This window comes from Pandoraea capi, assembly GCF_902459735.1.
GTDB classification, from domain to species: domain Bacteria; phylum Pseudomonadota; class Gammaproteobacteria; order Burkholderiales; family Burkholderiaceae; genus Pandoraea; species Pandoraea capi.
Map to the genome: position 1 here is coordinate 403426 of NZ_CABPRV010000002.1, position 57671 is coordinate 461096.

The window sequence follows — 57671 nt, forward strand, 5'->3', positions numbered from 1 at the left end:
CACCGATGTGCTGGTCAGCATCGACACCAAGACGATCGTGGACCGTTACGGCAAGAACACCAGCATGACGAATCCGCCGATCATCGACTTCAAGCACGTCTTCATGATCGTGACGCAAGGCAATGTGGTGAGCGGTCAGGCCGGTGGCGAACTCGATGTCGCCGCCACCGTCGGGGACGTCATTCGCTGGCGCGAATGCTCGCTGTCGCTGGGCTTCGAGCAGTCCTGCATCTTCTACAAGTTCGTGGGCAATCAGGGCAACGAGCTGATTTCTCCGCCGTCCCCGCGTGAAGCCGAGGTCACGATCCCCGTTCCGAATCCGCCGGATCCGACCAAGCCGAAGAAGCAAAGCTGCTCCAACTACTTCTGGTCCTGCGAGACGCTCAAGACCGGGCGCGTGACCTACCACTTCCAGTTCATGGTGCTCGATCGCGCAGGCAACCTCTGCGGTTGCTATCAGTGGGATCCGTTCATCACGATTCGCAATCATTGACTCACGCCACGCGCTGCCCGCCCGCGACCCGTCATGTCGTTTCGCGCATGTCGGGTGGCGGCGCCCCCGACGCTCCCAAATGGTTATGCCCAAGGAATTCTCATGTCCGACGCACAGAATTGCGGCAACGGCGGTGGGGAAGACGGCGCCCGCGATAGCGCCGCCATCACCGACGTGCTGCTCGTGATCGATACGGCGACGCTGCTGGACAAGGCCGCCGGGCAGTCGCCCTCACCCGTCTCGGTCGACGGCACGGACTGCTACCGCCTGTCACCCGGTCACGACACACTCGACGGCAGCAGCGGGACACACGCGGCCACCTGGCGCATCGACGCACGCCCGGGCGAGCGGATCCGGATGCGCTGGACCGCGCTCGCGATGCGCGGCGAGCAAGCCGTATTGTTGCAACTCGCGCTGGCCGACGATGCGATGCTGGGCAATCTGCAACTCCACGTCGAAGACAACGCCGTGCGCTATGCGCCGCGATACGACAAGCCGGAGGAAGCCGTCGCGCGGCAAGCCCCCGATGCTTACTGGCAAGCGGATGTCGTTGCCAGCGGCGAAGCCGAAACGAGTGTCGAGGCCACCGTCACCGACCGCGACGCGAACGTGCTGGGGCGCTTCACCTGGTCGATGCGGATCGCTGTGGCATGAATCCGCCAGTCCGATAAGCACACGCAGACCGGCGCGATGCCCTCCTCCGGTGTCCTCATCACATCAGCTACGCCCCGTCGTCGGCATCAACTATTTAGAAATCGAATGCCATGCATTTTGATATTTAATTTGTCGATGTGCGACCGGTTCGCTATCTTGTAAGTCTTACCCCGCAGTTTCACTCCCCTAAGAGACCCCGCGGCGCGGCTGCGCCCACCATACGGAACGCAGCACCAGCGAGGGCCCGGGCAGCACAGAGGTCGTTCCATGAGTTCCTCCGGTCATCACCGTGTCTTCGTTGGCGCCATCGACGCCGACGGCAATCCCATCACGCTCGCTACGCGCGACGGACGTTTCACCTACGTCGGCGCACCTGCATCCTACACGGCCGACGCCAACGCACAAATCGTCGATCTGCAAGGCAAGCTCGTGCTGCCCGGTTTCGTCGACGGCCACATCCATCTCGACAAGAGTTTCGTCGGCGATCGCTGGCGCCCGCACCGCCCCGCAGCCACCCTTCGCGAGCGTCTGGCCGCAGAGAAGCAGGAAATCGCCGCCGCCGCGCCCATGGCCCAGCGTGCGGACGCCCTGATACGCCAGACCGTGTCATTCGGGACCGTGGCGATGCGCTGCCATGTCGACGTCGACGCGAGCACCGGTCTCTCGCATCTGAACGAAGTGATGGCGATGCGCGAGACATGGCGCGAATGGCTCGACATCGAACTCGTCGCCTTCCCGCAGGCGGGTGTCATGACCTGCCCTGGCACGGCCGAAGTGCTGGAGGATGCGGTTCGCGCGGGCGTTCACGTCGTGGGCGGCATCGACCCGACCACGCTCGACGGCGATCCGCACGGCCAACTCAACGTGATCTTCGGCATCGCAGAGAAGCACGGCACGAAGCTTGACATTCATCTGCACGAACCCGGCGACATCGGTCTGGCGCAACTGCATCGCATCGCCTCGCGTACACAGGCCGCCGGTTTGCAGGGTCGCGTCAGCGTGAGCCATGCCTACGGACTCGGCGACATCGGCCCTGCCGAACTCGACACCATCGCACGCGCATTGGCCGACGCCGACGTCTCGATCATGACCAACGCCCCCGGCGACCGCGCCTTCCCGCCAATTCTCCGGTTGCGCGAAGCCGGTGTGCGTGTGTTCACGGGCAACGACAACATTCAGGACAGCTGGTGGCCGTACGGCAACGGCGACATGCTGCAACGCGCGATGCTCATCGGCTATCGCTCGGGTTTCTATACGGACGACGATCTGCGCGTCGCACTGGAAATGGCCACGACCGCAGCAGCCGCCGTGATTGGCAAGAACGACTACGGCCTGTATGCGGGCAACGAGGCGAGTTTCGTCGTCTTCGACGCACCGAACGCCGCAGCAGCCGTGGCCGCCGCACCGGCGGCCCGCGCCGTCATTCGTCACGCACGCTATTGGGGCGGCCCCGCGCAACTCGCGCTGGACCCCGCCCTGCTCAAGGACACAGCAGGGTCCACCCCGACCTGACTGTCATGCGCGACGTCACGCCCGGCACGAGACTTGCCGGGTCGTGGCGCCGCAGGCGTTCGTCGCGCCGAGGTCAAGCGGTCTGTGCGCGCCCCCAAGCGCGGATCGCAACCAAGGGGCCCGGCGGCGAACGATGGGGAGAACAATCAGAATGCATCAGGAGCCAACTGCAATGTCGAAGACTACGTATTACGCGCCGCATGGCGGGCATCCCGGCCAAACGGAACTGCTCACCGATCGCGCCATGTTCACTGAGGCCTACGCCGTCATCCCGAAGGGCGTGATGCGCGATATCGTGACGAGCCATCTCCCGTTCTGGGACAACACGCGCCTGTGGGTGCTGGCACGTCCGCTCTCCGGATTTGCCGAGACGTTTGCGCAATACATCATGGAAGTCGGCGCCGGTGGCGGCAGCGACAAGCCCGAGCAGGACGACAAAGCGGAAGGCGTGCTGTTCGTCGTCGAGGGCGAAATCACCGTGACGATTCAAGGCAAGGCCAACACGCTCACCCCGGGCGGCTACGCGTTCATTCCTCCCGCGACCGACTGGCAACTGCGCAACAACAGTCAGGGCACCGCGCGCTTCCACTGGATTCGCAAGCACTACCAGGCGGTGGAAGGCCTGCCGTATCCGGAACCGTTCGTGAAGAACGAACAGGATGTCGAGCCGATTCCGATGCCGGGCACCGACGGCCGCTGGGTGACGACGCGCTTCGTCGACATGCAGGACATGCGCCACGACATGCACGTCAACATCGTGACGTTCCAGCCGGGTGGCGTGATTCCGTTCGCAGAAACGCACGTCATGGAGCACGGCCTGTATGTGCTCGAAGGCAAGGCAGTCTACCGTCTGAATCAGGACTGGGTGGAAGTCGAAGCCGGCGACTTCATGTGGCTGCGTGCATTCTGCCCGCAGGCCTGCTACGCCGGTGGCCCCGGTCCGTTCCGTTACCTGCTGTACAAGGACGTCAACCGTCACATGACGCTGACGTTGGGCGCACAGCCGAAGTAACTCAAGTCAACCGACGCGGACGTTCTCGAAACGCCCGCAGCCGCGCGTGTCGATGATCTCACTCATCTCGACGCGCGCGGTTTCGTTTCGAGCATCCCCACGAGCACCTTGGCGAGCGCGCCGACCATCGGATCGGCCGTCGGACGGTGGAAGATCGCCAGCTCGAACGTATCGATCACCGGCAGGCCCTGCGCCCGGCCGAGTACCACATGCCCCGGCAAGACCGCGCGCGGCGGCACCAGACTGATTCCCATGCCGTCGGCGACAGCGCCCTGAATGCCGCTCAGACTGGAGCTGGTGAAGCTGATGCGCCAGTTGCGTCCCATGGCCTCCAGCGCGTTGATCATGTCGTCCCGGTACAGGCCGCGTGTCGGAAAGGTCACCAGCGGCACGGGGTCGAGTCCGAACGACGGATGCTTCGCGCTGTCGATCCACGCCAGCTTCTCCGGACGGCTCGCCACCGATTCGCGGCTGTTGCGTCGCTGCTTGACCAGCACGAGATCGAGCTCGCCGTGATCGTAGCTGCCGAGCAGATCGCGACTCAGCCCGCTCGTCACTTCGAGCTTCACCTGCGGATACTGACGATTGAATCGCGCGAGCACCTGCGTGGTCGCCCCTGTGGCGAAGTCCTCCGGCACCCCAAGACGCACCGTGACGGCCACGACCGCGCCCGAGAGCGCTTCGAACATCTGGTCGTTGAGGGCGAGCATCTGACGCGCATAGCCGAGCAGCAACTCGCCCGCATCCGTTGCGTGGACCTCGCGATTGCCACGGTCGAGCAGCTTGTGCCCGACCATGTCTTCGAGACGCCGGACCTTCTGACTGACCGTGGACTGCGTCGAATGCAGACGCGCCGCCGCCGTGGTGAAGCTGCCGCAATCGGCCACCATGATGATCGAGCGCAGCAGATCCAGATCAAACAGCGGTCGATTCGATTTTGCACTGCCAGCCATGTCTCGCATTTGCTTTGTCGATGGATGGCTGAACTTGTATCACGCGCAACGAATGCCCGACAACTGGGGTTTTCGGCGTAGTCGGGCATTGACCGCGATCGCGTTACACGCCGAGCGCCCTGCCATCGCTGCGCGGATCGTGCGCACCGCTCATCTGCCCCTGCGCACCGATGCGAATCGCGCCCGGATGCCCCGCTAGCTGACTTTGCGGCGGCAGCGGGCTCATCTCATGTCCACGAGCCGCAAGCGCCGTAAAGACACCTGCCCCGGCGTCCTGTTCGAGCTTGAGACTGTCGCGTGTGTCGGAGAACGTCTTGCCGAGCAGGAAGCGCGGACGCCTGAGCGCCGTGAGCGGATCCATCTCGTAGTCGATCAGACGCGTGAGTACGGCCGCGAGCGTCTGCGGCTGCCCGTCGGCGCCCTGAGTACCGTAAAGCAACTGCGGCCGCCCCTGCTTCAGATACATGCCCGGATTGAGCGTATGGAACGGGCGCTTGCCGCCCGCGAGCACGTTCGGACTCGTGGGGTCCAGGCTGAACGAGGCGCCCCGGTTATGCCACAGCACACCGGTATCGCCGAGCACCACGCCGCTGCCCCAGTCGAAATAGACCGTTTGCAGCATGCTCACGCAGTTCCCCTGACTGTCAGCCGCGCCGATATAGACGGTGTCGCCCGTCTTGAAGACGTGCGGCCAAGGCATCGCGCGATCCATGCGGATGCTACGGGCGTGCGCGTCCAGATTCGCACTGGAGAGCAGACGATCCACGGGCACATCGACGAAGTCCGGGTCGGCCACGTAACGGTTGCGGTCGAGGAACGCGAGCTTCACCGCTTCGACGAGCACGTGATAGTAGTCGGCACTGCCCTCCGGCATCGACTTGAGATCGAAGCGATTGAGAATGCCCATGATCTCGAGCGTCGTCACGCCTTGCGTGGGCGGCCGCAGCCCGAGCAGTTCGCCGTCCCGATACGCCACGCGCAGGGGGACTTCTTCGCGCGCCTGCGCTCGCGACAGATCGCTGGCGCGCAAGGGGGAACCGGCCTGCTTCAGCCCGGCGGCGATGCGCCCCGCGAGATCGCCCTCGTAGAACTCGCGCCCCCCGTGCGTCGCAATGCTATCGAGGCTTCTCGCCAGTGCGGGCTGATGGAACCGCTCACCGACCTGCGGAATGCGTCCGCCGGGCATGAAGACGGACGAGAAGCCTTCCCAGTTCGGCAGATCTCCCGCGCGGAACGTCTGCCAGAAGTGCTGCGACGGCGTGACCGGGAAGCCGTTTGCCGCATATTCGGTCGCGCGCGAAAACAGTGACGACCAGGCTTGCTGGCCATTCCACTGCGTGCGGCTGAATTCGAACGCCTTGTCCCAGATGGCGACCGTCGCCGCTGTGGTCAGCGTCGCTCCGGGGCCGCGCACGGGAATCGCGCTGCCGTATGACGGCGTGTGCGCGGCGGCCTGTCCGATGCCGGAGAGCGTGCGCACGTTGCCGTCGCGATCGCTGATGACCATGAAGGCGTCGCCGCCCAGACCGGTGAAGTGCGGATACGTCACGCTCAATACCGCGCCGATGGCGATCGCGGCCTCGATGGCGTTGCCGCCCGCGCGCAGCACTTCCAGCCCTGCTTCGCTTGCGAGCTCGTGCGGGCTCGTGACCATGCCGCGCGTCGACTGTGCGAGGCGAGGACCGGCGTCTGTCTCGGTCTTGGAGAGTGCCGCAGGTGCCGTTGCGACAGCCGCTGCTGCCGATGCTGCGGACGCCGTCGACATGGGCAACACGGCACTGCCCGCCAGGGCGGCCGTACTCATCAGAAAGTCCCGACGCGTGGTACTGCTGGCCGCGTCGGCCTGCGTTAAGGCATTTTGCGGATGTGCCGGAGGTGTCGTGGTCAGCCCATCGGCGGTTTTTTGTGCGAACGTCATGCCGTCTCCCCTCGGGATTGTCGTTAGAGGACGAAGCGCGCCCGACACTGGCGTCGCTTCGTCCGAACACCATCGAATCGTCAGATCAGACTTCTGCCTTCCAGCCCTTCCAGTTGCGTTGATGCGTGACTTCCGGGGCGGAATAGCGCTCCTTCACCCACGCGTACACCGGGCCGAGCGCATTCATCGCCACGGCGGCCGCGAGTGCGGCGAGCGGGTCTTGCGCGACCGGGCCAAAGCCGCCGAACAGCGTGGCGAAGTACGTCGCAAAACCGAAGAACATGCCGGGAATGAAGTTCAGTCCCGGGAAGAAACGTGCGAGCGCCATCATCGAACCGTTGCCCGCAAAGAGAATCACCATCTCGGCGAGCACCAGCGTGTTGCCGCTGAATTGCGTTGCCGCCTGCTTGAATCCCAGCACGATGAGGAAAGCAAAGAATGACCCGACGGGCAGCGTGGCCCAGATGCGTTTGAGATTGACGAACGTTGGCCCGCCCATGGCGAAGGTGGCGGCCCAACCGATGAAGATGGCCCATGGTGGGAGATGTAACGGCAACATCGCAATCGGAATGGTGGTGACGGCTAGTAACGAGGCAACGACTTCCGCAGGCAGCTTCTTCATGATTGTCTCCTTGAGTTTTATGAGAACTTCATTGCGCACAACAACATGAATGCCGGTGAATTTCGCAGTGATGCTGCGTCACGACCGTGATGCGGCCGCGTTTGATGACCCACAGGCGTGGCGGGATATCGAGCAGCGCATCGGCCACCCGGAACGTATCGAGAATGATCAGATCGGCCTGCTTGCCCACCGCAATGCCGTAGTCGTGCGACAGCCCGATGGCGCGCGCGGCGTTGTGCGTGCCCATATCGAGAATTGCCTGCTGATGCTCGGGCACCCCGAACTGCGCCACGTGCGCGAGCAGATTGCCGATCTGCAACATGTCGGCCTTGCCGAACGGCGTGAAGGCGTTACGCACGTTGTTCGACGAGTACGCCACGTTCACGCCCGCGCTGTGCAGCGCCTTGACCGGCGTAAGGCCACGCCTCGGGTTCTGCGTGTCCTTGCGGCCGCCCAGATAGAGGTCCGTGGCCGGTAGCGTGACGATGCTGATGCCCGCCAGCCGGATCTGTTCGATGACCGGGGTAAGCTCGTCGGAATCGAGCGCCCCCAGACTGGTGACGTGCCCCAGCGAGACACGTCCCTGATAGCCCGTCTCGATGGTCTTTTGCGCAATGTAGGAGATCGCGGCGAAGCGCTGATCGCTGGTGTCGTCCGCGAAATCGGCATGCATGTCGATGGGCGCACCGAAACGTTGCGCCAGCTCGAACACGATGTCGATGTGCCGCTTCGTATCGTCCCAGTTCAACTCGTTGTACGGGCATCCACCGACGACGTCCGCGCCCATGCGCAGCGCATCGATCATCAGCTCGTACGTGCCTTTGGACTTGAGAATGCCCTCCTGCGGGAACGCCACGATTTGCAGGTCGAGCAGGCTGTCGTACTCGTCCTTGAGCGTGAGCAGCGTTTCCACGCCGATCAGCCCCTGAATCAGATCGACGTCGGGGTGCGCACGCACGGCGACGGTACCGTTCTTGACCGCCATGTCGAGTACCTGACGCGAGCGATCCAGCACGTCTTCGCGTTCTTGCTTGCTCTTGAGAATGCCGGTGACGCGAATCGCCTCATCGAGCGTGCCGAAGCGCGCCGGCAGCCGGCGATGCAGCAGCGCCTTGTCCAGATGCAGATGCGCCTCGACGAGGCCGGGAATCGCGGCGCGCCCCTGAGCGTCGATCTGCTCGTCGGCGCTGGCGTCGATCCCCGGCTCGATCGCGGCGATACGCCCGCCCTTGATGGCGATGTCCACGAGCGGCGCGTCATCGCGCACGCACACGTTGCTGATCAGCAGGTCCACATGCATGGTGCGGTCTCCTTACGTCACGAATTGTTTGAGTGGTTGAAGTGCTGGCAGAACATCTGGGAACGCTGCCGGCCGGGTGGCAAAGGTCTAAACTCATCGTAGGGGCGCGCCCGAGTGCGGGGCATCGGAATTTGCTGGTTTTCGTCTAGGAATTTCCCTAGACGCGGTGCAGCAATCCAAACGAGCAGCAAATCGACGGGCCGGCGAGACCCAACTGGGAAGAAAAATCGCGCGGGAAATCGCAACGCCGGACGGGAGTCCGGCGCGAGCGGGCATGCTGGAGCAGAACGTCGACGTCAGTTCGATGTCAGGCGTCGGTGCCCGCGACGATCAGGCCATGTTCGATGGCGTAGTGGACAAGGCCTGCCGTGGATGGAATGTCCATCTTGGTCAGAATGTTGGCCTTGTGGGTGCTGACGGTCTTGGCCGACAGCGACAGACAACGCGCGATGTCGTTGATGCCGTTGCCTTCGACGAGCATCTGGAAAATCTGAAACTCGCGCGCGGTGAGACGCGTATGCGGTAGCGCCTGCGCAGGTTGTTGAAGCTGACGCACGAGTTTTTCCGCCACCAGCGGCGAGACGACTGTGCCCCCGCGCGCCACACGACGGATCGCGCTCATCAGTTGTTCCGATTCGGCGTTCTTCGTCAGGTATCCGGCAGCGCCCGCGCGAATCGCCTGCACGGCGTATTGCGATTCCCGATACATGCTCAGCACCAGCACCGGCAGCGCGGGATAGGTCGCCTTGATTTGCGCGATCAGGGCGATGCCGCTCTTGCCCGGCATCGACATGTCGAGCAGCAGCACGTCGACGGTGGTGAGGCGCAGGCGCTTGAGGACGTCGTCACCGTCCACCGCCTCGGACACGACGGCCATGTCGGGCGCCGTCGCAATGATCTTTTTCAGGCCATCGCGAATGATGGCGTGGTCGTCGGCAATCATCACGCGCATGACGACGACCCCGCTTTGGCTGCGCCCGCAGGCGCTGCGTCGTGTAATGAATCGCGCTCATGCGTGATGTCAACACCCGTCAGCCCGCCTGCGCCCGCTCGCGCCGGAATTCGGACCAGAATGCGCGTGCCCTGCCCCGGTGCGCTATCGATTTCGAACGCGCCGCCCAGCATCAATGCGCGCTCGCGCATGCCCATCAGCCCCAGACGCTGACCATGTCCGGCACGAGCGGTGTCCATGCCCCGGCCATCGTCGGCAATGCTCACGTGGCAATGACCCTCACGCAGATCGAGCGCCACGCGCACGTGCGTCGGCTGGCCGTGACGGCTCGCATTCGTGAGTGATTCCTGCACGATGCGGAAGATCGCCGTGATGCATTCGCTGTCGAGGCATGCCGTAACGGCTTCGGGCATGACCAGTTCGCACGGTAGCCCATGACGCTGTGTGAACGACTCGGTGAGCCACTCCAGCGCAGCGTGCAGTCCGAGTTCGTCGAGCACTGCGGGACGCAGATCGGCGGCGATCCGATGCACGGCATCGATGGTTTCGTCGACCAGTTCCTTGAGCATCTGGATGTGGGCCGACTGATCCGCAGCGGGCATGTCGGGCTGCGTCTCCAGATAGTTCAGGCCGAGGCGAAGGCCGCCCAGCCATTGACCGAGTTCATCGTGAAGCTCGCGGGATAGTCGCGTGCGCTCCGCTTCGCGCACGGTTTGCAGATAAGCGGAGAGTTGGCGCAATTGCGCGCGAGAGTCGAGCAATGCCATCTCGGAGCGTTTGCGGTCGGTGATATCCCGGGAGATGCCGACCGTGCCGACGATGCGACCGACTTCGTCCCGCACGGGCATCTTGACGGTGTCGAACCAACGTGGCGCGCCGTCCGCACCGGGACGGCTTTCCTCGTAGCGACGCCGCATGCCGCTCGCGACAACCGCTTTGTCCGTGGCGAGGTACACGCGTCCCCAGTCGGACGACCAGACCTTATCGGGGGTACTGCCGATGATGTCGGCTTCGCTGCGGCCGCACGCGGCCATGAAGGCCTCGTTGACGAGGATGTAACGCGACTCGGTGTCCTTGAGCCACGCCTGATCCGGGATGTTGTTCAGAATCGCCCGGTGCAGTTCGCCATGCGTCTCCACTGCGTCTCCTTGCCGTACCGATGAAATGGCGCGGCGCAACACAGTCAGAGGCTCGCGAACAAGGCGTTGGCCCTGCCGGAGGTACGCGGTGACATCGGCGCCGGTCCGGAACCAATATAGCCAGACCGGCGTTCGCGCGCGCCTCTAGTTTTCCCGCATATCGGAATGCTGCGTCGTTTCATGAATTTATCTGATGAGCGCACGACACACCCGACAGCCCCGGCAGACGCGGCAGCGCCCGGGCCGCGTGAGCGACGCTATCGTTCAGCCCGCTTCACCGAGCAAGGCGTGCGGCCAGCCGACGATCTGCTTGCGGCGCGGCGTTGCATAGGTGCGCACCTTCGACGTGCTCAGGCCCAGACGCACCAGCGACTCGGCCAGCGCGACGGCAGCGGATACACCATCGACGACGGGCACGCCCGTGCGCTCGCGAATCTTCGCATCGAGCCCGACCATGCCGCCGCAGCCCAGGCAAATGACTTCGGCGTGATCGTCACGCACGGCACGTTCGGCTTGCGCCACCACGGCGTCGATGGCGCGCACCGGGTCGCGCTCCAGTTCGAGCACCGGCATGCCGCTTGCGCGCACGGAGGCACAGCGTGCATCGAGACCGGCAAGCTTCAGACGGTCCTCGATCAACGGCACCGTGCGATCGAGCGTGGTGACGACCGAATACCGGTGACCGAGCAGCATCGCGACGCTTGCGGCGGCTTCGGTGATGTCGACGACCGGCACATTCAGCAGCTCCTGCAACCCTTCACGCCCATGCTCGCCGTAACCCGCCTGGATGACGGCGTCGTAAGGCTCGTCGTAGCTCATCACCCGCTGCATGACCGCAATCGCGGCGAGATAGCTCTCGAAGTTGCCTTCGACGGATTCAGCGCCAAAGTGCGGCGTGAGGCCGACGATTTCGGTACCCGGCGACGCGCTCGCACGTGCATGGTGCGCAATGGCGTCGGTTATCGCGGCCGTCGTATTGACGTTCACGACGAGGATCTTCATAAACACTCCTGATGGGGGTGGAGACAGTGGTCATGCAAGCCGGTTACCCTACCCCCGCCCCGAACGAGGTTCGATGCTCGACGGCAAGGCAGCCAGCGGGGGATCAGTGCGCGGCGCTATCGACGGCGAAGTGCTCGCCCGAGCAATCCTCGAACGGCTGCCGACGGTCCGAAATCGCGTAATAGACGCCACCGGCAATGCCCGCGCCCAGCAGCCACGAGAACGGTGTGAGCGCGCTGAACGCGGGGACCAGCGCTGCCGTCACGGCCACGAGTGCCGAGGGCACCAGCGCGATCAGGGCCTTCGGATTCACGCCACGGGTGTAGTGATAGGTGCTGCCGCGCATCTCGCTGTACAGATGCGGCACGTGCACGCATGTCTTGCGCAGCAACCAGTAGTCGACGGTGATGATGCCGTACAGCGGCCCGAGCAACGCCCCCAGCCCCGAGAGGAAATACACGATCACGATCGGGCTGTTGTACAGGTTCCACGGCAGGATCACGACGGCAATCGTGGCACTGATGAGCCCCGCGCGGCGGAACGTCAGACGATGCGGCGCGAGGCTCGTGAGCACGAATGCCGGGGCGACGAAGTTCGCCATGATGTTGACGGCGACCGTCACGACGAGGAACGCGAGGCACCCGAGCACGAGGAACGTCTTGTCGGGAATCGTCGCGATGATTTCGGTCGGGCTGTGGATGATCTGGCCGTTCAGGCTGAACTGCGCACCGGCAAGCACGAAGCTGATGACGGCGAAGATCAGAATGTTGACGGGCAATCCCCAGAAATTCCCCGTGCGAATCACCTTGCGGCTCGGTGACGCCCGCGTGAAGTCGCAGAAATTGAGCACCAGCGTGCCGTAGATCGCGAGCCACAGCGCGCCACCGGCGAAGACTTTCGTCCACATGGCAAGGCCGGTCAGCGGCTCACCGACCGACATGGCGATGTGACCGCCCGCGCGGTGGTACATCCACACGGCAAGGCTCGTCACGGTGATCAGGATGATCGGTCCGGCGAACGCTTCGTACTTGCGCACCATCTCCATGCCGTACGCCAGAATCGCGAGCTGCACGAGCCAGATGGCAATGAAACTGACCCAGCCGAGCGTCGAGAGCCCCAGCACGGCGTTGTGATCGTAGGCCGCCAGCCCGGGCCAGACAGCCACGAGCAGCACCCGCAGCACGACCGAGGCGAGATACGTCTGAATGCCGAACCATGCGATGGCGATCACCGCGCGAATGATGGCGGGAATCTGCGCGCCGTACACGCCGAAGCTCATGCGGCTGATCACGGGAAACGGCACGCCGGTCTTGTGGCCCATGTACCCCGTGAGGTTCATGAAGACGTAGACGAGCGCCGCACCGATGGCGAGCGACGCCAGCATCTGCCAGCCCGTGAGGCCCAGCGCGAAGAGGCCGATGGCGAAGGAATAGTTGGCGATGTTGTGCACATCGTTGGTCCACAGCGCGAAGATGCTGTAGCGGCCCCAGCGTCGTCCCTCCGACTTCGTGGGGGCCAGGTCGGCGTTATGTAGCCGTGGACTGAGGCCATGTGCCGACGGCGCATGTGCGTGTGCCTGCCCGGTCGAGGGCATCGCGCCCAGGACCTCGTTCGAAACGTCCCATTGCATCCGCATTGTCTCCTTGATGAAGCAAGGACAGCCTGACCGCTTATCGGTTGCCTGCCGTGCGGTCTTCGTACCGTCCCCGCTGAATGCGTGTTGGTGCTCTGGAGTATGGGTGGGACGTTTCGAATTGGGAAATTAAATGTTTGGTTGCCTGCTATTCGGAAAATGGATGCACGCCGGACGAGGAAAGCTCACGTGTTCCGCTCATGCGTCGTAGCCGCGAAACAGACCGCACAGGCGGAAGACGTCTTCCGTATAAGGCATGTTCTTGACCTTGCAGTAACGGCTGGCGAGCTTCATCAGTTCCTTGATGTCGCGTCCGCTCGCCTTCGGATAGCGGGCCGCGAGCGTTTCGATCAGGCCGTCGTCGAGATACGCCCCGACCTGCTCCGCCTGCATGCGCCACAGTCTGCGCGCGTCAGTCGCGCACGGCGTCTCGTAGTGAATGGTTGCGATGCAACGCGAGAGAATCGCGTCGTCCACGTCGCCGATGCGGTTCGTTGTCATGAACAGCAGGCCGTGGAAGTATTCCAGCGAGCGCAGGAATTCCGCCACGATGGCGTTGTGCTCCAGATCGTTGTCGCGCCGCCGGATGTACACGTCTGCCTCGTCGAGCAACAGGATCGCGTTCCAGCGCATGGCGCGGCGCAGAATGCTCATGAGTGTGGCGCCGACCGACGCCGCCGTCGTACCCAGTTGTCCGGAGTGCACGCGATACAACGGCTTGCCGACGACTTCCGAGTAGATCTCCGCCGTGAGCGTCTTGCCCAGGCCCGGTGCGCCCTGACACAGGATCGTGGCGCCGCCCGATTTGCCGGGGACGAAGTCCGGCATCATCGCGTCCATGTTCGACGTCAGAATGTCGATCAGATCGTGATGATGTGCCGGCAACACCAGTTTGTCGCGCAGGCTCGGCTGGTACTGGTACTCGGTCATGTTCTGCACGTGCACCCAGAGATTGCGATGCCAGTCCAGATGGAACACGTGCACGTAGCAATGCAGCGGAATCGTCTCGAACGCCTGCGCGATCTCGGCATTGCGCCAGAAGTCGGCGTCGCACGCCATCTCGAAGTTGCGCTCCAGACGCTCTTCGTCGTTCACGCACTTCGCTGTCACGCCGTCGCCCACGCGAATCAGTTCCGTGCCGCCCTTCGGATCGACGGAGAACGCGGCGCGGCTCAGCACGAACTGCGCGCCGAACGCACGCTGCACGCGCAGGAAGCGCTGGGCGTGCTGTTCGTATTCGGCCTTGAACTCGGCGCATTCCTTGTAGAAGCCGAACTCCGCGAGCAGTTCGGGAATCGTGCGATTCGCAATGTCGTCGCGCGTGAAGACCAGCGACGTGGTCATGCCGGAGCGGCGCGGACGATGTTCCGTCGGGCTCAGGTTGGCCGATTGCATCGTGTTGGCCAGCATGTCCACGACGACATACGGGGACCCCTGATCTGGCTCCACATAGCGCAGTCGACGCACGAGCCACGGCAGCAGCGCGCCGTCGCGATGACGCTGATAGAGCCAGCCGTCGATGACGTCGCGCGCAAGGTAGGCGACCAGCCCCGGCACCAGCTTGTCCAGACTCGGAATGACGCGGGCCTGCGGCGCGTTGTAGACGTTGTCCAGCGCGAGCATCTGGAACATCAGCGCCCGCTCGTTCTGCGACTTGCTCAGCACGTAGAGCGTATTGAGCGATTTGGCGTCGAACCATTCGCTGGAGACGAGCATATTGCCGCGACACACGCCGTAGGCCGTCAATTGCTTGCCCAGCGGCGAGTCGGTGCCGATCAGTTGCATCAGCGGGTGAATCAGTGATTCGGGAATTTCGAAATCCATGGACGGCACTCCCCGTATGGCGTGTCAGGCGGATGAGGTCTTGAAGACGTTCGTGACATTCGCAACATTCGGCCCGGGCGCTGCGTCGTGTCGACGCGGGCAGCGCGTGCAGACCGATGCGCGCGTTCAGGCGAGGAAGAAGTCGATGGCCTTTGCCACCACCCCCGGTTCGATGATGTGCAGCCCGTCGAATTCGACGTATTGCACATCGTAGCCCGCCGCTTTGAGCTTGTTTGCGTTTTGTCGTCCGCTGGTGGCGATCGGCAGTTGCTCGTCGATCAGGCCATGCGCGATGAACACCTTCGGCAGCCCTTCCTGAACGAAGATCGACATGAAGCCGCCGGAAAACGCGATGACGTGGCTCGCGATATCGCCATTCGTCACCCCGATGGACAACGCATAGCTCGCGCCGTCGGAAAAGCCGGCGAACGCCACATGCTGTGTGTCGATGGCATAGCGCGCCGCGACCCGGCGCAATGCCGCCTGCAACCGCTCCAGATCGGGCCCGTTACCGCCAATGACGATGTCCCACGTCGGGAAGGTCGAGTGCGGGGCGAGCACGAGAAACTTGTGGCGATCGGCATGTGCTTCGATGAACGGCAACACCTTCTCGGGGAAGCCGCCCGCGCCGTGAAACATCACGAACAGCGGCACCGGCTTGTCGGTCGGCAACTCGTCAGGCACATACAGCACGGCGTCGCGTGTCTCGCTTAGACCGAGCGGATGGCGCCCGGGCGCGAACGGTTCAGAAGCAGAAATGGAGACGGAAGCGGAAGCGGGATCAAAAACGGAAGCGGCGGCCGACGCAGACTCAGGCGTCGCCAGAGGCATTGATGCGGACGTGATGACGTCCGGTGACATGCGTCCGAACAATGAAGGGTCGAACATGGCGCGGTGATTGTCTCGTGATCGTTGATATTATTGATATATTGTATATCACACATTTCTTCACTGACATTCGGTATTTGCCGCGCAGCCGCCTTATCCGGCCATGTAGGTGGTTAATCCGGCCACGAGTGCATCGAAGGTGACCTTGCATCGGGGGCTTGAACGCAGGTCTTCGTGCATCGTCACCCAGGTGTGCAGGCGGAAGCGGAACGCGCTGGGCAAGATCCGTACGAGACGCGCATCGCGTCTGGCGAGCGGCACCTGACATCCCCCGATGCCATAGCCCGCGCGAATCATCGCCAGTTGCGACAGATCGCTGTCGGTGCGGAACGCGAAGTTGTCGCGCGACCACACGGGCACACCGCGCGTGGCTTCGCGCAGGAAAGGTGTCATCTGGTCGAAGCCGATCACCGTATGGTGTGCGAGATCGGCCAGCGACGCCGGCACGCCATGGCGTGCGAGGTAATCGTCGCGGGCATGCAGTCCGACGTCGATGATCCCCACCCGCCGCGCGATCAAGGCGTCTTGCTGCGGAGGCGCCATGCGCACCGCGATATCCACTTCGCGATGCAGCAGATCCTGAATGCGGTTCGTCGGCACGAGTTCGATGATGAGGTCCGGATGCGCGCGGCGCAGCGCCGTCAGGATCGGCGGCAGCACCTCCACCCCGACCACTTCGCTTGCCGAAATCCGTACGACACCGCGTGCACCGTCTCCATGACTGGCGGCCGCGCGCTCGAACGCCAGCGCCGTGTGCTGCATGGCCTGTGCGTGCGCGCGCAGCGACTGTGCGGCATCCGTGGGCAACAGACCTGTCTGCGAGCGGGTGAACAGCGTTTGCCCGAGCGCCGCCTCAAGCGCCGCAATATGACGGCCCGCGGTCGGCTGCGTAATACCCAGCGCACGCGCGCCACCCGACAGCGAGCCTTCCGTCAACACGGCGAGAAACGTCCGGTAAAGGTCCCAACTCAGTTCTGAGGTCATGTTCTTTACCATACAAAAATGTATAGCCGATAGATGATTTTCAGCAATTTTATTCCAACTCGCTCGCGCGGAGAATGGCATCATCCGACAACCAACGAGGTGCCTCCTCATGATCCAATCGACTCAACGAAAAGTGTCCCGTGCGCTGGTCCTCGGCGCGACGGGTGGCATTGGCGGCGAAGTCACGCTGCAACTGCTCACGGCCGGGTGGCAGGTGCGTGCGCTGCGTCGCGGCGGTGCGCCGCACTCGGCCGCTGCCGCGTCAGCGACCCAGGCGCCCGACATCGGCATCGAATGGATCGACGGCGACGCCATGCAAGCGGACGATGTGCTCGCCGCCGCGCGCGATTGCGACGTGATCGTGCACGCCGTCAATCCGCCGGGATATCGCAACTGGAACACGCAGGTGTTGCCTATGCTCGACAACACCATCGCCGCCGCCACGCGGTATGGTGCGACCATCGTCCTGCCGGGCACCGTCTACAACTATGGTCCGGAGACATTTCCGAGGCTGCGCGAAGATGCGCCGCAACGCCCCCTCACCCGCAAGGGCAGGATTCGCGCGACGATGGAAGCCCGTCTGCGCGACGCCAGCCACAACGGCGTGCAGACGATCATCGTGCGTGCCGGCGACTACTTCGGCCCACGCACGCGCAATAGCTGGTTCGCGCAAGGACTCGTGAAGCCGGGGCAACCGGCGCGTATCGTGCAAGTCCCCAATGCCCCCGGCATCGGTCATGAATGGTCTTATCTGCCGGACGTCGCGCGCGCCATGGTCATGCTGATCGAACGACGTGCCACCCTCGCCGATTTCGCCAACTTCCATATGGCGGGTCATTGGGACGCGGACGGCACCGAGATGACCGCCGCCATCACCCGAGTCATGGCGCGCCACGGTATCGAGGTCACGACCCGGCACTTTCCGTGGTGGCTGATGACGTTGCTGTCGCCCTTCGTCACGACGCTGCGCGAAATGCGCGAGATGCGTTACCTGTGGAAGCAACCGGTGCGCATGGACAATACCCGGCTCGTCGATGTGCTCGGGGAAGAACCGCACACGCCGCTCGACGTCGCCGTCCACGCCACGCTCGAAGGGCTGGGATGCCTGCCGGGCAAGCCGTCGGCCAAGGGCTTCGCATGCCCCTGATTTATACAAGTGTTAACTTGCATAAATCATCATGCGCTCCTATCCTTTGGCGTACTTCCCAATGCTCGTCCTCGCGAAGACGGGCATCCCGAAACCACAGGAGCCCCTGCCGATGTCCGGTGTTGTCGAGACGTTCGATGCTTTCGTAATTTTCAAACTGGTGCTGGTGGCCGGACTGACGTTATGGTCCGCCATCGCTGCGCTGAACAATGTGGTGGCGTTCGGCGCGTCGGCGGGGGCTATCGGCGCCACGTTGAGCATGGCGCCGTTACGTGCAGCACCGGCCATCGACCTCCCGCTGTTGCGTCGCGCGTTGCATGCGAAGGGATGGTCCGTGCTGGCGTTATCGACCGTAATTGCGCTTCAGATCGCGGCCACCGTCTGCCTCGGATGGGGTGGCATGCAGTTGGCGGGAGCCATCGGCCACGGCGCAACAGCGGCGGCCATCGCATGGGCGACGCTTGGTCTCAGTGCGCTGAGCGCCGCGTGGCTGATGATGATGATCGGCGGCCTGTGGTTCGGCTACTGGATCCGTCAGGAAGGTCTTCAACTCACGCACATGATGTTGCTGACACTGACGATTGCCGCGGCCGCCGTGCTGCGAATGTAATCCGGGATGTAATCAGTCGCCGCGCGCCCCGCCGAGCAGACGCGAGATGCGCCGCGCCGCATCGGTGAGCGCTGCGACCGTCTGCGGATTCGGGTGCGCGGGCAGATAGTGGATCGAGCCGACGATGGCGAGCGTGCCGAACAGCGAACCGTCGTCCTGCACGATCGGTGCGGCCAACGCGTTCACGCCCAGAAACACCTCTTCGGGCGCATCGGCCCAGCCCCGTTCGCGCACGAGCGCCAACTCGTGCGACAACCGCATCGCGTCGGTAATGGTATGCGGCGTGCAGGCATCGAGCGGCGCGGCGAGCACTGCGTCGCGCCGTTCCTGCGCGCCAAACGCCAGCGCAATCTTGCCCTGCGCTACGCTATGCAACTTGAACTGCGTGCCCGGGTGCAGCAATATCTCCAGCGGACTGCGGCCGCGCATCACATCGAGCACGACCACATCGGTTTCCGTGAACGAACTGATGACGATGGTCTGCCCCACGGCATCGCGCAATTCTTCCATGACGGGACGCGCCAGTCCCACGACATCGAACTGCTTGACCAGCTTCTGGCCCAGCAGGAACAGACGCCAGCCGATGCGGTAGCGGCTCGTGCGCGGGTTCTGCACGACATACCCTTCCTGACGCAGCGCCGTGAGATGGCGATGCACCCGCGCCTTGGGTACGCCGAGCGCTTCTGCCAGATGCGTGACGCCGCACTCGGCATTGCGCTCGGCCAGCAACTCCAGAATGCGCAACGAAATGACCGAAGTCGACGACGTGTTGAGTTCGTCTGCGCCCCGCTCTCCCGCGTCGCCCGCCGCGTCGCCCATGCCGCGCTCCCCCGCGCCCGGCGCGGTGGCGGCACGTACGGTGCGAGGGCTGCGAGCGCTCCGGATCACGTCGTTCAGGCTGTCCTTCGATCGTTTCACTGATTGTCCTTTGTCACTGTCGCCGCACGTCGACTAAGCGGCTATTGCGCGTCGAGCGAGATGAAACGCTCGCCGAACACGTGATAGCGCTGCGGCTTGTTCTTGTTCGCGTCCTCGGGGCGCACGTAACGAATCGAGCTGCGATTGCGACACGCCCGCGGCAGAACGAAGCAGCGGATGAACGTGGTATCGCGCGCCTCGGTCGTCGGTGCGAGCACCGGCGCGTGGCCGAGTTCGAGCCAGGCCTGTCCCGGCCCGTGGGTGTGCGATGCGCCGAGCGTCTCGATCGTGATCTCGCCCTCCAGCGTGCAACGCACGCCGGGGCCTTGATGCACGTGCGTATGCGCCACGCCGCCGGGGGGGAATTGTACCTTGTCGCAACGCATGAGCCACTGTTGGCGAGGGTCCAGCTCGATCGGCGCGGCAAGCTTGAGCGTCGACGATGCCCCCGGTGCAGAAGCAATCTCACCCGGCGACGGCTCGTTGCCCGTCATCAACTCCCAACGCCACAACGTCGCCCCTTCGCTGCCCGCGATCAGCGCCACACTGTCTTCGCCCAGCCAGGCACTTTGCGCCGGATGGTGCTGGGCGCCTGTATCGAATTCGATAGCCACGTCGCCCTGCACGACGTAAATCGCCCGGCGCGCGGCCGGCAGATACACGGGCGGATGGTTCGGCGCGATGACATCTTCAAACAAACGCAATTGAAACGGCTTCACTTCTCGATCTCCTGTGACCAACCTGTTGCCCCGACCATCGAGACAACCTTGGCATTGAGTATCGACTATCGATACGCAAAGCACCATTTATGGTTTACCACGAGAACAGATTTCCGAATGACCTGTTACCATTCAAACGAAATCATTCCCATACGTATCGATAGTCGATACGTGAGGTATGACACTAGGATGGGTTCCATGAAGGAGACAAGAATGGACACTGGCTCGACCGCCCTGAATTCGGCGGGCGCGGCACGCCGGCCGTGGTATCGCGGTGCGAGCGCCGCACAATGGCGCGCGTTTGGTTCGGCCTACATCGGCTGGATGCTCGACATCATGGATCTGATGCTGTTCGCGATGGTGATTCGCTACATCAGCGTCGATCTGCATTTCGACAAGGGCGTGGCGGGCATCATCGCATCGCTCACGTTGCTGGCGACGGCCTTCGGCGGCCTGTTCTTCGGCTTTCTCGCCGACCGCATCGGCCGCACCAAGTCGATGATTCTCTCAATCCTTTGCTACTCCATCGGCACTGCGCTGTGCGGCTTCTCCGATTCAGTGACGTCGCTTCTCATCTTCCGCTTCCTGCTCGGTCTCGGCATCGGCGGCGAGTGGTCGGCGGGTGCCGCCCTGATTACCGAGACGTGGCCTGCCGAGCATCGCGCCAAGGTCATGGCATGGGTGCAGAGCGCGTTTGCCGTGGGCTATGCGGTGGCTGCCATCGTGGCCGCCGTGATCCTGCCGCACTTCGGCTGGCGCTGGGTGTTCGCGTTCGGTCTGGTGCCGACGGTGCTGGCCTTCTGGGTGCGCCGTCACGTGGAGGAACCGGCGATCTGGCGTGAGCAGCGCGTGCGACTGACGCTCGGTCAGACGCTTGGCATGCTGTTCGGCCCGTATGCCCGTCGTACGATCGTCGGCCTCGCCTTCACGGCGGCGGCGATGTGCGGTTACTGGGGATTGTTCACGTGGATTCCGGCCTACCTGTCGACGCCGATCGACCAAGGTGGCCCGGGCTTCGATCTGATTCGTTCGACGACGTGGATCGTCATCATGCAGGTCGGCGCAGCAGCGGGCTTCGTGTGCTTCGGTTACATCGCCGATCGCATCGGATGCCGCAAGTCGTTCCTGCTGTTCTTCATCGTTTCGGCGATCACGGTGCCGCTCTATGTCGTGATCCGCGAGCCGATGCTGTTGCTGGCGTTCGGTCCGGTCGTGGCTTTCTTCGGCACGGGCTTCTATAGCGGCTTTGCCCCGACGTTCGCCGAGATGTTCCCGACGCAGGTGCGCGCCACTGCTCAGGGCTTCATCTACAACACGGGACGCGCCGCCAGCGCCCTCGCACCGGCCGCCGTCGGTCTGCTCTCGCGCGGCGAGAACGTGAGCGTCGCACTGGGTGCGACCGCCGGGTTCTTCCTGCTCGCGGCCATCATCGTCTACTTCTTCCTGCCGGAAAGCCACGGCGAAGCGCTCGCCTGAATTGGCGTCTGAGTCTGCGTCTCATGCCGAAAGTTGCATGACGACGACATGACGACCTCACGCGCCGGTGACATGCCCCGTCACCGGCGCGTGGTCGTTCTCACTTCCCCCGATCTCTCTGACTTCCCTGCGGTGTCACGCTGCGATTACCGCGTAGTCAATGCCGCCTCTGCCAGCCGGATGACCGACGCGCAATCCGAATAGAGTCGCGCGACGTCGTCGGCCCGCAGTGTCAGCACGGCCCGCTGGTTGACGTACCCCTTGTCCGTGATCTCTCCTTGTTCCAGCGACGGTGGCGATGCCAGGATGGCAGCCCGCGCGGCCCGCTGCGAACTGCCCGCGTCCTGTGCGAGTTGCGCAAGCGCCTGCGCGATGTGCGTGCGGACGTCGTCGTGCATTGCCATCGCCTTGCCCGCATGGGTCTCTTGCCGCGTGTCGGGATGTGACACCACATCCGCCACCCTCGCTCGCATGGCGGGACTCGGAAAGATCAACAGCCCGATCTCGTCCCGGTCATGGCCCGCGATCACGACATCCGATGCATACGGCGCCAGCGCCGTCACCGCGCGCAAACGTAGTGCGCCGACGGAGACCCACGTGCCGCTCGTCAGCTTGAAGTCTTCGGACACGCGGCCGTCGAAGATCACGCCCGCACCCGGATCGTCGACGTCGGACAAACGGCCCGCGTCGCCGGTACGGTAGAAGCCCTCCTCGTCGAATGCAGCCGCCGTGGCGTCCGGGTCTCCGGCGTAGCTGCGAAAGACCGACGGCCCACGCACGCGCATCTCCAGCTTGTCGCCGTTGGGCACGAACTTGAGTTCGTTGCCCGGCGTGGGCAGGCCGATGTTGCCCGCGCCCGGGATCGGGAAATGCACGCTCGTGATGAGCGGCGACGTCTCCGTCGCGCCCCACGCCGAGGTGAAGAACGGCATCGTGTCGCAATGGCGTGACGCCAACCGCTCGAAGCGCTGCCATACCGCCGGCGGCAAACTCGCCGCCGCGTAGAACAGCACTTGCAAACGACCGAAGAAGCGCGCGGCGAAGTCCTCGTCGTCCTCCAGATACGGCGCCAGCGCTTCGAAGCCCTTCGGTACGTTGAAGTGCAGCGTGGGCGACACGTCGCGCAGCGCTTCGACGGAACGGCCGATCAGCTCCGGCACGGGGCGTCCATCGTCCACATAGAAGGCGCCGCCATTGCGCAACGCCATGTGAAAGTTGTGATTCGCGCCGAAGGTGTGGCTCCAGGGCAGCCAGTCGACGACGATCGGTGCGGCCTCATCGAGAAAATGCCAGCATTGCGCAATCATCTGCTGGTTGGCAGTCAGCATCCGATGCGTGTTCACCACGATCTTCGGCTTGCCGGTCGATCCCGAAGTCAGCAGCAGCTTGGCCGTGTCTTCGGGGCGTACCTGTGCGAAGACCGTGTCGAGCGCCGCCGACGCCGACGCACTCGCCAGCGAGTCGAACGTCAGCCAGCCGGGGCGCGCATTGCGCGTCGCCACGATGGGGCATGCGATCGGCGCGCCATCCAGCGCGCGCGAATAGGCATCGCCATCTTCCACATACACCAGCGCCGGATCGAGCCGCGCGAGAATGCCATGCAGCTTGCTCATGTCCTTCGCAACACGCGAGTAAGCCGACGACACGATGGCCGTCTGACGCCCCGCCATCATCGCGCCGAGCACGAGCAGCGCATGATTTACGCTGTTGTCCGACAGAATGACCACCGGCCGGTCGCGCGGCACGTCGAGGTCAAGCAAGGCCTGCCCGATGCCACGCGCCATCGTCAACGCTTCGCGGTACGTCACCCGTCGCCAGAGATCCGTGGACGTCGCGCCCTCGCCCGCCTGACGACGCTCGGCCACGAACACGGCGTCGGGCGTGCGCGCCGCCCATTGCACGAGCCAGTCGGCCGGGCTGCGCGCGAACTCTCCCAGCGGGGTGCGCGAGCGGATGACGAAACTGCCGTCCGCGCGCTGCTCACGCTCGATATCCGGTCGGGCAAGACGGCGCGCGCCGGCCGTCGCCACGCTCAGTCGATCGTCCACTTTCCGCCCTTGACCGTGACGAGCACGCGACCGTCTTCGCCGTAAGCCGAATGGTCCTGTGCGTTGACGTTGATCATGCCGTGCGTGGCAGCCAGACCACGCGTCTGTTCGATGGCGGCGACCAGGGCGTCGCGAAACGCCTGCGTGCCCGGTTGCGCCTGTTTCGCCGCGACCGCGACAGCACGGTCGAGCACCAGATAGGCGTCGTACGCATACCCTGCGAACAGGTTGCGCGAGCCTGCGCCGTACTGCGCCTCGTAGCGCTTGGCGAAGTCCGTGGCCACGGCCTTGCCCGGATGGCTCGCCGGCAATTGCTCGGCCACGAGAATGTTGCCCACCGGCAGAATCACGCCTTCGGCACTCTTGCCCGCCACGCGCAGGAAGTCGTTGTTGGCCACGCCGTGCGTCTGGTAGATGCGTCCCTTGTAGCCGCGCTCGCGCAACGTGCTCATCGGCAGCGCACCCGGTGTGCCGCTCGCCGCGATGATCACGGCATCGACATTGGCCGACATCACCTTGAGCGCCTGCGCCGTGACCGACTGGTCGTTACGGGCATAGCGCTCGACGGGCGCCACCTGAATCTGACGTGCCCCTGCCCGCGCCTGAATGTCCTTGAGCCACGCTTCGCCGTATGAGTCGCTAAAGCCGATGAAGCCCAGCGTCTTCACCTTGTGCGCCTTCATGTCGTCGAGCACCGCGTCGGCCATGACCGCGACCGACTGCGGCAACGAGAAGACGTAGCGCATCTGCGCCGCGCTCGGCACGAACGGACACAACCCCAGTTGCGGCGTGCGCGTGTCGGCCGCTACCGCCGCCACAGCCAGACACGCCGGTGTGGTGGATGACCCGATGATCGCGTCGACCTTGTCTTCCGTGGCGAGACGCCGGGCGTTCTTCGTCGCGGTGGTCGGATCGGTGGCGTCGTCGAGCACGACGTAGCGTGCCGGCAGCCCGCCGAGCGTCTGCGGCAGCATGCTGATCGCCTGCTTCTCCGGAATGCCGAGCGAAGCGCCCGGACCGGTGGTCGACAGCGTGACGCCGACGGTGACGCGCGCCGGTTGCGCGCTCGCCTGCGTCGAGGCGCAAAACGCCGCAACGCACAACGACAACGCTGAGAGCGAGAAAGCAAAACTGCGTGTGAACCCGTTTGCCGCCATGTGACATGTCTCCTGGAATGTTTTCGTTCTTGGGGCCGGACAGCTTGCGACGCACACCTGCAGATCAACGCACGGCGAACTCCGGCAGCACGTCGTGGTTGCGCGGCAAGCCCATGATTTCGCGCGCTTCCTTCGGCGTGGCGGGCTCATAGCCCATTTCGCGCACGAGACGCACTACGCGCTCGGTGAGTTGCTGGTTCGTCGCCGGCACGCCGTGCTCGTAGTACAGGTTGTCTTCGAGTCCCACGCGCACGTGCCCGCCGAGCAGCAGCGAGTTCATGGCGGATGGCAATTGCGCCGGGCCGATGCCGCTCACGCAGAAGATGCTGCCCTTGGGCAACAGATCGACCATCGACTGCAACACACGCGGCGTATACGGCATGGCGTTCTGGAAGCCACGATGCACGCCGAGCACGAGATTGACGAAGAACGGCTCGTCGTCGAAACCGGCGGCCGTCAGTGTGGCGAGGTCCTGCACGATGTGCGTCGGGCTGAACACTTCCCACTCGGGCTTGATACCGCGCTTCTTCATCTCCACGGCGAGATGCTTCGAGCGCTCCGGCGAGGTGTGCATCAGCAGTTCGCGGCCGCCGAAGCTCGCGATGATCGTGGTGGCATCGAGCGTGCACATCTCTGCGCCCGCATCCATCCCCTTGAGGCGTTCTTCCCAGAGGATTTCCCAGTAGCCGTTCTCGGCCTGCCCGATCATGTCGCCGTGCACGCCGCCGCCCGTCGAGTTGTTGATGACGATGTCGCACTTGTCGCGAATCCGGCGGTTGATGTCGCGATAGATCGCCGGATCGCAGGTAGCGCCGTCGTCACCCGGACGACGGGCGTGAATTGCCACGACGCTCGCGCCCGCGTTGTAGCAGTCGTAGACGTCGCGGGCGATCTCGTCCGGTTGCGTGGGCAGATGAGGGTTCTGCGACTTGTAGGCCATGCCGCCGGTGGGCGCGATCGTGACGATGACTTTGGGTTTGCTCATGCCTGTCTCCTGATGCGATGTCTTGTTCGATGTCTTGTGCGATATGGGGTTGGGTCGGGGGCGTGCCCCACCGTCACGACTTGCTCGCGAGAATGCCGAGAATGACGGCGTCGCGCTGGGCTTCGAGGCGCGCATTGCCACGCCCGGCCAGTTCGGCTTCGACGCCGGCGGTAATGCGTGCCTTGAGGTCATCTGTCAGCACCGGTGCGCCGAGGTCGGCCCACCACGACTCGATGGGCGGGCCGAGATGGTCAAGCAGATGCGCGATGCCGCCCGCACCGCCCGAGAGGTGCAGATTCAGGAAGGGCCCGAGCGCCGCCCAGCGCAAACCGGGGCCGTAGGCGATGGCGTCGTCGATGTCCTCGACGGACGCTACACCGGCGTCGACGAGATGCATCGCTTCGCGCCACAGCGCCGCCTGCAAGCGGTTCGCGATATGGCCCTTGACCTCTTTCTTCACATGAATCGCCCGCTTGCCGATCGCACGGTAGAACTGCATCGCGGTCTCGATCGCTCTGGCGGACGACTGCTCACCGCCGATGACCTCGACCAGCGGAATCAGATGCGGCGGATTGAACGGATGCCCGAGCACGACGCGCGCCGGATGCGTGCACACCGATTGCACACGACTCATCAGCAGGCCCGACGAACTCGATGCGATCACGACGGATGGAGGCAACGCGGCGTCCATCTTGCGAAACAGATCCTGCTTCAGATCTTCGCGCTCGGGACCGCTCTCCTGGACGAAGTCGGCGCCTTCGAGCGCCGCGTCGAGCGTGTCGTGGAACGTCAGCGCGTCGCGCGTCGCCCCGGCCGTCAGACCCATGCGGATGAGCGTCGGCCAGTGCGCGTCGACGGCTTCACGCAAGCGCTCGCGCGCTCCCGGCGCAGGGTCCCACGCGCTCACACGCAAGCCGCGCGCGAGAAAGTACGCGGCCCAACTGGCGCCGATGACGCCCGTGCCGATGACCGCAACCTGTTCGATGTTGTCGTATTTCACATTCGTCTCCGTGGGGGATGGCCGCTCATGTCTCGCGCTCAGCGCGCAGACCGGCCCAGAAAACTTTCCATGCGCGCACGCGCTTCGGGCGTGGCCAGCATCAGCGCACTCGTCACCGACTCGGTAAAGAGCCCATCGGCCATCGACATGTCGTGGATACGCGAGAGCGCGTGAATCGTCGCCCAGTTCGACAACGGGCTGTTCGCGGCTGTGTCGCGGGCCAGTTGCGTGGCAAGGGCGAGGCCTTCACCGGCGTCCGTCAGATAGTGACCGAGACCGAGGCGCTCGCCGTCGACGGCGTCATAACGGCGACCCGTGAGCATCATCTCCGTCATGCGGTCCGGGCCGAGAATGCGTGCGACGCGTACCGATGCACCACCGCCGACGAAGATGCCGCGTTTGCCCTCGGGCAACTGGAAGAAGGCGCTGCGCTCGATCACCCGCACATGGGCGGCAAGCGCCAGTTCGAGACCGCCACCGATGACGGCGCCCTGCAATACGGCGACGACGGGACGTCCGCCGTACTGGATATCGTGGAACACCTTGTGCCAGCGCTGCGAGACACGCAGCACGTCGATGGGATCGCGCGTGCTGTTCTCGGCAAGATCCAGTCCTGCGCAAAAATGGTCGCCGGCGCCGGTGAGCACGACGGCGCGCACGCTGTCGTCAAAATCACGAAACGCCGCTTCCAGCGAGTCGATGGCCGCATCGCAAAGCGCATTACGCTTGTCGGCGCGGTCGAGCGTCACGAAGGCGATGGCGTCGTCGACGCGCACACGCAAGTGGGGATAGGTCATTGTCTGCATTCGCTCCAAATCGTGAAAAGTATCTTATAAGATATTTTTCACGTTGCGGGCGTTGTGCAATGCAGTTCAGGGTTAACAGGGACAACTCGGCAACAAAGGCAATTTAATGCATGTTATTGTCGTGCAATGCGTCACCCCTGATAAATCAGCGCCTTACATGCGGTATCTCATAGTATATTTACCGCTAACCCTGCCTGATCCTCGACGATCACGCGACCGCATGACTTTCCGATGACGACATTCCCTGCCGACGCTGCTTCCCCCGATCTGGCCGACGACGCCGGAGTGTCGTCGCGCCTGGCCTCGCTCGCACGGCAAGTGCGCACGTTGCGGGCGCAACGCGGCATGACTCGCAAGCAACTGGCCGCCCAGTCGGGGGTGTCGTTACCGTATCTCGCGCGCGTGGAAGCCGGCACCGGCAACGTATCGCTCGCCGTGCTCCACAAGCTGGCCGAAGCGCTGAACGTCGGCGTCGAGACGCTGGTCGCTGAACGCACCGTCTACGACGGCGACTTGCTGATCCTGATCGAATACCTGCGTCAGCAACCGGCCGACGTGCTGTCTCGTCTGCGTCGGCAGATCGTCGTGCCGAGCACGGCGGACATGCGTCACACCGGGCAGCGCATCGCCCTCATCGGATTGCGCGGCGCGGGCAAGTCGACGCTCGGCCCCCAACTGGCAAAGGCCATCGGCGCGCCGTTCATCGAACTGGATAAGGAAGTGGAACGCGAAGCGGGCATCGCCATCGGCGAGGTCATCACGCTTTACGGGCAGGCGGCGATGCGTCGTATCGAACGGCAATGCATCGAACGGATCATCGCCGGGCACGAGCATGTGGTGCTGGCGACCGGTGGCGGCATCGTCTCGGAAGCCCCGACGTTCGAGCGCGTCCTGCGGGCCTTCCGCACGGTCTGGCTGCGTGCACGCCCGGAAGTCCATTTCCAGCGGGTCATGCAACAGAACGACGCCCGCATCGCCACCGAAGCCCTGCGCAACGAGGCGCTCGAACATATCCATCGCATGCTCGACGCGCGCGAGTCGCTCTACCGGCTGGCCGATGTGACGCTCGACACCTCCGACATGACGCCCGAAGCGGCGCTCGCTACCCTCAAGGCCTCGCTGGTGCCAGCTCAGGCGGCCTGAACACCCACGCCCAACGCAAGCGCCAGAACGTCGACTGCCCCGCCATCCCTCGCGGCGGTTGTTTCGCCTATTGCGTCGCCTCATGATTCACAATTACAATTAATAAGAATCATTATCATTTGCGAATCGACGACAGCCACCGGCTGACTGCCGCAAGACCGGCGGCGTCAGCGAGGTCGACCGGCCTGCCCTGTGCGGAATTGCATGGCGACGTCGGGAAGCGGCGTCGGGCAAACACGGGGAATCATGGAAAGTCATTTTCAGCGCGAGGTGGGCGCGCTCTATCGCGATCATCACGGCTGGCTGCGCGGCTGGTTGCGCAAGAAGCTCGGCAATGCGCTCGATGCCGCCGATCTCGCGCACGACACCTATCTACGCGTGCTGTGCACCGGACGCGCGCCACAAGCCGACGACTCCCGACGCTACCTCGCGCGCATCGCCAACTGTCTGGTTGTCGATCTGTTTCGCCGACGTCACCTCGAAGCGGCTTACCTTGAGACACTGGCCGCGCTACCGGCGCCGGTCGCGCCATCGCCCGAGACACGCGCGCTGGTGCTCGAAGCGCTCGTCGAAATCGACACCCTGCTCTCCCGCTTACCCGCCAAGGCCCGCACCGCCTTCCTGCTTTGCAAGCTCGAAGGCCTTGGCTATCGCGAGATTGCCGAGCGATTGCAGGTCTCGGTGTCGTCAGTGGAGAAGTACGTCGCGCAGGCGCTGCGCGAGTGCTATGCCGTGCAGTACGGGAGCGACGCATGAACGCCACGCACACGGCGACGCCGCTCGCCCCGGAAGTGGTCGAGCGCGCCAGTCTCTGGCTCGCCCGACTCTGGTCCGAAACCGTCACCGCCGAAGACATTGCCGCCTGCGAACGCTGGCGTGCGGCGCATCCCGATCACGAACGCGCATGGGCGCGCCTCGGTGTCATCGGTCAGAAGTTTCAGGCGCTGGAGTCGCTTGAGTCGCTGCCGCCCCGCGTCGCTTTCGAGACGCTGACGGCACGCCCTTCACCGCGCGTGGCCAACGCCGGACGCCGTCGCGCGTTGCGCGTCTTCGGCGGCGTCATCACGCTTGCCGGCGCGGGCTACACGCTGCGTCGCTCGCCCATGTGGGATACCGTCGTCGCCGACTATGCCACGGGGGTCGGCGAAGTCCGGCAGGTCACGCTGGCGGATGGCACGCGGCTGTGGCTCGACACTGTGTCGGCCGTCGACGTGCGTTTTTCGCCGGGCGAGCGACGCATTGCGCTGCGGCGCGGACGCATCTGCGTCGAGACCGGCGCGGCACGTCACGGCACGCCACTGGTCGTTGCCACGCGGCAAGGCGAGATTCGCGACATCGGTACACGCTTCACAGTGCGCGACGACGGCAATCGCGCCCAGGTCGCCGTCTTCGACGGCATCGTACTCGTGCAGCCGACCGACGGCGCCCGCAGCCAACGCCTCGATGCCGGACAGGCGGCGAGTTTCTCGTCGACCGACATCGATCCGGCCGACGCGTCGGCAACGTTCGACGAAAATGCCGCCGCCTGGACCCGTGCGCAGCTCATCGTCGAGCGCATGCGTCTGGGCGACCTCGTCGACACGCTGGCCCGTTATCGACGCGGCATTCTGCGCTGCGACGCCGCCGTGGCCGACCTGCGCGTGAGCGGCGTGTTCTCGCTCGCCGACACCGACCGCGCGCTGTCGAGCCTCGCCGTCGGCCTGCCCGTGGAGACGGTATACCGCACGCGCTACTGGGTCACGGTGAAGGCCAGATAACCGCCGCAGGCATCCGTCAACGCCCCGCCAGACAACGATCCGACAACTTTTTTCATTTTTTTTTTCGATTTCGGTTGAGGGTTTGCCGATCTCGTTCGGAATACCTGTATGCACCGGTGCGAGCTGTGCACGACGCCCACATCGCACCGGCATCCCTTTCCGAACTCACTGGCTTCCCAGCTACTACGACCGTGTTGATTTCCGAAGCTGTTCCTCTGCGTCCGACGCCTTTCGCCGCGGCCCTTCGTCCTGCCGTGGCGCTCCTCATCACGCTGGCTGCCGCCGGCATAGCCGATCGCGCCAGCGCGGCCCCGGCCGTCCCTGCAACCACCGCGCAGAGTGCCCCCGACGCCCGACGCGCGTGGCAGGTCGCCCCGGGCACGCTCGACGCCGTGCTCAACCGCTTCGCCAGCGCCGCAGGCATCGAGCTGGTCGTTGACGCGTCGCTCACACAGGGCCGCCAAAGCACCGGGCTCGACGGCGAATTCACGTTGACGCAGGCGCTCTATCAGTTGCTGTCGCCACACCAGTTACAAGCGATGCGCAGCACTCAGGGTGTCTACACGCTTCGCGCCGCCGCGCAGGACACCGGCGCTGCGATGGGCGACGGCGTGCTGCTGCCCACCACGCATGTCGTCGCGCAGGCAGTCGGTCTGCCGGAAGCCTACGACGGCGGCCAGGTCGCACGCGGCGGTCATCTCGGCCTGCTCGGCAACAAGGACCTGATGGACGTGCCGTTCAACATCACGTCCTACACCGCGAAGACGATTCAGGACCAGCAGTCGACCACGCTCGCCGACGTGCTGGACAACGACCCCTCGGTGCGTTTCACGACGTCGAGCGGCCACATGTACGAGAACTTCAGCGTGCGCGGCTTCCCGCTCACGGCCGATGAAGTCTCGCTCAACGGCATGTTCGGCCTATCGCCTTACGGTCACGTACCGACCGAGTTCATCGAGCGCGTGGAAGTGCTCAAAGGCCCCAACGCGCTACTCAACGGGATGTCGCCGTCGGGCGCGGTCGGGGGTGCGATCAACGTGGTCACGAAGAAAGCCGAGAGCACGCCGCTCGCCCGTGTGACAGCCGACTACCTCTCCGACTCGCAATTCGGCGTGCAGGCCGATCTCGGGCGCCGCTTCGGCGACAACGAGCAAATCGGCATCCGCTTCAACGGCGCACTGCGCGACGGCCGCACCACGCTCGACGGCCAGAACAAACAACGCCAGTTCGGCTCCGTCGCCCTCGACCTGAAGACCGACCGCGTGCGCATCGGACTGGACGCCTATACCGATACGGAGAAGTACACCGGCGGCAGCCCGTGGATGGCGACGTTCGCGACGAAGGCCGTCGCGCCGCCCGCCGCAGGCACCAACGTGCTGCGCGGCGAGTACGGCAATCTGGAGAGCACCGGCGTGCAATTGCGCGGCGAAGTGGACGTAACGGACGCCATCACGGCTTACGCCGGCATCGGAGCGCTGAGCTATCGCTATTCGGGCTTCATCACCGGCACGCGCACCGGCCCGATCAAGGCCGACGGCAGCTATACCGGCGCGACGTATTTCCAGCGCGGCTGGACCGACACCCTCTCGCTCGACGCCGGCATACGAACGCGCTTTCGTACCGGTCCGCTGGGGCATGAGCTGACGCTCTCGGCGACGTCGCTCGACACGACCAGCGGCAACGTCTTCACCACGAGCGCGAACTACACGTCGAACATCTACGCACCGGTCAACCCGACGCTCGCGAAAGATCCGGGCGCCGCACCCAAGACGGCGGAATCCACGTTGTCGAGCTTTGCACTGGCCGACACCGTATCGATGTGGCAGGACCGCGTCACGCTGATCGCCGGTCTGCGCAGCCAGCGGGTTCGGGCGGCCGCCTACTCGGCCACCACCGGGGCACGCACATCGAACTACGACGAGAACGCGATCACGCCGGCGTTCGGACTGGTGCTCAAGCCGTTCGGCCCGAACGTCTCACTGTATGGCAACTACATCGAAGGACTCACGCAAGGCGGCATGGTGACCGACGTGAGCGCGGCCAACTACGGGCAGGTCTTCGCGCCGTATCGCAGCAAGCAGGCCGAAGTCGGCGTGAAATGGGACGCTGGCAGCTTCACCAACACGCTCTCGTTCTTCCAGATCACCAAGCCCGGCATGATCAAGGACGTGGCGACCAACACGTACAACCCGGACGGCGAGCAGCGTAATCGCGGCGTCGAGTGGAACGTGTTCGGCGAGTTCACGCCGCGCTGGCGCGTGCTGGGCGGCGTGGCCTACACACGCGGCGAACTGACCAAAACGGCGGGCAACCTCTACAACGGCAACACGCCGTACGGCGTGCCCAAGTGGACGGCGAACCTCGGCACCGAATGGGATTTGCCGTGGGTGCCGGGCGTCACGCTCACGGGACGCATGATCACCACGAGTTCGCAATACGTGAACTCGGCCAACACGCAGCAGATCGGGGGATGGACGCGGTATGACGTCGGCGCGCGTTATGCCACGCGCATCTACGGCAAGGGCGTGGTGCTTCGTGCTGCCGTGGAAAACGTCACCAATCGCATTGCATGGTCGGGCACGTTCAACGACGGCTACGTGATCCAGAACGCGCCGCGTACGTTCAAGCTCTCCGCCAGCATCGACTTCTGAGGTTCGCCATGACATTTCCCATGACCCGGACGGCGATGGCCGTTGCCGTCACGATCTCTGCCGCGTGGCTCGGCGGTGCGACGAACCTGGCGCATGCCGCTACCACGGCGTCCGCCGAACCATCGCTCGCCTGCGCGGGTGACCCGCAAGCGCCGAAGCATCGCCTCGGGCTGGTGAGTCCGCGTCTGCTGGCGTTGAACGCCACGCTTTGTGCAGGCGGCGACACCGCGGCATTCTGGCGCGACGTCGATGTCGCAGGCACGCCGATGATCGAAGCCGTTGCCCAGGACACCGTGACGGGCGACGAGACCGCCTCACTGCTCGCACAACCGCCGGGCAAGGTCTCGCTGATGACCTTCCTCTGGCGCGGACATCCGAAGAATGTGCGCATTCTGGGCGCGCCGTCGGGCGATCACGACGACATGCGTCAGTTGGGGAACAGCGATGTCTGGTACCGCAGCTACGTCGTGCCCGACAGCGCGCGTCTGTCGTATCAGCTCGCGCCGGACGTCCCCGATATCGAAGGCACGGCCATGGAGCGCCGCCGCGCGGTGGTGAAGACCTTACAGGTCGACCCGCTCAATCGACATCCCTTCACGGTGGAGGGATTCGACGGCAAGCGTAATGTGAAATCGTCGGTGACGTTGCCGGATGCCCCACCGCAGCCGTGGATCGAACCGCGTGCCGGTATCCCGGCGGGCACCTTGCAAGCCACTCGCTTTGCCAGCAAGGCGCTCGGCAACACACGCAACGTCTACGTCTATCGCCCTGCCGGGTATCGCGAGAACGATCCGTCGCAGGGACTGCTGGTCGTCTTCGACGCACACGCCTATGTGAACACGGTCCCGACTCCGGTGATCCTCGACAACCTGATCGCCGAAGGCCGCATTCCGCGAACGGCGGCACTCATCGTCGGTGTAATCGACGGCAGCACGCGCGGCAAGGAGCTGCCGCCGAACCCGGCCTTCGCGCGCTTTCTCGCCGACGAGTTGATGCCGTGGGCAAAAGCACATGGCGTATCGGCTCCCGCCGCGCACACTGTCGTGGCGGGATCGAGCTATGGCGGGCTGGCCTCGGCCTGGGCGGCACATGAAGCGCCGCAATGGTTCGGCAACGTGCTGTCGCAGTCCGGTTCTTACTGGTGGGCGCCGTCGCAGGGCGATGCCGACACGCGCGAATCCGGCTGGCTGATCCGCCAATACGCCGAAGGACCGCGCCTGCCGGTGAAGTTCTATCTGGAATCGGGGATGTTCGAAGACCGTCGCGGGCCTACGGGCATCGGCACCTCGGGACGCCACATGCGCGACGTCCTGCGCGCCCGGGGATACCGCGTGACGTACACCTCGACGGCCACCGGGCACGACTACCTCCAATGGCGCGGGTCGCTTGCCTGCGGCCTGATGGCGCTCATCGGCACGCCCGACACGCAGCGTGCATTGCAGGCGCGTCCGGCCGCCGCAGATAGCCTCGCCGGCATCTGCTCGATGCCGTCGTTCGGCGCCCCCGCGAAGTAAATCAGCGCGCCTGCCGCCTCGGGCTCGGGGGCTTCGCGACCTTGCCTTGCCCAGGCGGCGTCTTTCGTGCAGACGGCATCACGATGGCGTCGGCGTCTGTCGCACGCCGCGCACGCTTGGTGCTCGTCGCACCCGCGAGCCGCAGCAATCGCTGGAACTGCGGACACGCCAGGTGCTCCGGCGCGGGGCATACGGCGGCGTGACGCAAGCCGTCACGCAGCGCACCAAGCTGGCGGATGGTCCGGTCGATGTCGTCTGCCCTCGCGGCCAGCCTTGCCCGATCGATGTTCGCCTTGCCTTGCGGCAGCAACATGCCCGCAATGTCTTCCAGCGAGAATCCCGCCGTTCGCCCCAGCGCAATGAGCGACAGCGTCTGCAAGACCGAGTCGTCGTATTGACGGCGCAGCCCCCGCCGCCCCGTCGCGGCAATCAGTCCCTTCTCCTCGTAATACCGCAGCGTGGACGCCGGAACGCCCGCTCGCGACACCACTTCGCCAATGTCCAGTGCCATGTCGATGCTCCCGCTTGACTTAAAGTCAACTTGAATTCGTATAGTGCCCTAAACGCGGTCGTGACGTCATGTCGCGTCCGCATGGATCACACGCATCGGGAGATGACCATGACAACGCTAGGACTTGCCGCACAAATTCTGACCATCGGTGTCTGTGCCACCGTAGTGACGGACCTTTGGGCCTTATTGCTGCGTCGTGCATTCGGCGTGGCGTCGCTGGATTTTGCGATGATCGGGCGCTGGCTCGGCCATATGCCCTCCGGACGTTTCGCGCACGCGGGGATCGCGAAGTCTGCGCCGGTAGTCGGGGAACGAGGGCTGGGATGGGCGGTGCATTACCTCATCGGTGTCGGCTTCGCGGCCTGCCTCGTCGCACTCACCGGCCCGGTCTGGCTGGACTCCCCGACGCTGCTGCCGGCGCTCGCGTTCGGCGTCGTCACAGTCGTGTTGCCATTCTTCGTGATGCAACCGGCGTTGGGCGCTGGTTTCGCCGCCGCCAAAACACCCAATCCCCCGCAAGCGCGACTGCGAAGCCTCATGACCCACGGCGTGTTCGGGCTGGGCCTGTATGCAGGGGCATGGCTCGTTCATGCCGGCGTGGCGTCATTGGGTAGATGAATTCGCGCCAGTGGGAGCGCCCCCGGATGTCAGGCGGCATGCTTGAGCTGTCACGCACGCCGTACTATAGTGGCCGACGTCATGCCCGCACCTGCCGTGCGCTGACGTCCTCACAACATCAAGGATTGCGCCCCCTATGGAAACCACTGTCGTCGAGAGCTGGAAGGATTTCATGGAGCTGTCCTCCCGCTTCGAAGGCTGGGCGTTTCGCGGGCAGCAGGACGCCCGGTGGCATCTGCAAAGTTCGCTCTCGCGCTATCTGCATGCCTATGTGTCCGACAAGGAGCAGTGGCGCAGCCGGGAGGCCCGCGCGATCCGCATCTTCCGGCGAAAGGCGCACAACCACGTGCCGTGGCCCAAGCTGCTGCACGACGATCTGCGCTGCCTCGGGCTGATGCAGCACCATGGCGCCCCCACGCGTCTGCTCGACTTCACGAAATCGCCGTTCGTCGCCGCATTCTTCGCATTGGAGCGCGCCACCTCCGATTCGGCCATCTTCGCGCTCAATACCCCGGCGCTCTACGACGATCGTGCGCGTCCGCGCCATGCGGAGTGGCTCACACGCGATACGATCGATCCGCGCGTCAAGGGGAATATGGAGAAGTACTTCCTCGGCAACGACAACGAAGTGGTCTGGTTCGGCGAGCCGGAAGAAATGGACGGTCGCCTGATCGCGCAGTCCGGCACGCTCGTCGTGCCCGGCGTGATCGACCGGCCGTTGCACCGCATTCTCGACGGGTACGATAGCGAGGAGCCGTTACTGCGCAAGATCGTGCTGCCGGTCGCATTGCGCGCCGACGCCATGAAGTGGCTCTACCGGATGAACATCACGAACGCCTCGCTGTTCCCCGATCTCGATGGGCTGGCAAGATCGATCGCCGTCGAAATCGAAATGGTCTGGCCGACGCAGACGTTGGGCTGACGAGCCCGGTACGAACCGGGGACCGGGGCGGCCAGCGCCGCCCGCACTCGCTCACAGACGGCTACACGCCTACACGCGCAGACAAGCACCTATACTGCGTCAGAGCAGTCGTTCCAGAAAGCTCGCACCGCCCGATTTGCGCGCGGCCTTGTTGGCGTACATGCGCTGATCGGCCACGCGGATCAGTTCGCTCATCGACTCGCCGTCGTCCGGGAACACGGCAACGCCTACGCTTACCCGCACTGTCAGACTGGTGTCGTTCACCGCAATGGCCTGCTCGATCTCGGCGCGCAGACGCGTCACAGCAAAGTCGATCCGGTCGACGACTTCCGCATCCTGAACGAGCGCCACGAACTCATCGCCCGAATGACGGGCCACGAAGCCGCAGTCCGCCACGCCGACGCTCATACGCCGTCCGATTTCCTTGAGCATCATGTCGCCGGCCGCGTGACCCAGGCTGTCGTTCACATCCTTGAAGCCATCGATGTCCGCAAAGAGCAGCGCCAGCTTGCCATTGGTGCGCTGGGCGCGACGTACCGCCTCGCTCGCGAACTCGCCGAACGTGCGGCGATTCGGAAGCCCCGTCAGTTCGTCGAAGCGCGCGGCGTTGTAGAGATCGTCGATCAGTTGCTTGCGCTCGATGGCCAGCGCCGTCTGATCGCAGACGAACGCGAGCAAGCGCTGCGCAGCCTCGGCCTGCAACGCCCGCACGGGCCCGTAAATCATGAGCGTGCCGACCGCGCGCCGCGCGGTATGCATTGGCAGGACCACGAGCGCGTGACGGGCCGCCTCGACATCGTCGTCCGGCGACAACGGCTCGGTGCGCACCTGCACGGAGGCCGACGTCACCGCGTTGCCGGGCGGGCTTTCGATCAGACGCCAGAGCGGCTCCTGTGCGTTGGTCGCCTGTACCGAGAGTTGTTCGGCCTGCGTCCAGTCGAGCAACGGGACGCCAGCGCTTTCGCGATACTGATACGCCTTTTCCCAGACGCGTAAATCCGCGTCGCACGTCGTCAAGACGATGGCGTCGATGGGGAACAAGGTGCCCAGCGTGTCATGCACGGCCTTGCACAGCGAGCGGATGTCGGCGGCGTCGTGTGCTGCCTCTGAGATCGAGTAGGTCGCGCGCTGAAGCGCTTCGGCGCGCTTTCGGGCGGAGACGTCGCGGGCGACGCCGATGCGAAGTCCATGCGCTTCGGACCAGCGCGCGGACCACATGATGTGAACGTAATGGCCGTCTTTGTGGATGTAACGGTTCTCGAAGCCGATCCGGGGGCGGCCCGCCATGACGAGCCGGGACTCCTCGATGGTGCGTTCGCGGTCCTCTTTCGCCACGTAATCGATCATCGAGCGTCCCATCAATTCTTGCGGCGTGTAGCCGAGAATATGCTCACAGGCCGGACTCACGTACACGAGCGTGCCGGTCTGATTGACGAGAAATACTGCGTCCAGCAGCAACTCCATGCAGCTAGCCAGGACGTCTTTTGTTACGAATTCCATTTGTTTCGAACGGCCATGATGCGTCGGGCCAGTATAAGGCAATCTCAACATGTGAATATTTCGTCACAGTGACAACGCAAACCTTGCGATTGCCGTCCCGCACCGGCGCGTGCCGCCTAGAAAATAAGCTGTCTGACCCAGCGAGGCGTGACGACATCGGCTGCGCATTGCGCAAGGGCTTCCCGGTGAGCCCCATCGTACTCTTGGCGAAGCAGCTTGATTCGGGCTGCGACGAGGTGACGGAAAGCCAACTCACGTTCGCTAAACCCTACCCGATCCACATAGCGCGTGCCGTCCGGCAACGCCCCTCGAATTTCGTAATAAGTCACCCCGTCCTGCAAATACTTCACCACTTTGGCTGCCATCTTGTTCCGATTCTTATTCGTTTTTGCCCGCGCTGTACCCGTTATTTTTGAGTGTCCGGGTTTTGGCGATTGTCACTTGTGAGATTCAAATAGGCAACCGCCAGGACGCGCGCGTGGCGGCCGCGCGACGGGAACGAGACAGGCGCGCTCGCACCGGTGTAGTAACCTGAATCACCGCCTTTTTCGGATGGCGGCTCACCAAGGAGACCACTATGACGAAGCTCGTCACCTGCGTTTGGTTCAACGGTCAGGCCCGCGAAGCCGCCGAATTCTATGCAGCGACATTTCCTGACAGTCACGTTCAGGCGCGCCATGTCTCGCCCATTCCGGGTATCGGCGCCGGAAACGAGCTGACGGTCGAGTTCACGGTGCTCGGCCAGCCGTTCGTCGGCCTGAACGGCGGCCCCGAGTTTCAGCCGAACGAGGCCGTCAGTTTCATGGTGGTGACGAAGGATCAGGAAGAGACGGACCGCTACTGGGATGCAATTCTCGCCAACGGCGGCAAGGCGTCGGCATGCGGCTGGTGCAAGGATCGCTGGGGCTTCTCTTGGCAGATTACGCCGCAGCGGTTGCTCGATCTCATGGCAGACAGCGACGTCGCCCGTGCACGCCGTGCGATGGAAGCCATGATGACCATGTACAAGATCGACATCGCCACGCTGGACCGCGCCGCGGCAGGATGAACGTGCTGCGCTAACGCTCGTTCAGGAGGGTCATGGCCCGGTCCGGCTCGCGGGTCGATGCGTTGCCGGTCTGCGCCTTGCGGTGCGAAGGCACGGTCGTGCGCAACACCGAGACGAGCGGCAGATGATCGGAGGCGCGGCGTGCGAGCGCCGTCGCATGAGCATGCACCGTTCCAAGATGGGCTCTGGGCGATGTCCAGATCCGGTCGAGTGCCAGCAATGGCCAGCGCGACGGGAAGGTCGCCACGTGCGGTGCGCGTTCGAAGAATCGGTGCAGCCAACGTAACGGACGCCCCCACAGAAACCACTCGTTCACGTCGCCCATCAGCACGGTCGGCGCACCCGGCTGATTCGCCAGACACGCCAGCAGACGTTGCACCTGCTCGCGCCGTTCGCCGGGACGAAGCCCCAGGTGCGTCGCAATCACGCGCAGTTGCATCTCGCGGCCGTGGGTGTCCTGCCAGGCGAGCGTCGCGTCGATGGCGCCACGCGGCTCGCGTCCCGCCACACTCAGGTCGATGTGCCGCACGGCCACGGGCGCGAAGCGCGTCATGATGGCATTGCCGTAATCCCGTTCACCGCGTCTGAGTGTCGGCCCAGGGATGAAATGCATATCTCGTGCGCTGGCCAGTTTGGCCAAGGTGCCGGCATCCGTCGCGCTCGCCTCGATCTCCTGCAACGCGACGATGTCGGCATCGATTTCGTCGAGCACGCGGGCGATGCGATCCGGCGAATGCTGTCCGTCCGTACCGACACAGCCATGCACGTTGTAGCTGGCCACACTGAGTTCGCGGCTCAGCACGCGCCCACCCTGTACCGACGTATCTCCCTGATCAGGCGAGGCGATCGGTCCGGTCTCGTCCGATACGTCCGATACGTCCGATACGTCCGATACGTCCGATACGTCCGGCGCGTCACGTGCTCCGTCTTGGCCGTTCATCCCGGAAATGCGACGCCGCAACGCCACCACGCCCATGCCCGGCAACACGAGCACGGCTGCGAGCAACGCTGCCGTCCATCCGCTGGGACGCTGCGCGAGCGCCGCCACACGATCCACCAACGCGGCCGCGATGACGATGCCCGGCAGCATGCCGATCAACGTGCCCAACAGACAGTCGCGCAACCGGATCCGCGATGCGCCCACAACGAGATTCACAAGGGTGAACGGTGCAATCGGCATGAGGCGCAGCACGACCATCGCCAATAAACCGTGATTGCCGATTTGCCGGCTCAGCGCATTGAGCCGCTGCCCGCCGAAACGCTGCACGGCGTCGCGCCCCAGCATGCGACCCACGCCGTAGCCCGCTGCCGCCCCGAGCGACGTTCCGGCGAGCGCGAAGGCCGCGCCGGCAAAGGGACCGAAAACGACGACCGTCACGACAATGAGGACAGTTACGGGCACCATGACCAGCGTGCCGACGAGGTACACCGCCATGATTGCCATCGGGGCCAGCGGCGCCAGTCGAATGCGCTCGACGAGCCGAAGCACGCGCGGCAGATCGGCCCATTCTCGCAACGGCGTGTAACGCCAGGCCAGCGCGATGCCCGCGAGCGCCAGCAGCAGGAGCACGAGTGCGACGATGCGCCCTGCAAGCAAGGGCCGCGCTTCCGTTTCGATAAACGTCCCCATCACATTCTCGAAATCGATGGGTTCCATTGGGTCGAGCACGACCGCGCCAGGCGACGCCGCATCGTCCGCGTCCCGCAGCTCGGGGACAAAGGCGCTCAACGTTCTTTCGTCGTCTCGATGCAGGGCATCGATGGCCCCATGCAATCCCGCGTCTCGCGACAGCGCCGACGCCATCGCAGCTTCGGTGACGTCGAGATGTTCGGCAAGCAAACGATTGCGCGCGCGGGCGATACCGGCGGCGATGCGGGCATCCCCGTTGGCGGCAACGGCAAGATTGCATTCGGTGTCGAGCGCCATCGAGCGGTTATTGAGGTTGGCCGAGCCGATCACGAGCAATTCATCGTCGACGACCATGACTTTGCTGTGGACGTTGACACAGGCAGGCGCGATGCCAGGCACTTCCGGGCAATACAGGCGAAACCGTGCGCGAGGGTCTGCCGCCCGCAGCCGTCGGTACAGCCGCGCGCGTAACACGCCCATGCTCTGTTTCTGTAACCAGCCGCTTTCGGCGCGGCGCGACACCACCGCAATGTCCGGACAGTCAGGGGCAGCGAGACGATCGATCAGCGCATCGCCGATGGCATTGGCGGTGAAATATTGATTCTCCAGATAGAGACGTCGGCGGGCGCTCGCAATCGCATCGCGGTACAGCGCCTCGATCTCCTGCACGGCGGGCCGCCCTTCGAATGCCGGCGCAGTGCGCGAAATCGCGATGTCGACGTCTGTCAGGTCGGGGGCGACCGAAACCGGCCATGGGTCGAGCGGCGCGTACGGTGCGTCTCGCGCGCTGCGCGGTGTGAGATCGACGTGCATCCCCGTTGCACGATGCCAGCGGTCTTCGGCCAGTTCGGCGAGCGCACGCGCTGCCGGGCCGTCGACGAGCGCCTGCACGTCGTGAAACGGTGGATAGGCGTGTCCGGCCGGATCGCGTCGCGCGGGCGCATCCGGGGCATGGGCCGACGTGTCCCAGCGATTGCGCGTGAGATCGAGACCACCGACGAAGGCCACGCGCTGGTCGATTACGACCACTTTCTGATGGTGTGACGCGCCCGTCGGGTGACGCCCGTCGAGCCGGAAACTCAGACGTCGGTGCGTTTTCCAGTCGAGCTTCACCGATGGCAGCCACTCGCGCTCGAGCGCGTAGAGCATCGCGAAGTCCCAACTGAGGCAGTAGATGCGCAGCGACTTGCGACGCCTGACCAGCGCATCGAGGAAGTCGCGCAGTCCCGGCGGGAAGCCGTCATCGGGACCGTTGGGCGTGAGCTGCATCCGACTGTCGATGTCCCAGCCGAGGATGAATACCGTGTGACGCGCCGCAAGCAACGCCTCACGCAGCGCGCTGAAATACGCGTCGCCGTCTACCAGCATGCGCATGCGTGCCGCAGGCGCGATGCGCCAGCAATTGCGCCCCGCCTGCAACAATCCGTGCGGCGACCCGGTGGCCTCGCCCGCCGGGCTGCCGGACATCGGCTCCGGTCGTAGGTCAGGCACTTACTTCCCCATTTCGACCTTGGCGGACACTTCCCGCGCCTCGCTTAGATGGTGACGAAGCGTCGGCAACGTTTTCTGTGCAAAGGCCCGCAGATCCGGATCCTGTCCTTTTTCGGCCTCGGTCTGGAACAACGTGACGGCCTTCTCATGCGCGTCTGGGCCGGCAAGCGCCAGATAGGCGACATCGAACTCGCGTCCCTTCTTGCCCTTGAGCGCTTCGATATCCGGATCGACAGCCGCGTCGTTCGGCACGCTCACGCCCTTCTTCGCCGCCAGTTGGCGAAGCGCTTCGTTCGCCTTGCTGTGATCGTTCACCATCTGCTGCGCGAAACGTTTGATGGACGGGTGATGCGAACGCTGAACCGCCAACTGGCTCGCCTGCACCTCCGTCTTGCCTGCCTTCTGGGCCTTGTCGACGAACTCGACGTCCAGGCCTGCCGTCGGTTGCGCGGCACGCACGGCTTTCGACGCCGCGTGTGTGACGTCCTCACCCGCGCCGATGGCAGCCTGATCCGTGCCGCCGCCCTGTCCCGGCTCGCCCCTTGGGAGTTCCTGCCCGATCGCCGATGGCACGTACGGCCCCGCCATCAATGCGGCCAGCGCCGCACCCAACAGACAGGCGCCGCGCAATGTGAGATTGGATGAATGCATATTGCCCTCCCGGAATGTGCATTTCGTTGGATGGATGTCTAGCCCGACGTTTCCGACATTCGTGCGAGCTGCGCGTACAGCGTCTTCAGGCTGATGCCGAGCTGTTCTGCCGCACGCGCCTTCACGCCGCCGCTCTGTGCAAGTGCGCCGAGAATGACCTGACGGTCGAGATCGGCAAGGGACGCGTCAAGCGCGATAGACGTGCGATCGTCGCGTACCGGAAATTGCGCAAGCGTCTCGGAAATCGGGGGCGGCAGCGAATCAATGGTGACCGTCCGGCTCAGTATGCGAACGCGCTGCACGAAATTGCGTAGCTCCCTCACGTTGCCCGGCCAGTCGTGACGGCGCAGCGAGGTCAATACATGAGGCGCGAAACGCATCGCGCGACCGTCAAGCGCATTGGCAGCGTCGAGCATGGCTTGTGCGAGCAACGTCACGTCGTCCCCGCGTTCGCGCAATGGCGGCAACGTGACGGGGAAGACATTGAGACGATGGAACAGATCGGAGCGAAGCTTTCCGGCGCGCATGGCCGCACCGGGAGAAACGTTCGTCGCGGCGACGATGCGCACATCGACGGCAATCTCCTGCGTGCCGCCCAAACGCGTCAGCGTGCCCGTCTCGAGCACGCGCAACAGATTGACCTGCGATTGCAGCGGCATTTCCGCAATCTCGTCGAGAAACAGCGTGCCGCCGTGCGCGCGCTCGAAGAATCCGTGATGACGTCGCTCGGCCCCTGTGAAGCTGCCGCGCTCGTGACCGAACACTTCGCTCTCCACGAGATTCGGGGCGATAGCGCCACAGTTAACGGCGAGGAATGGCGCATCCCGACGCTCGCTGAGATCGTGCACCGCGCGCGCCGCCAGTTCCTTGCCGGTACCCGATTCGCCAGTGAGCAATACCGCAGCGTGCGTCGGTGCGACGCGCGAGAGCGATTCGAATACCCGCTGCATGGCGTCGGACTGGCCCAGCATTCGGGAGAACGCGTGCGCGGCCTCGCCGGCACGAGCGATGTCGCGCGCAGAGGCTCCCTCACTCGCCACCGCCTGCTCTGTCGCGCGGGCAATCCATTGGCCCGCACGCTCACGGTCGCCCGGCAGCACAAGATAGTCGCGGGCACCACGACGCAGCGCCTGCACGGCGCTCTCCCAGCCGGGCCGTGCCGTACACATCACGATGTCGAAATCGCGCCGGCCAGCCCATCCCTCCAGCACGTCGAAACCACCACTGCCGTCCGGCATATCGACATCGGTCATGACGAGTGACGGTGGCGCAAGCGATAGATGCGAAAGGTGCGAGAGATGCGCATCGGCCTCCGCCAACGTGCCGGCCCAGGAGGGAGGGGGAAGCGTCGGTGGACACAGACTGAGACACAGGTCAGACAACGCGTCGCGCGTCACCCTATCGATACCGACCAGCAGAATGGGCGACCGGTTGGCAACGGCGCGTGCCCCGGATGTGACGAACGGGGCGGATGATTCGCATGACATGAATCCTCCGGACATCGGTGATTGCCTGTTCGACTACGTTTTTTGCGATGCCGTTCGGCATGACGTCATCGAAACTTCCTATGCATTGCTGTGACGGGTTACAGAATTTCAATGTCGAATTTGCGAATCTCCGGGATATTCGCGGTGCACTTCACGTCACACCGGCATGACACCTCTCCCCGAATCCGCATCCCTGTCAGGCCGCTCACCCGCCATTCGTGCGCTGCGTGCGCAAATCGAGTGTGTCGCCCCGACAGCGTTGAGTGTTCTGATCCTCGGTGAGAGTGGAAGCGGCAAAGAACTTGCCGCGCGGGCGCTGCATGCCGCCAGCCCGCGGTGCGACGGCCCATTCGTCGCCGTGCCATGCGGCGCCATGCCTGAAGATCTGGCGGAATCGCAATGGTTCGGTCACGAGCGCGGCAGCTTCACGGGCGCGGTCGACCGGCGTCGCGGCTATTTCGAGTCGGCACACGGCGGCACCTTGTTTCTCGACGAGATCGGCGACATGACGCCGTCGATGCAAGTCAAGTTATTACGTGCGCTGGAGTCGGGCACGATATGCCGCGTCGGCGGCACTCAGTCCGTTGCGGTCGATGTGCGCGTGATTGCCGCGACACGTCACGACGTCTCGCAGGCGCTGCGAAGCGGCACACTCAGAAACGATCTGATTTACCGGCTCGCCGCTTTCACCCTTCACGTGCCGGCGCTGCGTCATCGGGAAGGCGACATCGCCGCGCTTGCGAACGCACATCTCGATGTGCTCAATGCCCGCACGCGGCGGCTGACGAAACCCAAACGATTGTCGGCAGCGTCCCTGCGCCAGTTGAACAGCCATCTGTGGCCCGGCAATGTTCGCGAACTGCATCATGTCATCGAGCGCGCGTTCATCCTCGCAGACAGCGTGCTGCATATCGTCATCGATACCGCCCCACAGTCCGATCCGGAGATACACGATGGCACATTGGCATTGCCTCGCGGCATCACGCTGGCAGACGCGCGACATCGCTTCATCGCCGCGTCACTGGCGCATCACGAAAACGACAAACCCCGTACGGCGCGCGCGCTTGGCGTGAGTCTCAAGACGCTCTATAACCGTCTCTCGTCTTCGGCGCAGCGCTGACTCGACGCTTGCCCCTCCCGCAACACTATGCGCGACTACCACGCGCCTCAGCGACGTCGCCGACAGTCACGACATCGCCAACGCGCCTGACGCGGTCGCCGCCCTCTGTGCGTCTTGCTTAGCGACCGCGACAGCCGGTCACGCTCAGTGATGCTTGCCTGATTCGTTAGACGTGCCGGAAGTCCCCGACGACGATCCCGTAGAGCCTGCCGCGCTGGAAGCCGTGCTGGAGCCCGCCGTGCCCACGGTGCCGGACTGCCCCGGCGAGCCGTGCGACGCCGACGTGCCCGAGCCCGTGCCCCCGTGCGGGTGATCCCCCTGACTACCGGACGATTGCGTGCGAATCCGGTTCTCCACGTCCTGCACGCCGAAGCATTGCTCTGCGACGTCTTCGATGACGTGCTTCATCCACCGCTGCGGCACATGACCTTGCAGTTCGACGTGACCGTCCTTGACCTGCACGCTGACCTCCTGCACTTCCAGTTGATGGGCCATGCACAGGCGCTCGCAGACATCTTCGCGAATGCGTTCGTCGGTACGGCTATAGCCCTTCGGCCCCTGCCGGTGGCGCATATCCATCGAAGGGCCGCCCGAGTTGCCGCCGTAAGGCCCATAGCCGCCATAGCCGCCATAGCCGCCATAGCCGCGCTGCCCCGCGTCCTGACGCCCCTGCCACCGCCCCTGACCCGGCTCGCCCGTCCCGTAGCGTTGCTGCTGTGCGCCGCCCTGCGACACCCGGCTACCGTAGTCGCGGTCGTAATCACGGCCGTAGTCCCGGCCGTAGTCCCGGCCGTAGAGCGAGCCGAAATCACCGCTGTAGTCGCCGCTGTAGTCGCCGAGGAAACCGTCTTCGTAGTCGCGGCCATAATCTTGTCCGGAATGGCGCCCGGAGTCGCGCCCGGAGTCGCGCCCGTAATTGCGGCCGTAGGCACGACCGTACGCGCCGCCCGCATTGCCCGATCCGCCACGCGCCCCGTACATGTCGCGGTTCTGCATACCGCCCTGCGACGGGCCGTAAGCGTCGCGCGAATAGCCTTGTCCTTCGCTCTGACGTCCGACGTCATAGCGTGGGTCGCCCGAATCACGTGTGTCACGTCCGCTGCCGTAGCGCTCGTCACGGAACTCATCACCGCGCGAACGGCCCGATTCGCTCCAGTCGGCCCGCCATTCGCCGCGCCCGCGCGACGGTTGCATGCCGTAGTCGTCCTCCTGCTCGTAGGCGGAGAAGTCGCGCTGCATCGCTTCGTCGTCGTAGTCGCGACGGTATTGGCCACGCTGTCCGCCGCCTTGCAGTTGCCGCTCGTTATCGCGGGTGGCGGACATGGGATTTCGTCGTTGCATGATGATCTCCTGTTCAACGGCGCCGCCGGCCCGGAAGCAATGGCCTCCGTTCAGCCTGCATCGACGCCAGACAGCAGCGTGCAAGTCGTATGCCACCCTCCGGCGCCAGCAGCGCCGTGCACGTACCCAGGTCGTACGGACGGCCAACGAGGATTTTTTTCCATTTCTGGCAAGTTCGCCCTGACGATGGGACCCGCACGATGCTGTCGACTTTCCGTCAACTCGCTTGACGTAACCCGCGCATCGCGTATAGAGTCACCGCATGACGAATTTCAGCTACCTCCGCTCGCAAGTTTTGCGTGCTGTCCTCACGGGACAGGCGGGTGCGTTCGTCAAAAGCAAAAAACAGTCGCTCAACTGACCGGAGCGTGCTGTTCCGTCAGTTGAGCGACGGAATAGCCACGTGGACCCGGCAGTCCCGCCCCGCGCCTCGCGCCGCTGCAACACCCGGCCAGCCTGCCCCGAAGTCTCCCACGCGTGTCCATCTCTGCGTCGCCCTGCTGAACGGTTTCCGTACAGGTCACCACTCGTTCATCGCATTCGTATCGTCCAGGGAGACACCATGCAAGACGCGCAACCGCAGACAACACCGGCCACCGCTACCGCTACCCGCTTTCGCGGCATCTGGCTGCCGCTGATCACCCCGTTTACCCGTGAAGGCGCGAATACGCCCGTCGACCATGCCGCGCTGCGGCGCCTCGTCACGCATTACCGCCACTCGGGAATTGCGGGCTTCGTGATCTGCGGTACGACGGGCGAGGCTGCGGCACTAGACGACGCCGAACAACTTGCAGTGCTCGAGACCGTACTCGCGCACGCCGATGGTCTGCCAGTGATCGCCGGGCTGGCGGGCAACCACCTCGGGCACACGCTGGCCCGTCTGGACGCCTTCAATACGCTCCCGCTGGCCGGGGTGCTAGCCCCGGCCCCGTACTACATCCGCCCGTCGCAAGCGGGTCTCGTCGACTGGTTCGGCACGCTGGCCGATCGTTCGAACGCGCCCCTCGTGCTGTACGACATCCCTTATCGCACAGGCACGACGTTGACCCTCGACACGCTGCTGACGCTCGCGGGTCACGACAACATTCGGGGTATCAAGGACTGTGGCGGCAATGCGCACACAACACAGGCGCTGATCGCCGACGGCCGCCTGTCGGTGCTGGCGGGCGAGGACCATCAGTTGCTGTCGACGCTGACGATGGGCGGACATGGGGCGATCATTGCGTCGTCGCACTGCCGTCCCGCGCATTACGCGGCGCTGTATCGCGCCGTTCAGTCGCAGCAACTCGATGTGGCCCGCGTGCTTTTCCACGCGCTCATGCCCGTGGTGAAGCTGTTGTTCTCGGAAGCGAATCCCGGCCCGGTGAAGGCATGGCTCGCGCGCGAAGGCTTGCTGGAAGACGTGCTGCGCGCGCCGATGACGAGCGCGTCGCCGGCGCTGGCGCAGCAGTTGGTGGACGCGGTCGCCGCCATCGACGCCGCGTTTGGCGCGAAGGCGGCCAACGCCGCCTGATCGGGCTAGTGTGCCTCTGACGTCAGGCGACGGCGCGCAAGCGAACTTCGCCTGACATCGCAGGCATAGACGAAGTGGAGACGACACTGCCATACGCCGCGCCTTCGCGATTGACCCGGAACTTCGACGCTTCGGCCACCAGGTCACCCGCCTGCTGGCGCATGTGCTCGGCGGCGGCTGCCGCCTCCTCCACGAGCGCGGCGTTCTGCTGCGTGACCTGATCCATCTGCGCGACGGCCTGATTGACCTGCTCGATGCCGCGCGCCTGTTCGTCGCTCGCGGCGGCAATTTCCGTGATGAGTTCGCTCACACGGCGCACCGACACGACGATCTGGTCCATCGTGCGACCGGCAACTTCCACGCGCGACGAACCGTCCTGCACTTGCTGGACGGACGTCGCGATCAGTTCGCGAATGTCCTTGGCCGTGCCTGCCGAGCGTTGTGCCAGCGTACGCACTTCACCCGCGACGACCGCGAAGCCACGCCCCTGCTCGCCCGCGCGCGCCGCCTCCACGGCGGCATTGAGCGCCAGAATGTTGGTCTGGAACGCAATGCCCTCGATGGCCGAGATCATCTCGCTCATGCGTGCCGAGGCGCTGGCCATCGCCTGCATCGTCTCGACCACGGCGCGAACGCTTTGCGCACCGGCATCGGCCACGCCCGACGCTTCCTGCGACAGACGCTTCGCTTCCAGCGCATGCTCGACGTTCTGGCGCACCGTCGACGTCAGCTCTTCCATGGACGCTGCCGTTTCTTCGAGCGACGCCGCCTGCTCTTCCGTACGTTGCGAGAGGTCCGTGTTGCCTTGGGCGATTTCGCGTGCGGCGGTATCGATCGCGCCGGACGCGCCCTGAATGTTGCGCACGAGATGGCCCAACTGTGCGATTGCGGTATCGAGCGCCTTCGCCATCTGACCGATTTCGTCGGTCGAATCCACCGGCACCCGATGCGTCAGGTCCCCGCTTGCCAGGGCGCTGGCGCCTTCGACCGCCGCCTGCACCGGACGCGTTACCGAGCGCGCAATCGCGATCCCGCACGCGACCGATGCCGCCACGGATGCCAGCAGCGTCACCAGCAACCACAACCGTGCGGACAGGTAGGCGTCGTTCGCATCGGCCGCTTCCTTCGCGCTCACGGCCTTGCCCACGCCCATCAGGTCATCCAGTGGTGAGAAGAACGCCAGTTGCGCCTTTTGAATCGGCCCCATCAGTTCACTTTTTACGGCGGCGAAATCGCCGTTGTGCACCAGCGTTCTGAAGCGGTCGATCTGCTTGCCGTACTCGGCACCGGCGGTCGTCAACGTCGCGTAAAGCGCCTTGCCCTTCTCGGTATAGAACATCGTCGCCATGGCGTCGAGGCTCTTGAGGTTAGCGCGATGCAGCTCGTCGATCTTGCCCAGACGGGCGTCGAGCTGCGAGGCGTCTTCCGACATGGCGATGTCGCGCATCAGCACCGCCACGTGTGCCGCCCGGTCCTTCAGGTTGTGGAATTCGAGAATCTTGTTGTTCAGATCGGAGACGATGAGTTGCGTGTTCTTGTCCATCGTCGCCATTTTCGTCACGGCGACGACCGCCACGACCAACAGCATCACGACGTTGAGGGTGAAGGCGGCAGCGAGCCGTTTGCTGATACTCAGGTTCTTGAACATTGCCTTGCGCGCTTTGGTCGATGTGTCGATGTTGGCGATTCGTCTTGCGTCGTCTCGCGGTCGTATTCACGATCTGCCGCCGGTCAGCACGGCAGTCGCTGTTTCTCTCAGTCCCGTCTCTCTGGACCTCTGACGAGACTTAACGAATGCTTTTGACGAAACTTGAGCTTCCGCTCGACAAATTCCTCCGACGGCCCGCAAACGCCCGCCACACAAGGCTTTCCACCGGTGGCCACATGCACCGAAAACGTGCTGGAAACGTGCGAATTACATATATCAGGGATCCGATTACACCGACGTTGAGCGCAATGCCGACCACATGACGCCGATGACCGGCCGGCATGTCGTCGGCGTCACGATATTCACGAGCCGATGGCGCTCGCCGCCGCAGCCCTCACCGGTGCGGCGCGCGTGCCCCACTGCACGACGATCATGCCCGCGACGATCAGCACGACCCCGGCAATCCGTACGAGGTTGACGGGCTTGGTCGGCAGTCCCATCAGGCCGAAATGGTCGATGAGCAGCGATGCGACGACCTGCCCCGCCACCACGCAAACGATAAAGTTGGCGGCGCCCAGACGCGGCGTCAGCACCAGCGCGGCCGTGATGTAGGCCACGCCCGCGATGCCGCCGATCCACAGCCACCAGGGGCCGCGCGCGGCGGCGGCGAGATTCGGCAAACCGGCGCGCATGCCGATCAGCACGGGCAGCACGACAATGAGACTGACCAGCAGCGACGCGACCGTTGCCCACAGCGGATGCCCGAGCGTGCGTCCCAGCGCGGCATTGCTGCCCGCCTGAAACGGTACGACCGCGCCGGCGAGCATGGCGACCACCAACGGCAACAGCACGGATACCGACATTTGGGGCGTGAAGGATGCATTCATAAGGTGACCTCTCTATTCGTAAATAAGGCTTGCCTTCAGCATGAATCATCCATTTCAATAATGGAAATTCGTAATCGACACATAAACTATTCGCCAAATGGATGATTTGCGTCGCATCGACCTCAATCTGCTGCTGACGCTGCATGCGCTGCTGGCGGAGCGTCATGTCTCGCGTGCGGCCCTGCGACTGCACCGCAGCCAGCCGGCGGTGAGCCATGCACTGGCGCAACTGCGCGGGATCTTCGACGACCCGCTTTTAGTGCGGCGCGATGGCGGGCTCGTCCTCACGGCCCGGGCGCTCGAATTGCAGCGCCCGCTCGAAGATGCGCTCGATCAATTGCAAGGGCTGCTGCATGCGCCGACATTCGATCCGCGCCGGGCACGGCGAACGTTTCGCGTCGCGTTGTCCGACTACGGTTCCCGCGTGGCGCTCCCCGCACTCACACGCCGGCTTCGCGAGCGCGCGCCCGGCATCGATATCGCTGCCACGCAGGCGAGCCGCGAGGCGATGCTCACGCAATTGCTCGATGGCGAAATCGATCTCGCGTTAGGGGTGTTTCACGACTTTCCGGGCGAATTGGAGACGTTGACATTGTTCGACGAGTCGTTCGTCTGTCTGGCGGATCGCGCGACGTTGCCTGCGCGTGGCCATCTGACGATGGCGCAATGGATCGCCCGGCCGCATGTGCTGGTCGCCATGCGTCCGGGGGCGGACAACGAGATCGATCAGGCGCTCGCGGCGTTAGGGCACGTGCGACGCGTGGCCGTCACACTCCCGCACTGGAGCATCGCCCCGGAGTTGATCGCGGGCACGGACCTTGTGCTGACGGTCGCCGAGCGCGCGGTGGCGCACCTGCGCCACGAGCGGAAATTGCGGCGCTTCGCCGCGCCCTTCGCCATTCCCCCCTTCCCGTTTCAGGCCGTGTGGCACACGCGACGCGATGTGGACCCCGCGCACCGCTGGCTGCGCGAACAGATCGTGCAGGTCTGCTCGAACGGGCAATGACGAGACCTCGACCGTCAGCGTCCCGGTCCGGCGAGCAAACCATCGATCTGGCGCACGAACGCCGGACGGTCGTACTTCACGATAGCTATCCCACGACTTACGTCATTGCCAGCGGTCACGTCCCTTGTGCGGTCAGCGACGTCACCAGATCCAGAAACGCCCGCGTCTTGGCAGGCGGATGGTGACGCGACGGGTGGTAGGCATAGAGCGGGAAATGCTCGTCGGGCCAGTCGGGAAAGAGATTGACCAACTGACCGCTTTCGCGCCAGCTTTGCGTGCCGAAGCCCATCACCTGAGCGACGCCGTAGCCCGCCAGACAGGCGCTAAGCAACGTGCCGGCGTCGTTGACGACGAGGCGTCCGTTGGTCGGTACCACGAGTCGTTTGCGCTTGCGGTGAAACTCCCAGGCGAAGGGACGTCCCGTGCGCGGATCGCGAAACTCGATGCAGGTGTGCGCCTCCGACGACAGGTCCTCCGGCGTTGAGGGACGACCACACCGCTTCAGATAGGCCGGAGACGCGACGGTGTAGATCGGTGTGTCGAGCAGTTTGCGCGCCACGAGCGTGGAATCCGGCGGCACGCCGAAACGCACCGCCAGATCGAAGCCGTCGGCAATCATGTCACCGAGACTGTCCTTCGTGATCAGTTCGAGATGCAGGGCCGGATGTTGCGCAAGAAACGCTTCGAGACTCGGCCCGAGAATCAGACGCGAGAAGAACGGATCGATGTTCACACGCAACCGGCCGCGCACTGCCGTCGCCCCACCCGACGCCGTCGCCGCAGCGTCTTCCAGCCCCGCCAGCAACGGGGTGACCTGTGCATAGAAGCGCCGCCCTTCGTCGGTGAGCGACACCACGCGCGTGGTGCGGTCGAACAGGCGAATCCCCAACCGCCCTTCCAATCGCGACACCGCACGGCTCACGCCCGGCTGCGACATATCGAGACGCTCGCCCGCCGCCGCAAAACTTCCCGCCTCCACGATCGCTACGAACACGCTCATGCCGTTGAGCATGCGTTCATCGAATCCGGCCACGATTCCCCCCCCGGCGTCAGACGCCAAATCAGATGCAAGATCAGACACGCATCTCAGATGCCAAAATGGCATCAATCAAATGACATTCATGTTATCGCGAAATGTCGATCATCTTACGACAATAGCGACCAGCGCGGTAGGGACCGCGATCTCTTCAAGGATTCGAGATGTACGTCATTACAGGAATTACCGGACAAGTGGGCAGTGTGGTCGCACAAACGCTGCTGGATCACGGCGACGCCGTGCGAGCCGTCGTACGCAGCGCTGCCAAGGGCGCCCCGTGGCAAGCGCGTGGCTGCGACGTCGCCATCGCCGAGGTGGCCGATGCCGACGCGCTCACCCGAGCTTTCGCCGATGCGCAGGGCGTGTTCATTCTGCTGCCGCCGCACTTCGACCCGTCGCCCGATTTCGCCGAATCGCGCGCCAACATCGCCGGCATCGTCAAGGCGCTGCAAACCGCCCGCCCGGCGCGCGTGGTCTGCCTGTCGACCGTCGGTGCACAAGCCACGCAGCCCAGCCTGCTGTCGCAACTGTCGTTGCTCGAACAACATCTCGGCGCGCTCGACCTGCCGGTGACGTTCCTGCGCGCCGCATGGTTCATGGAAAACGCGGCGTGGGACGTCGCCCGCGCCCGCACCGACGGCGTGCTCGAAAGCTATCTGTCGCCGCTCGACCGTGCGATTCCCATGGTCGCGACGGCCGATGTCGGCACGACGGCGGCACAGTTGCTGCGTGAGCCGTGGGAAGGGAAACGCGTCGTGGAACTGTGCGGCCCGGAACCGGTGTCGCCGGCATTGCTCGCCCAGGCGCTGGGTCGTGAGCTGGGTCGCGATGTCGTCGCACACGTCATTGCGCGCGACGAATGGGAAGCACGCTTCCTCGCACAAGGCATGCGCTATCCCACACCGCGCATGCAAATGCTCGACGGCTTCAACGAAGGCTGGATGACGTTCGAGGGCACGCCGCGCCGCGGCACGACACCGCTGGCCGATGTCGTGAAAGCACTCGTCGCTTGCCAGTAAGGCGCGCTCTGGTCGACACTGGGGGCACTGCATCGCGTGCGGCCTCGCAGACGGCCGGCGCAGCGTGCTCTCAGGGAGCGTCGTATGGCGAACGGCAAGCACCTCAGCTCGACAAAGAAACAACGATGGGCCACGCCGGAGGCCCGGCTGGAACGACTCACGCGCGAACGCGAGCGCAAGATGGCGCGCTCGCCTCATGCGTATGTCCGGGGCAGCACCGTGCGGTTCTACGAATGGCTGGACGAGGCCGACGTCAATCTGCCGCAGGGTCCTGCCATCTGGATCTGCGGCGACTGCCACACCGGTAATCTCGGCCCGCTGGCGGATGCTCACGGTCACGTCGACGTGCTGATTCGCGATCTCGATCAGACCGTCGTCGGCAATCCCGTTCACGATCTGATCCGGCTCGCCCTTTCGCTGGCGAGCGCCGCACGCGGCTCGGCCCTCTCCGGGCTGACCATCATCCACATGCTCGAAGCGCTCACGCACGGCTATATGTCAGCGTTCGATCGCGAAGCGGACAACGCGTCGACCGGCGGCGAGAAGCCGCCGAAGACGCGCCCCCGCAAAGGCAACGGCAAGACGAAGCGCAGCAAGACCGACGACGCTCGTCCGGAAGCCGTCGACCTCATCATGCGGCAGGCGGTCAAGCGCTCGTGGAAACATCTGGCGCTGGAGCGTATCGAGGACATTCGTCCCAAGATTCCGCTGGGTCGACGCTTCTGGCCATTGAGCCGCACCGAGCAAAAGCAGATCGAAGCGTTGTTTCAGGTCGATGCCATCGCGAGTCTTGCAACGTCGCTACGCGGGCGTCCCAATGACGGCGCGGTCGAAGTGCTCGACGCCGCCTACTGGGTCAAGGGATGCAGCTCGCTCGGCCGCCTGCGCTACGCCGTCTTGCTCGACGTGGACGGTGGCGTCGTGCAGGGCGACGACCTCTGTCTGATGGATCTGAAGGAAGGCGTGAAAGCGGCCGCGCCCCGCTACGCCGGGTCGCGCATGCCACGTGACAACGCCGAGCGTGTCGTGAAAGGCGCCCGGCATCTGTCGCCGTCGTTGGGAGAGCGCATGCGGGCGGCACGTCTGCTCGGTCGCTCGGTTGTCATCCGTGAACTGCTCCCGCAGGACCTCAAGCTCGAGATCGAGACGCTCACCCGACACGACGCCGCCGAAGTCGCGCACTACCTCGGGCGTGTCGTCGGTCAGGCGCACGCACGGCAAATGGACGACGCCACCTGCCGCGCATGGCTGGCCGATCTGCAACGCAATCGCTCGAAGACCATCGACACGCCGGTCTGGCTCTGGAACAGCGTGGTGCAACTCACGAGCGAACATGAAGCCGCTTACCTCGAACACTGCAAGCGAATGTTCTCCGGAGAATCCTGAGCACGTATCCCACCGACGTGACACTCGCATCAAGCGTCGGCGCGCACCGCCTCGGTTCATCAGAACATCGAATTGCCGCTGACGGTCTTGGCCGGAGTCTGTTGCGAGACGTCCCAGTGCTCGACGATCTTGCCCTTCTCGAGACGGAAGATGTCCACGATGGCGATGGGCAGATCGCCCGGATGCGGCACCTTGCGCACGTGCAGGATCACGAAATTGCCGTCGGCGAAGGCCCGTACGATGTCGCTGTGCGAGTCCGGCTGATTCTTGCGCAAAAATTCCAGAAACTTGCCGAACCCCTCGATGCCGTCGGGCGCATTCGGATTGTGCTGGATGTATTTGTCGCCGAGATACTGACGCGCCGCCGCGAAGTCCTTGCGGTTGAGCCCCGCCTCGTAGAACGCGAGCACGGCCTGCTTGTTCGCGGCCAACTGCGCCGCAGACACGGAGGGGGCGGTACTTCCCGACGCGCCCAGCCCTTCGGTCGCCGCTGCCGAAATCGCGGAACCGGGCAACGGCGCCATCCCCTCGGCCGCGCAGGCCGCAGGCATGGTGACGGTGAAGGCGGCGCTCACCGTGGCAGACACTGCGAGCCACGAAGCAATCGATGTTTTCATAGGGGTTCGGTTGTCTGGTTTGTCTGAGATAGCCTGAAATAAGGCGATGGCGGGAAATTAGCTTAGCAGTTCATACGGTCCGCCGCGCACGAGGGCGCGTTGATAAGCGTCGCGCGCGTGGATGCGTTCGAGGAAATCGACGATGGCAGGCCAACGCCCCCGGGCATCACCGCGTGCCGCCACGGCTTCCAGCGGGAAACTCATCTGAATGTCGGCCGCGCTGAACTGGTCGCCGACGAACCAGCCGGTCCTGGTCAATGCATCGTTGATGTATCCGAAATGCAACGCCAGTTGAGGATCGACGAAGCTCGACTGCAAGGTGCCGCTGATCTTGCGCGCGATAGGACGCACGAAGAACGGCATCGGCGCGCTGGCAATACGCAGTGCCACCAGCTTGAGCAGCAACGGCGGCATGGCCGAGCCTTCTGCGTAATGCAGCCAGTAGGTCCATTGCAGCCGTTCGGGCGTATCACGTGGGGGTGCGAGACGTCCCTGACCACACCGGTCGGCCAGATACTCGATGATCGCGCCCGATTCCGCCAGCGTCAGATCGCCGTCGGTGATGACCGGCGACTTGCCCAACGGATGCACGCGGCGCAACGCGGGCGGCGCGAGCATGGTCTTCGGATCGCGTTCGTAGCGTTGCAGCTCGTACGGCACCTCAAGTTCTTCGAGCATCCACAGCACGCGCTGCGAGCGGGAGTTGTTCAGGTGATGGACCGTCAGCATGGTGTCTGGCTCCGGCGGGAAATCCGCACGCCATTGTCGCCTTAATGACGGGTTTAAGGGTACGCTTGTCCATCGGCCGTGTGCGCGAACGCATCGCGGGCTTTCGACAATCCCCGACGTCCGCGTGGCGTCTCATCCCGTTCTCGCTCATGGACCGAATCGACGCCATGAAGGTCTTCGTCGCCATCGTCGACGAAGGCAGCCTTGCCGGCGCCGCCCGGCGTCTCGGACGCTCGGCCGCCGCCGTGAGCCGCGCCATCGCCTATCTGGAAACCCACACCGGCACCGCCCTGCTTCATCGAACCACGCGAACGCTCCGGCTCAGCGCCGCCGGAGAGCGCTATGCCGCCGCCTGCCGGCGCATTCTGCTCGATCTCGAAGAAGCCGATGTCATCGCCGCCGGCGAGCGATCCGACCCACGCGGTCAATTGACGATCTCCGTGCCGCTCGCCGCCGGCGAAACCTTCATGCGAGAGATCGCCGACGCTTTTATCGAGCGCTACCCCGATGTGGTCGTGCGCCTGCAACTGAGCGATCTGCCGGTCAACCTGATCGACGAAGGCGTCGATGTGGCAGTACGTGTTGCCCATCTGCCGGACTCCTCGCTGGTGGCGACGCAGGTCGGCGAAGTGCGCCGCATCATCGCAGCCTCACCGGAATATCTGGCCACGCACCCGCCCATCGAAACACCCGC

50 protein-coding genes and 1 pseudogene (2 of these 51 only partly in view) are annotated in these 57671 nt (G+C 64.5%); 21 read left to right on the top strand and 30 right to left on the bottom strand.

Going from position 1 to position 57671, the window contains the following annotated elements; all coding sequences use genetic code 11:
• From PCA20602_RS05250 to PCA20602_RS05265, 4 genes are all read left to right on the top strand, one after another.
• On the top strand, positions 1–493 hold the 3' portion of the coding sequence (locus PCA20602_RS05250) for an inclusion body family protein (RefSeq protein ID WP_069342426.1). 11 nt of this gene lie to the left of the window's left edge; 493 of the gene's 504 nt are visible here — the last part of the coding sequence; its start codon lies off the left edge, out of view; its stop codon occupies positions 491–493.
• A 102-nt stretch (positions 494–595) separates the two neighbouring features.
• Positions 596–1147, top strand: coding sequence for an AidA/PixA family protein (locus PCA20602_RS05255; RefSeq protein ID WP_174980819.1), 552 nt, complete (start codon positions 596–598; stop codon positions 1145–1147).
• 267 nt (positions 1148–1414) lie between these two features.
• Entirely contained in the window at positions 1415–2659 is a 1245-nt protein-coding gene (locus tag PCA20602_RS05260; protein WP_150720287.1) for an amidohydrolase family protein, read from the top strand.
• A gap of 172 nt (positions 2660–2831) precedes the next feature.
• On the top strand, positions 2832–3671 hold the full coding sequence (locus PCA20602_RS05265) for a bifunctional allantoicase/(S)-ureidoglycine aminohydrolase (RefSeq protein ID WP_150720288.1): 840 nt from the start codon (positions 2832–2834) through the stop codon (positions 3669–3671).
• 62 nt (positions 3672–3733) lie between these two features.
• Here the strand turns inward: PCA20602_RS05265 and PCA20602_RS05270 are convergent, their stop codons facing one another.
• The 11 genes from PCA20602_RS05270 to PCA20602_RS05320 form a co-directional block, all read right to left on the bottom strand.
• A complete protein-coding gene (locus PCA20602_RS05270; RefSeq protein ID WP_069342422.1) occupies positions 3734–4624 on the bottom strand; it encodes a LysR substrate-binding domain-containing protein in 891 nt (296 codons plus the stop codon).
• 103 nt (positions 4625–4727) lie between these two features.
• Positions 4728–6278: a gamma-glutamyltransferase family protein gene (locus PCA20602_RS05275; RefSeq protein WP_425495645.1), complete on the bottom strand. Its 1551-nt coding sequence runs from the start codon at positions 6276–6278 to the stop codon at positions 4728–4730.
• 349 nt (positions 6279–6627) lie between these two features.
• On the bottom strand, positions 6628–7164 hold the full coding sequence (locus PCA20602_RS05280; RefSeq protein WP_150720290.1) for a DUF1097 domain-containing protein: 537 nt from the start codon (positions 7162–7164) through the stop codon (positions 6628–6630).
• 28 nt (positions 7165–7192) lie between these two features.
• Positions 7193–8464 (bottom strand): amidohydrolase family protein, encoded by a 1272-nt coding sequence (locus tag PCA20602_RS05285; protein ID WP_150720291.1) that lies wholly within the window; start codon positions 8462–8464, stop codon positions 7193–7195.
• Positions 8465–8771: 307 nt separating this feature from the next.
• Positions 8772–9416 (bottom strand): response regulator, encoded by a 645-nt coding sequence (locus tag PCA20602_RS05290; RefSeq protein ID WP_150720292.1) that lies wholly within the window; start codon positions 9414–9416, stop codon positions 8772–8774.
• A complete protein-coding gene (locus PCA20602_RS05295; RefSeq protein WP_150720293.1) occupies positions 9407–10555 on the bottom strand; it encodes a PAS domain-containing sensor histidine kinase in 1149 nt (382 codons plus the stop codon). Before PCA20602_RS05295 ends, PCA20602_RS05290 begins: the two co-directional genes overlap by 10 nt.
• Positions 10556–10819: 264 nt before the next feature.
• Positions 10820–11557, bottom strand: a complete 738-nt coding sequence (locus PCA20602_RS05300; protein WP_150720294.1) for an aspartate/glutamate racemase family protein — start codon at positions 11555–11557, stop codon at positions 10820–10822.
• A 103-nt stretch (positions 11558–11660) separates the two neighbouring features.
• Positions 11661–13187 carry an NCS1 family nucleobase:cation symporter-1 gene (locus PCA20602_RS05305; protein ID WP_150720295.1) on the bottom strand — a complete coding sequence of 509 codons (1527 nt, stop codon included), beginning with the start codon at positions 13185–13187 and terminating at the stop codon, positions 11661–11663.
• Positions 13188–13388: 201 nt separating this feature from the next.
• Positions 13389–15014, bottom strand: coding sequence for an AAA family ATPase (locus PCA20602_RS05310; RefSeq protein WP_150720296.1), 1626 nt, complete (start codon positions 15012–15014; stop codon positions 13389–13391).
• Positions 15015–15140: 126 nt separating this feature from the next.
• Complete coding sequence (locus PCA20602_RS05315) at positions 15141–15902, bottom strand: alpha/beta hydrolase (RefSeq protein WP_174980821.1); 762 nt, start codon at positions 15900–15902, stop codon at positions 15141–15143.
• A 93-nt stretch (positions 15903–15995) separates the two neighbouring features.
• Positions 15996–16886, bottom strand: coding sequence for a LysR family transcriptional regulator (locus tag PCA20602_RS05320; protein WP_150720297.1), 891 nt, complete (start codon positions 16884–16886; stop codon positions 15996–15998).
• A gap of 109 nt (positions 16887–16995) precedes the next feature.
• Between PCA20602_RS05320 and PCA20602_RS05325 the strand changes: the two genes are divergently transcribed.
• Together PCA20602_RS05325 and PCA20602_RS05330 are read left to right on the top strand one after the other, a co-directional pair.
• Positions 16996–18033, top strand: a complete 1038-nt coding sequence (locus PCA20602_RS05325) for an NAD-dependent epimerase/dehydratase family protein (RefSeq protein WP_150720298.1) — start codon at positions 16996–16998, stop codon at positions 18031–18033.
• Positions 18034–18064: 31 nt separating this feature from the next.
• The gene (locus PCA20602_RS05330; RefSeq protein WP_217432371.1) at positions 18065–18643 is read left to right on the top strand and encodes a DUF2165 family protein; all 579 of its coding nucleotides are present in this window, start codon (positions 18065–18067) and stop codon (positions 18641–18643) included.
• A gap of 12 nt (positions 18644–18655) precedes the next feature.
• On the opposite strand, the gene PCA20602_RS05335 is transcribed toward PCA20602_RS05330, so the two are convergent.
• Positions 18656–19561, bottom strand: coding sequence for an IclR family transcriptional regulator (locus PCA20602_RS05335; protein WP_150720300.1), 906 nt, complete (start codon positions 19559–19561; stop codon positions 18656–18658).
• A 41-nt stretch (positions 19562–19602) separates the two neighbouring features.
• Entirely contained in the window at positions 19603–20280 is a 678-nt protein-coding gene (locus PCA20602_RS05340) for a cupin domain-containing protein (RefSeq protein ID WP_150720301.1), read from the bottom strand.
• Positions 20281–20493: 213 nt separating this feature from the next.
• On the opposite strand from PCA20602_RS05340, the gene PCA20602_RS05345 reads away from it, so the two are divergent.
• On the top strand, positions 20494–21756 hold the full coding sequence (locus PCA20602_RS05345) for an MFS transporter (protein WP_150720302.1): 1263 nt from the start codon (positions 20494–20496) through the stop codon (positions 21754–21756).
• A 146-nt stretch (positions 21757–21902) separates the two neighbouring features.
• On the opposite strand, the gene PCA20602_RS05350 is transcribed toward PCA20602_RS05345, so the two are convergent.
• From PCA20602_RS05350 to PCA20602_RS05370, 5 genes are all read right to left on the bottom strand, one after another.
• A complete protein-coding gene (locus PCA20602_RS05350; protein WP_150720303.1) occupies positions 21903–23804 on the bottom strand; it encodes a feruloyl-CoA synthase in 1902 nt (633 codons plus the stop codon).
• The gene (locus tag PCA20602_RS05355; protein ID WP_150720304.1) at positions 23789–24961 is read right to left on the bottom strand and encodes an ABC transporter substrate-binding protein; all 1173 of its coding nucleotides are present in this window, start codon (positions 24959–24961) and stop codon (positions 23789–23791) included. Before PCA20602_RS05355 ends, PCA20602_RS05350 begins: the two co-directional genes overlap by 16 nt.
• A gap of 64 nt (positions 24962–25025) precedes the next feature.
• Complete coding sequence (locus PCA20602_RS05360; protein ID WP_150720305.1) at positions 25026–25946, bottom strand: beta-keto acid cleavage family enzyme; 921 nt, start codon at positions 25944–25946, stop codon at positions 25026–25028.
• Positions 25947–26019: 73 nt separating this feature from the next.
• The gene (locus PCA20602_RS05365) at positions 26020–26946 is read right to left on the bottom strand and encodes a 3-hydroxyacyl-CoA dehydrogenase NAD-binding domain-containing protein (protein WP_150720306.1); all 927 of its coding nucleotides are present in this window, start codon (positions 26944–26946) and stop codon (positions 26020–26022) included.
• A gap of 38 nt (positions 26947–26984) precedes the next feature.
• Positions 26985–27743, bottom strand: coding sequence for a crotonase/enoyl-CoA hydratase family protein (locus tag PCA20602_RS05370; RefSeq protein ID WP_150720307.1), 759 nt, complete (start codon positions 27741–27743; stop codon positions 26985–26987).
• Between the two features lie 240 nt (positions 27744–27983).
• Here PCA20602_RS05370 and PCA20602_RS05375 point away from each other — a divergent pair, with 240 nt between their 5' ends.
• From PCA20602_RS05375 to PCA20602_RS05395, 5 genes are all read left to right on the top strand, one after another.
• Positions 27984–28895 carry a helix-turn-helix transcriptional regulator gene (locus tag PCA20602_RS05375; protein WP_150720308.1) on the top strand — a complete coding sequence of 304 codons (912 nt, stop codon included), beginning with the start codon at positions 27984–27986 and terminating at the stop codon, positions 28893–28895.
• 246 nt (positions 28896–29141) lie between these two features.
• The gene (locus PCA20602_RS05380) at positions 29142–29651 is read left to right on the top strand and encodes a sigma-70 family RNA polymerase sigma factor (RefSeq protein WP_150720309.1); all 510 of its coding nucleotides are present in this window, start codon (positions 29142–29144) and stop codon (positions 29649–29651) included.
• Positions 29648–30652 carry a FecR domain-containing protein gene (locus PCA20602_RS05385; protein WP_150720310.1) on the top strand — a complete coding sequence of 335 codons (1005 nt, stop codon included), beginning with the start codon at positions 29648–29650 and terminating at the stop codon, positions 30650–30652. The genes PCA20602_RS05380 and PCA20602_RS05385 overlap by 4 nt, the downstream gene beginning before the upstream one ends.
• A gap of 254 nt (positions 30653–30906) precedes the next feature.
• Positions 30907–33303, top strand: a complete 2397-nt coding sequence (locus PCA20602_RS05390) for a TonB-dependent receptor (protein WP_246182038.1) — start codon at positions 30907–30909, stop codon at positions 33301–33303.
• Positions 33304–33311: 8 nt separating this feature from the next.
• On the top strand, positions 33312–34817 hold the full coding sequence (locus PCA20602_RS05395) for an alpha/beta hydrolase-fold protein (protein WP_246182039.1): 1506 nt from the start codon (positions 33312–33314) through the stop codon (positions 34815–34817).
• Position 34818: 1 nt separating this feature from the next.
• On the opposite strand, the gene PCA20602_RS05400 is transcribed toward PCA20602_RS05395, so the two are convergent.
• Positions 34819–35328 carry a helix-turn-helix domain-containing protein gene (locus PCA20602_RS05400; RefSeq protein WP_150720312.1) on the bottom strand — a complete coding sequence of 170 codons (510 nt, stop codon included), beginning with the start codon at positions 35326–35328 and terminating at the stop codon, positions 34819–34821.
• Between the two features lie 108 nt (positions 35329–35436).
• On the opposite strand from PCA20602_RS05400, the gene PCA20602_RS05405 reads away from it, so the two are divergent.
• Complete coding sequence (locus tag PCA20602_RS05405; RefSeq protein WP_150720313.1) at positions 35437–35946, top strand: DUF2938 domain-containing protein; 510 nt, start codon at positions 35437–35439, stop codon at positions 35944–35946.
• Between the two features lie 136 nt (positions 35947–36082).
• A complete protein-coding gene (locus tag PCA20602_RS05410) occupies positions 36083–36868 on the top strand; it encodes an FRG domain-containing protein (protein ID WP_150720314.1) in 786 nt (261 codons plus the stop codon).
• Between the two features lie 99 nt (positions 36869–36967).
• Here the strand turns inward: PCA20602_RS05410 and PCA20602_RS05415 are convergent, their stop codons facing one another.
• Positions 36968–38332: a sensor domain-containing protein gene (locus PCA20602_RS05415; RefSeq protein WP_174980822.1), complete on the bottom strand. Its 1365-nt coding sequence runs from the start codon at positions 38330–38332 to the stop codon at positions 36968–36970.
• 152 nt (positions 38333–38484) lie between these two features.
• Complete coding sequence (locus PCA20602_RS05420) at positions 38485–38733, bottom strand: hypothetical protein (RefSeq protein WP_069342404.1); 249 nt, start codon at positions 38731–38733, stop codon at positions 38485–38487.
• Positions 38734–38945: 212 nt separating this feature from the next.
• On the opposite strand from PCA20602_RS05420, the gene PCA20602_RS05425 reads away from it, so the two are divergent.
• Complete coding sequence (locus PCA20602_RS05425) at positions 38946–39416, top strand: VOC family protein (protein WP_150720316.1); 471 nt, start codon at positions 38946–38948, stop codon at positions 39414–39416.
• Between the two features lie 10 nt (positions 39417–39426).
• On the opposite strand, the gene PCA20602_RS25925 is transcribed toward PCA20602_RS05425, so the two are convergent.
• From PCA20602_RS25925 to PCA20602_RS05440, 3 genes are read right to left on the bottom strand one after another with little or no spacing between them, the layout of a single operon-like run.
• Positions 39427–42537 carry a VTT domain-containing protein gene (locus PCA20602_RS25925; RefSeq protein WP_150720317.1) on the bottom strand — a complete coding sequence of 1037 codons (3111 nt, stop codon included), beginning with the start codon at positions 42535–42537 and terminating at the stop codon, positions 39427–39429.
• Entirely contained in the window at positions 42538–43188 is a 651-nt protein-coding gene (locus PCA20602_RS05435) for a DUF4142 domain-containing protein (protein WP_246182040.1), read from the bottom strand.
• Between the two features lie 38 nt (positions 43189–43226).
• A complete protein-coding gene (locus PCA20602_RS05440; protein ID WP_150720318.1) occupies positions 43227–44675 on the bottom strand; it encodes a sigma-54 dependent transcriptional regulator in 1449 nt (482 codons plus the stop codon).
• A gap of 166 nt (positions 44676–44841) precedes the next feature.
• On the opposite strand from PCA20602_RS05440, the gene PCA20602_RS05445 reads away from it, so the two are divergent.
• Positions 44842–45795: a sigma-54 interaction domain-containing protein gene (locus tag PCA20602_RS05445; RefSeq protein WP_150720319.1), complete on the top strand. Its 954-nt coding sequence runs from the start codon at positions 44842–44844 to the stop codon at positions 45793–45795.
• Between the two features lie 144 nt (positions 45796–45939).
• On the opposite strand, the gene PCA20602_RS05450 is transcribed toward PCA20602_RS05445, so the two are convergent.
• Entirely contained in the window at positions 45940–47136 is a 1197-nt protein-coding gene (locus tag PCA20602_RS05450) for a BON domain-containing protein (RefSeq protein ID WP_150720320.1), read from the bottom strand.
• A 562-nt stretch (positions 47137–47698) separates the two neighbouring features.
• Here PCA20602_RS05450 and dapA point away from each other — a divergent pair.
• On the top strand, positions 47699–48649 hold the full coding sequence (dapA, locus tag PCA20602_RS05455) for a 4-hydroxy-tetrahydrodipicolinate synthase (RefSeq protein ID WP_150720321.1): 951 nt from the start codon (positions 47699–47701) through the stop codon (positions 48647–48649).
• Positions 48650–48671: 22 nt separating this feature from the next.
• On the opposite strand, the gene PCA20602_RS26170 is transcribed toward dapA, so the two are convergent.
• Positions 48672–50297 carry a methyl-accepting chemotaxis protein gene (locus PCA20602_RS26170; RefSeq protein ID WP_150720322.1) on the bottom strand — a complete coding sequence of 542 codons (1626 nt, stop codon included), beginning with the start codon at positions 50295–50297 and terminating at the stop codon, positions 48672–48674.
• A 362-nt stretch (positions 50298–50659) separates the two neighbouring features.
• Positions 50660–51184 carry a DMT family transporter gene (locus tag PCA20602_RS05465; RefSeq protein WP_150720323.1) on the bottom strand — a complete coding sequence of 175 codons (525 nt, stop codon included), beginning with the start codon at positions 51182–51184 and terminating at the stop codon, positions 50660–50662.
• A gap of 97 nt (positions 51185–51281) precedes the next feature.
• Between PCA20602_RS05465 and PCA20602_RS05470 the strand changes: the two genes are divergently transcribed.
• On the top strand, positions 51282–52190 hold the full coding sequence (locus tag PCA20602_RS05470) for a LysR family transcriptional regulator (RefSeq protein ID WP_150720324.1): 909 nt from the start codon (positions 51282–51284) through the stop codon (positions 52188–52190).
• Positions 52191–52305: 115 nt separating this feature from the next.
• Here the strand turns inward: PCA20602_RS05470 and PCA20602_RS05475 are convergent, their stop codons facing one another.
• Positions 52306–53223 (bottom strand): LysR family transcriptional regulator, encoded by a 918-nt coding sequence (locus PCA20602_RS05475; RefSeq protein WP_246182041.1) that lies wholly within the window; start codon positions 53221–53223, stop codon positions 52306–52308.
• A gap of 167 nt (positions 53224–53390) precedes the next feature.
• Between PCA20602_RS05475 and PCA20602_RS05480 the strand changes: the two genes are divergently transcribed.
• Positions 53391–54245 carry an NAD(P)H-binding protein gene (locus PCA20602_RS05480; protein ID WP_150720326.1) on the top strand — a complete coding sequence of 285 codons (855 nt, stop codon included), beginning with the start codon at positions 53391–53393 and terminating at the stop codon, positions 54243–54245.
• 15 nt (positions 54246–54260) lie between these two features.
• Positions 54261–55631: pseudogene (locus tag PCA20602_RS05485) on the top strand (DUF2252 family protein); the annotation flags it as partial.
• Positions 55632–55690: 59 nt separating this feature from the next.
• Here PCA20602_RS05485 and PCA20602_RS05490 read toward each other — a convergent pair.
• Positions 55691–56155, bottom strand: coding sequence for a nuclear transport factor 2 family protein (locus PCA20602_RS05490; RefSeq protein ID WP_150720566.1), 465 nt, complete (start codon positions 56153–56155; stop codon positions 55691–55693).
• 150 nt (positions 56156–56305) lie between these two features.
• On the bottom strand, positions 56306–56977 hold the full coding sequence (locus PCA20602_RS05495; protein ID WP_150720328.1) for a glutathione S-transferase: 672 nt from the start codon (positions 56975–56977) through the stop codon (positions 56306–56308).
• Positions 56978–57126: 149 nt separating this feature from the next.
• On the opposite strand from PCA20602_RS05495, the gene PCA20602_RS05500 reads away from it, so the two are divergent.
• Positions 57127–57671 carry the 5' portion of a LysR family transcriptional regulator gene (locus tag PCA20602_RS05500; RefSeq protein WP_150720329.1) on the top strand. Its footprint extends 385 nt past the window's final position, so 545 of the gene's 930 nt are visible here — the first part of the coding sequence; it begins with the start codon at positions 57127–57129; its stop codon lies beyond the right edge, outside the window.

Bases quoted from the DNA above. Each gene is read 5' to 3' on its own strand.
- PCA20602_RS05400 (WP_150720312.1), bottom strand. From the start codon at position 35,328: ATGGCACTGGACATTGGCGAAGTGGTGTCGCGAGCGGGCGTTCCGGCG.
- PCA20602_RS05495 (WP_150720328.1), bottom strand. From the start codon at position 56,977: ATGCTGACGGTCCATCACCTGAACAACTCCCGCTCGCAGCGCGTGCTG.
- PCA20602_RS05315 (WP_174980821.1), bottom strand. From the start codon at position 15,902: ATGTTCGACCCTTCATTGTTCGGACGCATGTCACCGGACGTCATCACG.
- PCA20602_RS05265 (WP_150720288.1), top strand. From the start codon at position 2,832: ATGTCGAAGACTACGTATTACGCGCCGCATGGCGGGCATCCCGGCCAA.
- PCA20602_RS05415 (WP_174980822.1), bottom strand. From the start codon at position 38,332: ATGGAGTTGCTGCTGGACGCAGTATTTCTCGTCAATCAGACCGGCACG.
- PCA20602_RS05440 (WP_150720318.1), bottom strand. From the start codon at position 44,675: ATGTCATGCGAATCATCCGCCCCGTTCGTCACATCCGGGGCACGCGCC.
- PCA20602_RS05305 (WP_150720295.1), bottom strand. From the start codon at position 13,187: ATGCAATGGGACGTTTCGAACGAGGTCCTGGGCGCGATGCCCTCGACC.
- dapA (WP_150720321.1), top strand. From the start codon at position 47,699: ATGCAAGACGCGCAACCGCAGACAACACCGGCCACCGCTACCGCTACC.
- PCA20602_RS05435 (WP_246182040.1), bottom strand. From the start codon at position 43,188: ATGCATTCATCCAATCTCACATTGCGCGGCGCCTGTCTGTTGGGTGCG.
- PCA20602_RS05345 (WP_150720302.1), top strand. From the start codon at position 20,494: ATGGACACTGGCTCGACCGCCCTGAATTCGGCGGGCGCGGCACGCCGG.
- PCA20602_RS05260 (WP_150720287.1), top strand. From the start codon at position 1,415: ATGAGTTCCTCCGGTCATCACCGTGTCTTCGTTGGCGCCATCGACGCC.
- PCA20602_RS05290 (WP_150720292.1), bottom strand. From the start codon at position 9,416: ATGCGCGTGATGATTGCCGACGACCACGCCATCATTCGCGATGGCCTG.
- PCA20602_RS05380 (WP_150720309.1), top strand. From the start codon at position 29,142: ATGGAAAGTCATTTTCAGCGCGAGGTGGGCGCGCTCTATCGCGATCAT.
- PCA20602_RS05310 (WP_150720296.1), bottom strand. From the start codon at position 15,014: ATGGATTTCGAAATTCCCGAATCACTGATTCACCCGCTGATGCAACTG.
- PCA20602_RS05480 (WP_150720326.1), top strand. From the start codon at position 53,391: ATGTACGTCATTACAGGAATTACCGGACAAGTGGGCAGTGTGGTCGCA.
- PCA20602_RS05445 (WP_150720319.1), top strand. From the start codon at position 44,842: ATGACACCTCTCCCCGAATCCGCATCCCTGTCAGGCCGCTCACCCGCC.
- PCA20602_RS05275 (WP_425495645.1), bottom strand. From the start codon at position 6,278: ATGGTCACGAGCCCGCACGAGCTCGCAAGCGAAGCAGGGCTGGAAGTG.
- PCA20602_RS05385 (WP_150720310.1), top strand. From the start codon at position 29,648: ATGAACGCCACGCACACGGCGACGCCGCTCGCCCCGGAAGTGGTCGAG.
- PCA20602_RS05370 (WP_150720307.1), bottom strand. From the start codon at position 27,743: ATGACCTATCCCCACTTGCGTGTGCGCGTCGACGACGCCATCGCCTTC.
- PCA20602_RS05285 (WP_150720291.1), bottom strand. From the start codon at position 8,464: ATGCATGTGGACCTGCTGATCAGCAACGTGTGCGTGCGCGATGACGCG.
- PCA20602_RS05300 (WP_150720294.1), bottom strand. From the start codon at position 11,557: ATGAAGATCCTCGTCGTGAACGTCAATACGACGGCCGCGATAACCGAC.
- PCA20602_RS05405 (WP_150720313.1), top strand. From the start codon at position 35,437: ATGACAACGCTAGGACTTGCCGCACAAATTCTGACCATCGGTGTCTGT.
- PCA20602_RS05270 (WP_069342422.1), bottom strand. From the start codon at position 4,624: ATGGCTGGCAGTGCAAAATCGAATCGACCGCTGTTTGATCTGGATCTG.
- PCA20602_RS05375 (WP_150720308.1), top strand. From the start codon at position 27,984: ATGACGACATTCCCTGCCGACGCTGCTTCCCCCGATCTGGCCGACGAC.
- PCA20602_RS05320 (WP_150720297.1), bottom strand. From the start codon at position 16,886: ATGACCTCAGAACTGAGTTGGGACCTTTACCGGACGTTTCTCGCCGTG.
- PCA20602_RS05425 (WP_150720316.1), top strand. From the start codon at position 38,946: ATGACGAAGCTCGTCACCTGCGTTTGGTTCAACGGTCAGGCCCGCGAA.
- PCA20602_RS05280 (WP_150720290.1), bottom strand. From the start codon at position 7,164: ATGAAGAAGCTGCCTGCGGAAGTCGTTGCCTCGTTACTAGCCGTCACC.
- PCA20602_RS05465 (WP_150720323.1), bottom strand. From the start codon at position 51,184: ATGAATGCATCCTTCACGCCCCAAATGTCGGTATCCGTGCTGTTGCCG.
- PCA20602_RS05255 (WP_174980819.1), top strand. From the start codon at position 596: ATGTCCGACGCACAGAATTGCGGCAACGGCGGTGGGGAAGACGGCGCC.
- PCA20602_RS05355 (WP_150720304.1), bottom strand. From the start codon at position 24,961: ATGGCGGCAAACGGGTTCACACGCAGTTTTGCTTTCTCGCTCTCAGCG.
- PCA20602_RS26170 (WP_150720322.1), bottom strand. From the start codon at position 50,297: ATGTTCAAGAACCTGAGTATCAGCAAACGGCTCGCTGCCGCCTTCACC.
- PCA20602_RS05395 (WP_246182039.1), top strand. From the start codon at position 33,312: ATGACATTTCCCATGACCCGGACGGCGATGGCCGTTGCCGTCACGATC.
- PCA20602_RS05360 (WP_150720305.1), bottom strand. From the start codon at position 25,946: ATGAGCAAACCCAAAGTCATCGTCACGATCGCGCCCACCGGCGGCATG.
- PCA20602_RS05330 (WP_217432371.1), top strand. From the start codon at position 18,065: ATGCGCTCCTATCCTTTGGCGTACTTCCCAATGCTCGTCCTCGCGAAG.
- PCA20602_RS05420 (WP_069342404.1), bottom strand. From the start codon at position 38,733: ATGGCAGCCAAAGTGGTGAAGTATTTGCAGGACGGGGTGACTTATTAC.
- PCA20602_RS05470 (WP_150720324.1), top strand. From the start codon at position 51,282: ATGGATGATTTGCGTCGCATCGACCTCAATCTGCTGCTGACGCTGCAT.
- PCA20602_RS05450 (WP_150720320.1), bottom strand. From the start codon at position 47,136: ATGCAACGACGAAATCCCATGTCCGCCACCCGCGATAACGAGCGGCAA.
- PCA20602_RS05410 (WP_150720314.1), top strand. From the start codon at position 36,083: ATGGAAACCACTGTCGTCGAGAGCTGGAAGGATTTCATGGAGCTGTCC.
- PCA20602_RS05325 (WP_150720298.1), top strand. From the start codon at position 16,996: ATGATCCAATCGACTCAACGAAAAGTGTCCCGTGCGCTGGTCCTCGGC.
- PCA20602_RS05490 (WP_150720566.1), bottom strand. From the start codon at position 56,155: ATGGCGCCGTTGCCCGGTTCCGCGATTTCGGCAGCGGCGACCGAAGGG.